General features: G+C 63.4%; 58 protein-coding genes and 1 pseudogene (1 of these 59 only partly in view). 23 read left to right on the top strand and 36 right to left on the bottom strand.

The features are described 5' to 3' along the window. Window positions 1-88, bottom strand: partial view of a Crp/Fnr family transcriptional regulator gene (locus tag I6F37_RS20150; RefSeq protein ID WP_036007486.1) — the start only. Its footprint begins 641 nt before the window's first position; 88 of the gene's 729 nt are visible here — the first part of the coding sequence; the start codon lies at window positions 86-88; its stop codon lies beyond the left edge, outside the window. A gap of 554 nt (window positions 89-642) precedes the next feature. Next, window positions 643-1,356, bottom strand: coding sequence for a helix-turn-helix domain-containing protein (locus tag I6F37_RS20145; RefSeq protein WP_036007492.1), 714 nt, complete (start codon window positions 1,354-1,356; stop codon window positions 643-645). 151 nt (window positions 1,357-1,507) lie between these two features. Between I6F37_RS20145 and I6F37_RS20140 the strand changes: the two genes are divergently transcribed. Further along, the gene (locus I6F37_RS20140; RefSeq protein WP_036007493.1) at window positions 1,508-1,825 is read left to right on the top strand and encodes a cytochrome c; all 318 of its coding nucleotides are present in this window, start codon (window positions 1,508-1,510) and stop codon (window positions 1,823-1,825) included. 7 nt (window positions 1,826-1,832) lie between these two features. Here the strand turns inward: I6F37_RS20140 and I6F37_RS20135 are convergent, their stop codons facing one another. From I6F37_RS20135 to I6F37_RS20125, 3 genes are read right to left on the bottom strand one after another with little or no spacing between them, the layout of a single operon-like run. Further along, window positions 1,833-2,936, bottom strand: a complete 1,104-nt coding sequence (locus I6F37_RS20135; protein WP_036007496.1) for an ABC-type transport auxiliary lipoprotein family protein — start codon at window positions 2,934-2,936, stop codon at window positions 1,833-1,835. A gap of 3 nt (window positions 2,937-2,939) precedes the next feature. Further along, on the bottom strand, window positions 2,940-3,707 hold the full coding sequence (locus tag I6F37_RS20130) for an ABC transporter ATP-binding protein (RefSeq protein WP_036007500.1): 768 nt from the start codon (window positions 3,705-3,707) through the stop codon (window positions 2,940-2,942). Window positions 3,708-3,709: 2 nt separating this feature from the next. Continuing rightward, on the bottom strand, window positions 3,710-4,846 hold the full coding sequence (locus I6F37_RS20125; RefSeq protein WP_036007528.1) for an ABC transporter permease: 1,137 nt from the start codon (window positions 4,844-4,846) through the stop codon (window positions 3,710-3,712). Window positions 4,847-5,023: 177 nt separating this feature from the next. Between I6F37_RS20125 and I6F37_RS20120 the strand changes: the two genes are divergently transcribed. Both I6F37_RS20120 and I6F37_RS20115 read left to right on the top strand, forming a co-directional pair. Continuing rightward, complete coding sequence (locus I6F37_RS20120; protein ID WP_036007505.1) at window positions 5,024-5,299, top strand: hypothetical protein; 276 nt, start codon at window positions 5,024-5,026, stop codon at window positions 5,297-5,299. After that, window positions 5,300-5,788: a phage holin family protein gene (locus tag I6F37_RS20115; protein ID WP_036007507.1), complete on the top strand. Its 489-nt coding sequence runs from the start codon at window positions 5,300-5,302 to the stop codon at window positions 5,786-5,788. 9 nt (window positions 5,789-5,797) lie between these two features. Here I6F37_RS20115 and I6F37_RS20110 read toward each other — a convergent pair whose 3' ends face one another. After that, window positions 5,798-8,491 (bottom strand): bifunctional acetate--CoA ligase family protein/GNAT family N-acetyltransferase, encoded by a 2,694-nt coding sequence (locus I6F37_RS20110; RefSeq protein ID WP_225152424.1) that lies wholly within the window; start codon window positions 8,489-8,491, stop codon window positions 5,798-5,800. Between the two features lie 65 nt (window positions 8,492-8,556). Beyond that, entirely contained in the window at window positions 8,557-9,390 is an 834-nt protein-coding gene (locus I6F37_RS20105; protein ID WP_036007541.1) for a universal stress protein, read from the bottom strand. A gap of 175 nt (window positions 9,391-9,565) precedes the next feature. Between I6F37_RS20105 and I6F37_RS20100 the strand changes: the two genes are divergently transcribed. Genes I6F37_RS20100 through I6F37_RS20090 form a run of 3 tightly spaced genes read left to right on the top strand, consistent with a single transcriptional unit; the run spans window position 9,566 to window position 13,097 of the window. Then, entirely contained in the window at window positions 9,566-10,549 is a 984-nt protein-coding gene (locus I6F37_RS20100) for a zinc-dependent alcohol dehydrogenase family protein (RefSeq protein ID WP_036007543.1), read from the top strand. A gap of 23 nt (window positions 10,550-10,572) precedes the next feature. Further along, window positions 10,573-12,111, top strand: a complete 1,539-nt coding sequence (locus I6F37_RS20095) for a bifunctional aminoglycoside phosphotransferase/ATP-binding protein (RefSeq protein WP_036007736.1) — start codon at window positions 10,573-10,575, stop codon at window positions 12,109-12,111. Further along, the gene (locus tag I6F37_RS20090; RefSeq protein WP_036007545.1) at window positions 12,111-13,097 is read left to right on the top strand and encodes a CHAD domain-containing protein; all 987 of its coding nucleotides are present in this window, start codon (window positions 12,111-12,113) and stop codon (window positions 13,095-13,097) included. Before I6F37_RS20095 ends, I6F37_RS20090 begins: the two co-directional genes overlap by 1 nt. Here I6F37_RS20090 and I6F37_RS20085 read toward each other — a convergent pair. Then, window positions 13,094-14,920 (bottom strand): alpha/beta hydrolase, encoded by a 1,827-nt coding sequence (locus I6F37_RS20085; protein WP_225152422.1) that lies wholly within the window; start codon window positions 14,918-14,920, stop codon window positions 13,094-13,096. The two genes, I6F37_RS20090 and I6F37_RS20085, sit on opposite strands and share 4 nt — an antisense overlap. Window positions 14,921-15,125: 205 nt before the next feature. On the opposite strand from I6F37_RS20085, the gene I6F37_RS20080 reads away from it, so the two are divergent. Beyond that, complete coding sequence (locus I6F37_RS20080) at window positions 15,126-15,854, top strand: CBS domain-containing protein (RefSeq protein ID WP_225125662.1); 729 nt, start codon at window positions 15,126-15,128, stop codon at window positions 15,852-15,854. A gap of 12 nt (window positions 15,855-15,866) precedes the next feature. On the opposite strand, the gene I6F37_RS20075 is transcribed toward I6F37_RS20080, so the two are convergent. The 3 genes from I6F37_RS20075 to I6F37_RS20065 form a co-directional block, all read right to left on the bottom strand. Beyond that, window positions 15,867-16,331, bottom strand: a complete 465-nt coding sequence (locus I6F37_RS20075; RefSeq protein ID WP_192893131.1) for a RidA family protein — start codon at window positions 16,329-16,331, stop codon at window positions 15,867-15,869. A gap of 15 nt (window positions 16,332-16,346) precedes the next feature. Then, window positions 16,347-18,038, bottom strand: coding sequence for a benzoate-CoA ligase family protein (locus tag I6F37_RS20070; RefSeq protein WP_225152420.1), 1,692 nt, complete (start codon window positions 18,036-18,038; stop codon window positions 16,347-16,349). A gap of 144 nt (window positions 18,039-18,182) precedes the next feature. Further along, a complete protein-coding gene (locus I6F37_RS20065) occupies window positions 18,183-18,701 on the bottom strand; it encodes a MarR family winged helix-turn-helix transcriptional regulator (protein ID WP_225130381.1) in 519 nt (172 codons plus the stop codon). 250 nt (window positions 18,702-18,951) lie between these two features. On the opposite strand from I6F37_RS20065, the gene I6F37_RS20060 reads away from it, so the two are divergent. Beyond that, the gene (locus I6F37_RS20060) at window positions 18,952-20,127 is read left to right on the top strand and encodes an ABC transporter substrate-binding protein (RefSeq protein WP_225130379.1); all 1,176 of its coding nucleotides are present in this window, start codon (window positions 18,952-18,954) and stop codon (window positions 20,125-20,127) included. Between the two features lie 106 nt (window positions 20,128-20,233). After that, on the top strand, window positions 20,234-20,689 hold the full coding sequence (locus I6F37_RS20055) for a cupin domain-containing protein (RefSeq protein ID WP_036007559.1): 456 nt from the start codon (window positions 20,234-20,236) through the stop codon (window positions 20,687-20,689). 98 nt (window positions 20,690-20,787) lie between these two features. Here the strand turns inward: I6F37_RS20055 and I6F37_RS20050 are convergent, their stop codons facing one another. From I6F37_RS20050 to I6F37_RS20040, 3 genes are all read right to left on the bottom strand, one after another. Further along, on the bottom strand, window positions 20,788-22,038 hold the full coding sequence (locus I6F37_RS20050; RefSeq protein WP_225152418.1) for a flavin-dependent oxidoreductase: 1,251 nt from the start codon (window positions 22,036-22,038) through the stop codon (window positions 20,788-20,790). 306 nt (window positions 22,039-22,344) lie between these two features. Continuing rightward, window positions 22,345-23,181 (bottom strand): enoyl-CoA hydratase family protein, encoded by an 837-nt coding sequence (locus I6F37_RS20045; protein ID WP_225152416.1) that lies wholly within the window; start codon window positions 23,179-23,181, stop codon window positions 22,345-22,347. A 41-nt stretch (window positions 23,182-23,222) separates the two neighbouring features. Further along, a complete protein-coding gene (locus I6F37_RS20040; protein WP_225152415.1) occupies window positions 23,223-23,984 on the bottom strand; it encodes an SDR family NAD(P)-dependent oxidoreductase in 762 nt (253 codons plus the stop codon). Window positions 23,985-24,176: 192 nt separating this feature from the next. Here I6F37_RS20040 and I6F37_RS20035 point away from each other — a divergent pair, with 192 nt between their 5' ends. The 5 genes from I6F37_RS20035 to I6F37_RS20015 are packed head-to-tail and all read left to right on the top strand — an operon-like array spanning window position 24,177 to window position 29,928. Further along, window positions 24,177-24,992 (top strand): alpha/beta fold hydrolase, encoded by an 816-nt coding sequence (locus tag I6F37_RS20035; protein ID WP_225152524.1) that lies wholly within the window; start codon window positions 24,177-24,179, stop codon window positions 24,990-24,992. A 12-nt stretch (window positions 24,993-25,004) separates the two neighbouring features. Next, a complete protein-coding gene (locus I6F37_RS20030) occupies window positions 25,005-26,294 on the top strand; it encodes an acyl-CoA dehydrogenase family protein (protein ID WP_225152413.1) in 1,290 nt (429 codons plus the stop codon). Between the two features lie 2 nt (window positions 26,295-26,296). Next, complete coding sequence (locus I6F37_RS20025; RefSeq protein ID WP_225152411.1) at window positions 26,297-27,832, top strand: class I adenylate-forming enzyme family protein; 1,536 nt, start codon at window positions 26,297-26,299, stop codon at window positions 27,830-27,832. Further along, window positions 27,829-28,917: an NAD/NADP-dependent octopine/nopaline dehydrogenase family protein gene (locus I6F37_RS20020; protein ID WP_225152410.1), complete on the top strand. Its 1,089-nt coding sequence runs from the start codon at window positions 27,829-27,831 to the stop codon at window positions 28,915-28,917. The genes I6F37_RS20025 and I6F37_RS20020 overlap by 4 nt, the downstream gene beginning before the upstream one ends. A gap of 3 nt (window positions 28,918-28,920) precedes the next feature. Next, entirely contained in the window at window positions 28,921-29,928 is a 1,008-nt protein-coding gene (locus I6F37_RS20015) for a 3-hydroxybutyryl-CoA dehydrogenase (protein WP_225152407.1), read from the top strand. Here the strand turns inward: I6F37_RS20015 and I6F37_RS20010 are convergent. The 6 genes from I6F37_RS20010 to I6F37_RS19985 all read right to left on the bottom strand — a co-directional run bounded on the left by I6F37_RS20010 (window position 29,910) and on the right by I6F37_RS19985 (window position 36,227). Continuing rightward, window positions 29,910-30,956 (bottom strand): peptidase M29, encoded by a 1,047-nt coding sequence (locus I6F37_RS20010; RefSeq protein ID WP_036028939.1) that lies wholly within the window; start codon window positions 30,954-30,956, stop codon window positions 29,910-29,912. The two genes, I6F37_RS20015 and I6F37_RS20010, sit on opposite strands and share 19 nt — an antisense overlap. Window positions 30,957-30,988: 32 nt before the next feature. Further along, window positions 30,989-31,756: an ABC transporter permease gene (locus I6F37_RS20005; RefSeq protein WP_225111951.1), complete on the bottom strand. Its 768-nt coding sequence runs from the start codon at window positions 31,754-31,756 to the stop codon at window positions 30,989-30,991. Then, a complete protein-coding gene (locus I6F37_RS20000; protein WP_225152405.1) occupies window positions 31,753-32,538 on the bottom strand; it encodes an ABC transporter permease in 786 nt (261 codons plus the stop codon). Before I6F37_RS20000 ends, I6F37_RS20005 begins: the two co-directional genes overlap by 4 nt. Continuing rightward, the gene (locus tag I6F37_RS19995) at window positions 32,535-33,380 is read right to left on the bottom strand and encodes an ABC transporter ATP-binding protein (RefSeq protein ID WP_050996053.1); all 846 of its coding nucleotides are present in this window, start codon (window positions 33,378-33,380) and stop codon (window positions 32,535-32,537) included. The genes I6F37_RS20000 and I6F37_RS19995 overlap by 4 nt, the downstream gene beginning before the upstream one ends. 94 nt (window positions 33,381-33,474) lie before the next feature. Further along, complete coding sequence (gene ilvD, locus I6F37_RS19990; protein WP_225152403.1) at window positions 33,475-35,169, bottom strand: dihydroxy-acid dehydratase; 1,695 nt, start codon at window positions 35,167-35,169, stop codon at window positions 33,475-33,477. Window positions 35,170-35,243: 74 nt separating this feature from the next. Further along, complete coding sequence (locus tag I6F37_RS19985) at window positions 35,244-36,227, bottom strand: ABC transporter substrate-binding protein (protein WP_036007594.1); 984 nt, start codon at window positions 36,225-36,227, stop codon at window positions 35,244-35,246. Between the two features lie 160 nt (window positions 36,228-36,387). On the opposite strand from I6F37_RS19985, the gene I6F37_RS19980 reads away from it, so the two are divergent. Next, window positions 36,388-37,296: an NAD(P)-dependent oxidoreductase gene (locus I6F37_RS19980; RefSeq protein ID WP_225152401.1), complete on the top strand. Its 909-nt coding sequence runs from the start codon at window positions 36,388-36,390 to the stop codon at window positions 37,294-37,296. Between the two features lie 8 nt (window positions 37,297-37,304). On the opposite strand, the gene I6F37_RS19975 is transcribed toward I6F37_RS19980, so the two are convergent. The 6 genes and pseudogenes from I6F37_RS19975 to I6F37_RS19950 all read right to left on the bottom strand — a co-directional run bounded on the left by I6F37_RS19975 (window position 37,305) and on the right by I6F37_RS19950 (window position 42,946). Next, entirely contained in the window at window positions 37,305-37,868 is a 564-nt protein-coding gene (locus tag I6F37_RS19975) for a flavin reductase family protein (protein ID WP_225152399.1), read from the bottom strand. Window positions 37,869-37,877: 9 nt separating this feature from the next. Then, window positions 37,878-39,083 carry an acyl-CoA dehydrogenase family protein gene (locus I6F37_RS19970; RefSeq protein ID WP_192893130.1) on the bottom strand — a complete coding sequence of 402 codons (1,206 nt, stop codon included), beginning with the start codon at window positions 39,081-39,083 and terminating at the stop codon, window positions 37,878-37,880. 89 nt (window positions 39,084-39,172) lie between these two features. Then, window positions 39,173-40,441 (bottom strand): CaiB/BaiF CoA-transferase family protein, encoded by a 1,269-nt coding sequence (locus I6F37_RS19965; RefSeq protein ID WP_109143000.1) that lies wholly within the window; start codon window positions 40,439-40,441, stop codon window positions 39,173-39,175. 213 nt (window positions 40,442-40,654) lie between these two features. After that, entirely contained in the window at window positions 40,655-41,083 is a 429-nt protein-coding gene (locus I6F37_RS19960; protein ID WP_225152397.1) for a GNAT family N-acetyltransferase, read from the bottom strand. Between the two features lie 405 nt (window positions 41,084-41,488). Then, a pseudogene (locus I6F37_RS19955) lies at window positions 41,489-42,109 on the bottom strand (PBSX family phage terminase large subunit); the annotation flags it as partial. Window positions 42,110-42,127: 18 nt separating this feature from the next. Beyond that, a complete protein-coding gene (locus I6F37_RS19950; protein ID WP_225152393.1) occupies window positions 42,128-42,946 on the bottom strand; it encodes a M23 family metallopeptidase in 819 nt (272 codons plus the stop codon). Between the two features lie 90 nt (window positions 42,947-43,036). Here I6F37_RS19950 and I6F37_RS19945 point away from each other — a divergent pair, with 90 nt between their 5' ends. Then, complete coding sequence (locus I6F37_RS19945; RefSeq protein WP_225152391.1) at window positions 43,037-44,002, top strand: hypothetical protein; 966 nt, start codon at window positions 43,037-43,039, stop codon at window positions 44,000-44,002. 98 nt (window positions 44,003-44,100) lie between these two features. Here the strand turns inward: I6F37_RS19945 and I6F37_RS19940 are convergent, their stop codons facing one another. Beyond that, window positions 44,101-44,439, bottom strand: coding sequence for a hypothetical protein (locus I6F37_RS19940; RefSeq protein WP_050996055.1), 339 nt, complete (start codon window positions 44,437-44,439; stop codon window positions 44,101-44,103). Window positions 44,440-44,937: 498 nt separating this feature from the next. On the opposite strand from I6F37_RS19940, the gene I6F37_RS19935 reads away from it, so the two are divergent. Together I6F37_RS19935 and I6F37_RS19930 are read left to right on the top strand one after the other, a co-directional pair. Then, window positions 44,938-45,294, top strand: a complete 357-nt coding sequence (locus I6F37_RS19935) for a hypothetical protein (RefSeq protein ID WP_225152390.1) — start codon at window positions 44,938-44,940, stop codon at window positions 45,292-45,294. Window positions 45,295-45,481: 187 nt separating this feature from the next. Next, window positions 45,482-47,083, top strand: a complete 1,602-nt coding sequence (locus tag I6F37_RS19930; protein ID WP_225152389.1) for an FAD-dependent monooxygenase — start codon at window positions 45,482-45,484, stop codon at window positions 47,081-47,083. Between the two features lie 63 nt (window positions 47,084-47,146). Here the strand turns inward: I6F37_RS19930 and I6F37_RS19925 are convergent, their stop codons facing one another. The 4 genes from I6F37_RS19925 to I6F37_RS19910 form a co-directional block, all read right to left on the bottom strand. After that, the gene (locus I6F37_RS19925) at window positions 47,147-48,727 is read right to left on the bottom strand and encodes a hypothetical protein (RefSeq protein ID WP_225152388.1); all 1,581 of its coding nucleotides are present in this window, start codon (window positions 48,725-48,727) and stop codon (window positions 47,147-47,149) included. Between the two features lie 356 nt (window positions 48,728-49,083). Further along, window positions 49,084-49,707: a DUF1629 domain-containing protein gene (locus tag I6F37_RS19920; protein WP_225152387.1), complete on the bottom strand. Its 624-nt coding sequence runs from the start codon at window positions 49,705-49,707 to the stop codon at window positions 49,084-49,086. Between the two features lie 251 nt (window positions 49,708-49,958). After that, on the bottom strand, window positions 49,959-50,684 hold the full coding sequence (locus tag I6F37_RS19915) for a DUF4261 domain-containing protein (protein WP_225152385.1): 726 nt from the start codon (window positions 50,682-50,684) through the stop codon (window positions 49,959-49,961). A 474-nt stretch (window positions 50,685-51,158) separates the two neighbouring features. After that, complete coding sequence (locus I6F37_RS19910) at window positions 51,159-51,332, bottom strand: hypothetical protein (RefSeq protein ID WP_225152383.1); 174 nt, start codon at window positions 51,330-51,332, stop codon at window positions 51,159-51,161. 330 nt (window positions 51,333-51,662) lie between these two features. Here I6F37_RS19910 and I6F37_RS19905 point away from each other — a divergent pair, with 330 nt between their 5' ends. After that, window positions 51,663-51,863 (top strand): hypothetical protein, encoded by a 201-nt coding sequence (locus I6F37_RS19905; RefSeq protein ID WP_036007627.1) that lies wholly within the window; start codon window positions 51,663-51,665, stop codon window positions 51,861-51,863. Continuing rightward, the gene (locus I6F37_RS19900) at window positions 51,860-52,084 is read left to right on the top strand and encodes a hypothetical protein (protein WP_036043971.1); all 225 of its coding nucleotides are present in this window, start codon (window positions 51,860-51,862) and stop codon (window positions 52,082-52,084) included. Before I6F37_RS19905 ends, I6F37_RS19900 begins: the two co-directional genes overlap by 4 nt. On the opposite strand, the gene I6F37_RS19895 is transcribed toward I6F37_RS19900, so the two are convergent. The 5 genes from I6F37_RS19895 to I6F37_RS19875 all read right to left on the bottom strand — a co-directional run bounded on the left by I6F37_RS19895 (window position 52,078) and on the right by I6F37_RS19875 (window position 54,126). Next, entirely contained in the window at window positions 52,078-52,347 is a 270-nt protein-coding gene (locus tag I6F37_RS19895; protein WP_225111966.1) for a hypothetical protein, read from the bottom strand. The two genes, I6F37_RS19900 and I6F37_RS19895, sit on opposite strands and share 7 nt — an antisense overlap. A 125-nt stretch (window positions 52,348-52,472) precedes the next feature. Then, window positions 52,473-52,721 carry a hypothetical protein gene (locus tag I6F37_RS19890; protein WP_225111967.1) on the bottom strand — a complete coding sequence of 83 codons (249 nt, stop codon included), beginning with the start codon at window positions 52,719-52,721 and terminating at the stop codon, window positions 52,473-52,475. 274 nt (window positions 52,722-52,995) lie between these two features. Continuing rightward, entirely contained in the window at window positions 52,996-53,187 is a 192-nt protein-coding gene (locus I6F37_RS19885; RefSeq protein ID WP_225111968.1) for a CsbD family protein, read from the bottom strand. 332 nt (window positions 53,188-53,519) lie between these two features. Then, a complete protein-coding gene (locus tag I6F37_RS19880; protein WP_036007637.1) occupies window positions 53,520-53,711 on the bottom strand; it encodes a Myb-like DNA-binding domain-containing protein in 192 nt (63 codons plus the stop codon). 187 nt (window positions 53,712-53,898) lie between these two features. Beyond that, complete coding sequence (locus I6F37_RS19875) at window positions 53,899-54,126, bottom strand: hypothetical protein (RefSeq protein ID WP_225133186.1); 228 nt, start codon at window positions 54,124-54,126, stop codon at window positions 53,899-53,901. A gap of 130 nt (window positions 54,127-54,256) precedes the next feature. Between I6F37_RS19875 and I6F37_RS19870 the strand changes: the two genes are divergently transcribed. From I6F37_RS19870 to I6F37_RS19860, 3 genes are all read left to right on the top strand, one after another. After that, window positions 54,257-54,454: a hypothetical protein gene (locus I6F37_RS19870; protein ID WP_225152382.1), complete on the top strand. Its 198-nt coding sequence runs from the start codon at window positions 54,257-54,259 to the stop codon at window positions 54,452-54,454. Between the two features lie 158 nt (window positions 54,455-54,612). Continuing rightward, window positions 54,613-54,933, top strand: a complete 321-nt coding sequence (locus tag I6F37_RS19865; RefSeq protein ID WP_225133188.1) for a hypothetical protein — start codon at window positions 54,613-54,615, stop codon at window positions 54,931-54,933. A gap of 50 nt (window positions 54,934-54,983) precedes the next feature. Continuing rightward, window positions 54,984-55,610: a hypothetical protein gene (locus tag I6F37_RS19860; RefSeq protein ID WP_036028865.1), complete on the top strand. Its 627-nt coding sequence runs from the start codon at window positions 54,984-54,986 to the stop codon at window positions 55,608-55,610. Window positions 55,611-55,743 lie beyond the last annotated feature (133 nt).

Genomic DNA, 55,743 nt, shown 5'->3' with positions numbered 1-55,743 from the left:
CCAGATCCGCGAAGATCGGATGCTTGCGCAGGACCGATAGTTTGTTGCCCGCCGGTTGTCGGGGATCGCCGGTCTTGTCCTGAGGCACGCCGCGGGGCTCCTAAGACTACGAGGCACTGAGTTCCTGCGTAGTCAACGTTACCAGGCATTTCAACCGGAAAGCACGCGCGCGATTTGAGGCAAATGCCACGAAAAGGCCCGTAACGAGGAAGTCAGCAGCCAAAAGCTGCGGCGATGCGTCCTCTTCGACGCAGAGTTGCGGATTACGCAAACCGCGATTGCGTCGAGACGCTGCCGAGGGCCAGCGCCCGCCCAGGCGAGCATCGACCCTGGCGCGCCGGACTCGGACCTAAACCTAGACTTGGACTTGGACTTGGACTTGGACTTGGACTTGGACCTGGACCTGGACCTGCAGAAGGCTTCAGTGCCTGGAATCCGGATCAAGCCGACCCGCCCTGGTTTGCCGGTCAGCCCAGGCCAGAACTGCGGCGAACACGACAAAGATCGCGACGACGACAACGGTCACCAGCAACGCGTCAGCAGGCATCATCCCCTCCCGGATTTGTCTCCGGCATTATTTTGCGGGGCATGGCCGCCGTCATTGATCGGGATCAAATTGCCGAGAGAGTCCCGGAGATGACGTCAGGCTGCGGCCATGGCCTCGACACGGGCCGGATCGAGCAGGCTGATGCCGCCGTGAATGATCTCGATCACGCCGAGACGCTCAAGCTTGGTAAAAGTGCGGCTGACGGTCTCGATGGTCAGGCCGAGATAATCGGCGATGTCCTGACGGCTCATCGGAAGCGCGACCATGTCGGACGGACCGTTGAGCGCGACCAGCCGCTCGCGCCAGCCGAGCAGAAAGGTCGCGACCTTCTCGTCGGCCGAGCGGCGGCCGAGCAGAACCATGTGGTCGCGCGCCTGGCTCAACTCGCGAATGGCCAGTTCGTTGATGCGCCTGAGCAATTGCGGCCGGTCTTCGATGAAACGGCCGAAAGGCCCTTTTGGGAATTGGCACACTTTCACCACGCCGATCGCATCGGCCGAAAAATTGTGCCGGCCGGACAGATTCATCCCGAGGAAGTCACCGGGCAAGGCAAAGCCGACGATCTGCCGCCGGCCGTCAGGCAGCAGCTTGTACAGCCGCATGACGCCTTCGAGGACGTTGTAGAACGAGGTCGTGATGTCCTCCTCGGAAAACACGGTCTCGCCCGAAACGAAATGGACGCGGCGGCCGAGATGCTCGAACTCCCGGAGTTCGGCTGCATCGAGCGACGAGCAGACCGCCGCTCCACGCACGGCACAATCGTCGCAATGATGTCCGTTCGGCTCACTCGTGACCACGGAAGGCCTCATCCATCGCTCCCCACGCCGGCCGCTCCCGACGTCAGGCCGAGTCCACCGCGCGGCTGCATTTTACTGTACCGTGCCGCAGCCGGTTGACCCAGATCAAATTTGGCTGGCATCCCGCTCTTATTCTGCGTCCACGGTTCGACGGGATGATTCCATGCTGCAAAGAGCACTGCGTCACGGCCTGATTGGGCTGCTTCTGATCACGCCTGCGCTCGCGGCCCCGGCCGCCGAACAACGCGGCAAGGCTTTCGCCCGAGCCAATTGCGCACGCTGTCACGCGATCGACCGCGCCTCCAAGAGCCAGCTGGAGATCGCGCCTCCGCTACGCACCCTGCATCGGCGCTATCCGATCAACAGCCTTGGCGAGGCGCTGGCCGAGGGGATCTCCACCGGACATGCCGACATGCCGGCCTTCGCGCTCAGCCCGGACCAGATCCACGACCTGCTGTCCTACCTGAAGACGCTGGAATAGTCGCCCCTCACACCGCCTGCACGGTCCATCCGATCAGCTCCTTGGCGATGCGCGCGAAGGCGGCATCGAAGGCGGCGACTGAAGCGGCCGGTTCGACCTTGTCGAGCTTTTCGCTGGCCTCGATGAGGCGCGATGCGACCACCTTGCCATTCTTGTCGACGATCCGAGCCGACAGTCCGATCTCGGCCCGAGCCTCCCCATCCGTCGCGATCCGAAAGCGCCGGATGTCGAGCAGGAGTTGGTAGTCCGCCGGCCCGAGATCCGTCGTGCGCAGCGGGGCGTGGGCGATGTCGTAGTTCTCGAAACTGTCGATCAGGCGCGCCTGCACCAGTTTCGGAATGCTGTCAGCCCAGAGGAAGTCCGCAAAGCCCGGCCTGTCGCCGCCAGGCGCGAACAGCATGCGCTGAGTCTGCAGCATCGCCACCGCCGTCGGCTCGGGAATGGCCAGTGAGGCCGATAGAGTCTTGCCGGCCGGCCCGAGATTCTGCGGCGTGCGCAGGTCGTAGGTGACCTTCTGCGCGGGCGTACCGCCGCCGGTCATCTTGTCGAGGCCTGCCAGGATGCCGTCGATCTTGCCGGTGTTGCGCGCGAGCCCGTCGGAGAAGGTCTTGAAATTGGCAATGGTGTCCTTCAGCGGACCGGAATTGTCCTGAAGCACCGTGTCGACCCGCCGCAGCGCATCGCGCGCCGCCTGCGTCATGCTCTGGCCTGCGCCGGCCTCCGCGATCAAGGTCGGCAGCTCGCCCGACTTGGCGACGATCACGCCCCCCTCCAATGTCACCACGGGAACGCCGGTCAGGCCCTGGAATTCGAGGCCGACCTTGGTGTCGGCACGCACCGGCGTCGCGGTGGCAACCGAGATCGTCGCATTGACGAAGCGCGGGTTATCAGGCGCGAGTCCGAGCTGGGTCACCTCTCCGACGCGAATGCCGTTGAACAGCACGCCGGCGCCGACCAGCAGGCCGGGCACCGGCCCCTGGAATTGCACGTGGTAGCTGGTGCGCGGCCCGATGCCGCCGGTGTTGTTCAGCCAATAGACGAAGCCGAACACCGCGACGATCGCGGCCAGCACGAAACTGCCGATCAGCACATAGGGAGCGCGGGTTTCCATCTCTCATCTCATCTCGTGTTGCAGCATCTGCGAGCGCTTACCGTGGAAATAGGCGCGCACCCAGGGATGCTCGGATTGCAGCAATTCGCGCATCGGGCCGATCGCCACGATCTTGCCGTCGGCGAGCGCGGCGACGCGGTCGCAGACCGTGGTCAGGCTCGCAAGGTCATGGGTCACCATGAACACGGTGAGCTCCAGGGTCTTTTGCAGCGTCTTGATCAGCGCGTCGAACTCGCCAGCGGCGATGGGGTCGAGGCCCGAGGTCGGCTCGTCCAGGAAAAGGATCGGCGGATCGAGCGCGAGCGCGCGCGCCAGCGCCACGCGCTTGGTCATGCCGCCGGACAGCTCCGCCGGATATTTGTCGGCGTCCTCCGCACGCAGACCGACCATCTCGAGCTTGGCAATCGCGATCTCGTCCATCAGCTCCTGCGACAGGACGAGATTTTCGCGCAAGGGAAACTGGACGTTCTGGCGCACCGTCAGCGAGGAGAACAGCGCGCCCTGCTGGAACAGGATGCCCCAGGCCATCGCTGCGCCGCGGCCGTGGCCGCCGGCGGGTTGTCCCATGACCTCGATGGTCCCGCTCCGGCGCGGGATGAGGCCGATGATGGTCCGCATCAAGACCGATTTGCCGCCGCCGGAGGCACCCACCAGCCCGAGGATCTCGCCGCGGCGGACGTCGAGCGACAGATGGTCGAGCACGGTTTGACGGCCGAAGCCGACCACGAGGTCACGGACGCGGATGGCGAACTCGTCTTGTGGTCCGTCCATCGTCACATTCCGATCGAGGCAAAGAACACGGCGAACAGGCCGTCGAGCACGATCACCAGGAAGATCGATTTCACCACCGACGTCGTGGTCTGCCGCCCCAGCGACTCCGCGCTGCCCTTGACGCGCAATCCCTCGCTGCAGGCCACGATCCCGATCACCAGCGCCATGAACGGCGCCTTCAGGATGCCCACTTCGAAATGTGCGACGGAAATGGCCTCGTGCAGGCGCGCGATGTAGATCGCCGGCCCCATGTCGCCATAGAACTGCGCGACCAGCCCGCCGCCATAGAGCGCGGCGATCGATCCGATGAAGGTGAGGATGGGCAGCGCAACGACCAGGGCCGCAACGCGCGGCAGGATCAGGACGTCGACCGGATCGAGCCCCATGGTCGAGAGCGCGTCGATCTCCTCGCGCATCTTCATCGAGCCGAGCTCGGCCGTGTAGGCGCTCCCCGACCGTCCCGCGACCATGATGGCGACGATCAGCACGCCGAGCTCGCGCAGCACCAGGATGCCGACCATGTCGACCGTGTATGATTCCGCGCCGAATCTACGGAAGTGGAAGAAGCCCTGCTGCGCGATGATGGCGCCGATCAGGAAGGTGATCAGCGTGACGATGGGGATCGCCTGCCATCCGATGCGGTAGAGCTGATACACCAGAGAGGTCAGCCGCAGCGAACGCGGCCGGCGCAGCACGCCGACCACGGCCATGAACAAGGCGCCGAGCATCTGGAGGAAGATCGTGACGTCCTCCCGCGCGCCGACCGCGGACTTGCCGAGATCACCCAGCCGCGCCAGAACCGGATTGGGCGCGGCCGCCGAAGCCGGTGTGCGGCGGTTGACCTGGCGCACCTCGTCCATCAGCCCGCTGAAATGATCGGCGACGCCGACGAATTCGGCTGGCCTGCCTGACGAGGCGGCCCTGCGCGACAGCTTCTCCAGGACCCAGGCGCCGAGCGTATCGAGCGCGCTGATCCCCGACATGTCCAAGGATACGGCGCGCGAACGATCGACGTCGGCCCCGACCGAGCGGGACAAGGTCTCGAGCGTCACCACGTTCGCGGCGGTCCAGGGCCCCTCGGGGCGCAATTTCAGCACGTCGCCGGACGGCGTCGCGTGCAGCAGCGGTTCGTGGTTCACGCTTTCCACCTCATCGGGACAATCGGTCCCCATTCAGCCGGCATTTCTAGGCCAGCATGTGGCGGCCGGATTGACTTGTCTCAAGACCCCGAACGGGCTCCGCCTCTTGACGCAAATCAAGCGCGATCGCACGGGCTGGTCTTAGGCTCGTTTGAATTCAATGAGGACACCAAATCCATGTTCGACAGTGACAGGATGAGCGAGGAATTGCGCACGCTGAAGGTCGACGTCACGCACCTGTTGAGCACCGCCGGCGAGGAGATGTTCGAGAGCTCGAAAGCTCGCACTGATGCGCTCGCCGATCAGATCAGGGCCGCACTCGCCGAGCTCGGCGAGACCGTCGAACAGGAGAGGGAGACGCTCCAGGGCCTCGTTGCGGAGCGTCCAATCACATCGCTCGCCTCTGCCTTCGCGCTGGGCGTGGTTGTCGGCTTCATGCTGAGGAGACACTAGGTGAATACCGAGAATGTCGTCAAACATCTGCGCGTGCTGTGGCGCACCGACAGGATCATCGCCGACATCAGGCTGCGCCATTTGCTGATCGGCCTCGGCCTGCGTGCCTTCGCGGCGCTGATCGCCGCGTTCGGGCTGCTGATGCTGGAGCTGTCGGCCTATTTCGCACTGGTGCAGATCTGGAGCGCGATTACCGCGGCTGCCATCCTCGGCGCCGTCAATTTCGTCATCGCGGCCGCTCTCTTCCTGATCGCCGGCCGCGCTCCGTCGGGGCGTGACATCGAACTCGCCAACGAAATTCACGACACCTCCATCGAAGCCCTCCAGCTCGAGGCCCGTGCGCTCCAGGCCCAGGTGTCGGGCGCGGTGCACCACCCGCTGAGCACGATCGTGCCGGTGCTGCTGCCGCTGATCGCGATCATCATCAAGACTCTGCGGACGACGGCCAGGTCGTCCAATGATGCCAGTTCGGCCGAGGCGCAATCGTAGCCGACACGCTCAGAGCTTGAGCCTGACGTCGCAGATCTCAGGCTCGGCCGGGTCCGGCTTGACCTCGAAGCCGAGCTGCCGGCACATGTCGAGCATCACGGTATTCTCCTGCAGCACGTCGCCCGATATGGTCTTCAATCCTTCCGACCGCGCGTAGTCGATGATCAGCTGCATGAGGGCCCAGCCGAGCCCCCTGCCCTTGAGGTCGGACCGCAGCAGGATCGCGTATTCGCCGGTCTCGTAGATCGAGTCGGAATGGAGCCGGACCACGCCGACCATTTCGCCGCTGGCCTCCTCGAATGCGATGAAGGCCATCGCGCGCGCATAGTCGAGCTGGGTCAGGCGTGCGATGAATTCGTGGGTGAACTCCTTCATCGGGGCGAAGAAGCGCAGGCGAAGGTCGTGCGCCGTGACGTGACGCAGGAATTCGTGGATGGTCGGCTCGTCCTCGGGGCGCATGGGCCGCACGAAGATGCGCCAGTCCTCCTTGAGCTTGAGGCGGCGCTCCCATTGCGATGGATAGGCGCGAACGGCGAAATTGGCCGGGCCGGAGCCGGCGAACTTCCGCTGTGGCGGCCCGACCGCGACGCGGGCATCCACCGCGGTCACGCCGGTTTCGTCGGCCAGCAGCGGGTTGATGTCGAATTCGCGGATCTCGGGAATGTCGGCCGCCATCTGCGCCAGCTTGACCAGCACCATGGCGACGGCGTCGTGCTTCACCGCCGGCACGTCCCGATAGGCCTTCAGCAGCCGCGACACGCGCGTGCGGTCGATCAGATCGCGGGCCAGTTGCAGATCGAGCGGCGGCAGCGCCAGCGCCTTGTCGTTGATGATCTCCACCGCCGTGCCGCCGCGGCCGAAAACCACCACCGTGCCGAAGGTCGGATCGTCGGCAAGGCCGAGGATCAGCTCGCGCGCCTTTGCCTTGACGACCATAGCCTGGACGATGACGCCGCCGATGCGCGCCTCGGGCCGCAGCTTCCGCGCTCGCGCAAGAATGTCCGTCGCCGCCGCACGGACGGCCTCCGGCGACGTCAGATTGAGCACGACGCCGCCGACGTCGGATTTGTGGGTGATGTCCCGCGACATGATCTTCAGCACGACGGTGCCGCCTTGCGCGAAGATGTCCTTTGCATAGGCTACCGCCTGCTCGACATCGGCTGCCGCACAGGTCGGCACCATCGCGATATCGTAGGCTTCGAGCAGGTGCTTGATCTCGACGGGTTCGAGCCACTGGCGGCCGTCCGCGATCGCGGCTGTGACGATCTCTCTCGCCCCGCTGGCATCCGGAACGAACGTATCGGGCATCGCGGGAGGCACCTGGGTCAGCTCCTCCACGACTTCCCGGTGCCGGACCAGATGCATGAAGCCGCGCACGGCGTCGTCCTCGGTCGGATAGTTCGGCACGCCGGCGCTGGAGAGTGCCTGGATGATGTGCTGATCGGCGCCGACCCAGGCCGCCAGCACGGGCTTTGCCCATCGCCGGTGTTGCTCGCGATACTTGGCCACGAGCTCCGTCACGGTCTTGGCGATCTCGACGGCCGATGCGATCGCGGTCTGCACGTTGAGGACGAGGACTGCGTCGTTGTCGCGATCGGCCAGCAGTTCCTCCAGCGCCGCTGCGTAACGCGCAGCGTCGGCGTCGCCCACGATGTCGACGGGGTTTGCACCGGACCAGGTCGGCGGCAGCGCCGCATCAAGCTTCCTGCGCGCGTCAGTCGAGATGGTTGCCGGAATACCGCCGAGCTCGACCAATCGATCGACGGCGAGGACGCCGATGCCACCACCGTTGGTCAGGATGGCGAGACGCTTTCCGGTCGGCGATTCGACGCGGCCGAGTGTCTCGGCACAGTCGAACAGCTCGCGCAGGTCGGACACCCGCAGCACGCCCGCGCGGCGGAACGCCGCGTCATAGACGGCGTCGGCACCGGCGAGCGCCCCGGTATGCGTGGCAGCGGCCTTCGCACCCTGCGCCATGCGGCCGGACTTCACCACGACGACGGGCTTCACCCGCGCGGCGGCGCGCGCCGCCGACATGAACTTGCGCGCGTCCTTGATCGCCTCGATGTAGAGCAGGATCGCGCGGGTCTTGTGATCCATCGCGAAATGGTCGAGCAAATCGGCAATGTCGACGTCGATCTGATCGCCGATCGAGACGATGCCGGAGAAGCCGACGCCGCGCTGCGCGGCCCAATCCACCATGCCGGCGGCAATGGCACCCGATTGCGAGATCAGCGCGAGGTTGCCGGCCCCCGGCATGTGCGCGGCGAAACTGGCATTCAGGCTGACGCCGGGCATCATGATGCCGAGGCAGTTCGGCCCGATCAGCCGCATGCCGTGTTTGCGGGCGGCAGCGCTGGTCGCCTCGTGCAGCGATCCCGGTCCCTGGCCGAGACCGGCCGAGACGATCAGCGCACCCGCAGATCCGCGACGGCCGGCCTGCTCGACGATGCCTGGAATCTCGCCCGCGGGCGCGGTGACGACGACGAGCTCGGGCACGAAGTCCAGCCTGTCCAGGCTCTTCACCGCGGCGAGGCCGCCGATCTCGGCGTGGCGCGGATTGACAAGGCCAAACCGCCCCTTGAATCCCGCTTTCCGAATGTTTTCCAGGACCGCGCGTCCAACGGACGCCGGACGCGCGCTCGCGCCGACGAGCGCAACCGAGCGCGGCGACAGCAGGTTGTTCAGACGATAAGTCGACATGAAAACAAATGCACCGCGCCCGCGGCGGTTCCGATGATTGAACGATCCGGCTGGGAAGAAGACGCCTAGTGCGAGATCATAACCCAGCATGGTGGCTGGCCAATGACGGTCTTTGTCACACCGCCCCACACGATCTCGTTCAGGCGCGAATGATGATAGGCGCCCATCACGATGGCATCGATGCCATGGGAATTCGCCCAGCTTCCCAATACTTTGCCGGTCGAGCGGCCGCCCCCCTTCGTGGTTCCGAACGAGGCAAAGACGCCGTGTTCCCGCAAATGATCGACGAGTGCCGTTCCGGATCGGACGACCGCGTCCGTCTCGTCCTCCGCCACGGTCAGCACACGAACCGAACTGGCAGCCTGAAGAACAGGCAACGCATCGCCGACCGTACGCGCGGCCCGTGCAGAATGATCCCAGGCAATCACGACGTTCTCGAACTCGGGCCTGAGCTCGTCGGCGCGATGTTCGGGACAGAGCAGAAGCGGCCGGCCGGATTCGAACAACAACGCCTCCACGATGGTCTCCGTTCGACTGTCGTGCGACCTCACGGGAACCAGCGTGAGGTCGCTGAAGCGGGCGTGCTCGGCCAGGATCGCTCCGATCTGATCCGCAGGCACCTTGCCCGACCGGCTCTGGGCGCGGACGTTGGCGCGCGAAGCCGCATCGGTGAAGGCATTCAGCAGTTGCTGCGTGTCGCTCGGCTCGAGGCTGGCCTGCGCCAATTCGCGATCGTCAGGCAGCATCACCCTCGGTCGCTCGAAAACATCTTCCTCGAGCGCGAGCGCAGTGATCCTGGCGCCGAGATCGGCGGCCACGGCAACGCATTTCTCGATCGCAACCAGGGCCGGCCCACGCGGCCGGCCGACAAGGGGCAGAAACACATCCTTGATGGGCATCGGAATTCTCCTGAGCCACCATATAGGCTGGTTGTCGTCGAGGCCCTTGATCCTCGTCAACCGCAGGAACCTCCGTCCGATCAGCCGGGGGAACATGCGTTGACTGGCGTCAAGGACTGGCCACCTCTTCATTCTATGGATAGTTCAGTCGGAGCGGTTCGCCCCGGAGACAGACATGCGTGCGATGGTGTTGCCGGCCCCAGGAGCGCGGCTCCAGATGGAGGAGCGGCCTGACCCGATGCCGGGGGCGGGTCAGATCCGGGTGAAGATCAGCGCCTGCGGTGTCTGCCGGACCGATCTTCATCTCGTCGATGCCGAGCTGCCCGGCATCCGCTATCCGATCGTGCCTGGCCACGAGATCGTCGGCCGGGTCGACCTCATCGGTGCGAAGGTGACGACACATGCGCCTGGTGACCGCGTCGGCATTCCCTGGCTTGGCTTCACCTGCGGAAAATGCCGCTTCTGCCGCGAGGGCATGGAAAACCTCTGTGATGCGCCGCTGTTCACCGGTTACACGCGCGACGGCGGCTACGCGACCCACACCATCGCCGACGCACGTTACGCTTTTCCGCTCGGCGAGGCCGGCAGCGACGAGGAGATTGCGCCCCTGCTGTGCGCGGGGTTGATCGGCTGGCGCTCGCTGGTCCTGGCTGGCCCCGCCGAGAGGCTGGGCCTCTATGGCTTCGGCGCCGCCGGCCACATCATTGCGCAAGTCGCGGCTTGGCAGGGACGCTCCGTCCATGCATTCACGCGGGCTGGCGATGCCGCTGCACAAGATCTTGCCCGCCGTCTCGGCTGTGTCTGGGCGGGGTCATCGGACCAGGTGCCCGACGAGCCGCTCGACGCCGCGATCATCTACGCGCCAGCCGGCGAGCTGGTCCCGGCGGCGTTGCGCGCCGTGCGCAAAGGTGGTCGCGTCGTCTGCGCCGGCATCCACATGAGCGACATTCCAAGCTTTCCGTATGGTCTGCTGTGGCAGGAACGGCAGCTGGTCTCGGCCGCCAATCTGACCCGGCAGGATGGCCTCGATTTTCTCAAGGTCGCGCCGCAAGCGGGCGTGCGGACCGAGACGACGGCGTTTCCGCTCGATCAGGCCAATGAGGTCCTGGCCATGCTGCGGAATGGCCAGATCCTCGGCGCGGCCGTGCTGACGCCCTGATGGTGCTTGCCATGCCCGCTTCGATGAAGGATGACACGGCGGCTCAGAAGCGCATCTTTCGGATGCTGACCGACCATCCCGGCGTGATGCGCATCGACACGCATGCCGCCTCGGTGTTCCTGGACGCAAAGCGTGCGCTGAAGATCAAGCGCGCCGTCCGGTTTCCCTTCCTCGACTATTCGACGCTCGAAAAGCGCAAGGCGGCCTGCGAGGAGGAGATCCGGATCAACCGGCCCCTGGCGCCGCAGATCTATCATGGCGTTGTGGCGATCACGGAAGAGCCGGATGGATCGGTGAAGGTCGAGGGCGCCGGCCGGCCGATCGAGTATGCGGTCGACATGTCGCGCTTCGACGAAAGCAGGACGTTGGATCATCTGGCCGAGGCGGGACTGCTGGACGCGAAGCTTGCCTCGGCCGCCGCTGACGCAATCGCCGCTTCGCATGCGGCGGCGACGCGCGCCGACGGAAAGGCATGGGTCTCCTCCATTCCGGCCCTGATCGACGGCAACACGAATGGTCTGCGGGCCGGCGGCCATGTCGGCGCAGACGAAATCGAGCAACTCGGCAAGGCTTCGCATGCGGCCTATCTGCGTATTCGTCCCCTCCTCGCAGAGCGCGGCCGCCGGGGCTTCGTGCGCCGCTGCCACGGCGATCTGCATCTGGCAAACATCGTTCTGATCGATGATCGACCGGTGCTGTTCGACGCGATCGAGTTCGACGCGCAGATGGCGACGGTCGACGTGCTCTACGATCTCGCATTCACGCTGATGGACCTGTTGCAGCACCACCAGCCGAGCGCGGCAAACATAGTGCTGAACCGCTATCTCGCCGCGACGCCGGCCGACAATCTCGATGCGCTCTCGACCCTGCCGCTGTTCATGTCCATCCGGGCGGCGATCCGCGCCCAGGTGGCGCTGGCGCGACTGAAACCGCCGCACTCCGACGATCCCGGCATCGTCGACCAGGCACGGCGTTATTTCGACCTCGCCGGGACGCTGATCCGCCCTCCTGCTCCGCGTCTGATTGCGGTCGGCGGACTGTCCGGCACCGGAAAGACCGCCTTGGCGCACGCGCTCGCGCCGGTCGTGGCACCGGAGCCGGGCGCCGTCATGCTGCGCAGCGATCTCGTCCGCAAGCAGATGTTCGCCGTCGAGGACACCCATCGCCTGCCACCTTCAGCCTATACGCCGGAGGTCACGGCCCGCGTCTACGACACGCTGGTGCAACAGGCCCGGCGGGTGCTGGCGCAGGGCCATTCGGCGATCGTCGACGGCGTATTCGCGCGCGAGGACGAACGCGATGCGATCGCGGCGCTGGCGCGCAAGTGCAACGTGACGTTGAATGGGCTGTTCCTGGTCGCAGACCTTGCGACCCGGCAGGCGCGCATCGGCAGCCGCCGAGGAGACGCATCGGACGCCACGCCGGAGGTTGCCGCGCTGCAAGAGCACTATAATATCGGCCATGTCGGCTGGGCGACCATCGATGCATCCGGGACACAGGAGCAGACGCTTCAGAACTGCCGGAACGTCATCGCTGAGGGGCAAACAAGGCAATCAGACTGATGCGGGCAAGGAAGTCGCGACCCACCACGCGCTCGATAGCGACTGGGGAAGCCAAGCCGGCGACGCGGCGCAATGCGCTGCCCGCCCGCCTCAGCCCCGGCATGGCCTGCGACACGGCCTTCCGCATCATCGCCCGCCGACACCTCGGCGCGGTGATCGCTCAGCACGACGGCACCTGCCGCGGCGATCCGGATGCGCTGCACCAGATCCGGATCGCACTGACTCATCTGCGGACTGCCATCCGCTTCTTCTCGCCAATGGTCGACGATAACGTGCGACCGGAAGTCTGGGCCGAACTGAAATGGCTGAACAGTCAGCTCGGCATGGTGCGGGACCTCGACGTGGCCATCGAGCGGATCGTCGCAGAGAGTAGCGACGAGCTCGCGGTGGTCGCCGAGCTTCAGCGTTGGGACGAGAAACGCGCGGAGAGCCATCGGCTGCTGGCGCGTGCGCTGCAATCGGCGCGGTATCGCCGCCTGGTCGAGCAAACCTCGACGTGGATCGAAAGCGGCCCCTGGTCGACCCGCCGCAGCAAGGAAGCGATGCGGTTGCGCCGCTGCACCCTCGCCGACCATGCGACGGAGCGGCTGACCGAGTGGGAGACGACGCTGCTCAAGAAGGCCCGTAAGCTGAAGAAGCTCGATGTCGAGAAACGTCACAAGCTGCGGCTCCTCAACAAGCGGATGACCTACTCGGTCGAGTCGCTTGCGGATCTGTTCGCCGATGGGGTGGCGACGAAGCAAAAGTCCATCCTCAAGCAATTGCGCAAGGCACAACGGTCGCTCGGTCAATTGAACGACGATGCGCGCGGACAAGCACTGGCGGCGTCGTTGAATGGCGCCGGGATCGAGGCCAGCAATCGCTTCCTCAACCGCAAACGCGAGAAGAAGTTGTTGCGGAAGGCGTCAACGGCCTATCGCAAATTGGACAAGGCCAAACCGTTCCGCTCCTCGGATCTCACGCCGAGATCGGAGCCGGAGGCTTAGGTGTGGACGTAGTCCCCCGGCGCATCCGGCAGGCCGAGGGCGTCGCCAAGTCCGATCTGCGGCGGATCGCAGGGCGCGCCGGAACGTGCCGCCAGCCAAGTGGTCCATTCCGGCCACCATGAGCCCTCGACGCGCGGGGCCAGCTTCAGCCATTCATCCGCACCGATATAGGGCGCATCGGCAGCCTTGGTCAGCACCTGATAAAAGTGGCCCTCCTCCTGCGGAGGCGCCACGACACCGGCATTGTGACCGCCGCTGGTCAACAGGAACGTTACGTCGGCATCGACCTGATAATGGATCTTGTAGACGGATCGCCAGGGCGCCACGTGATCGGCGAGCGTGCCGACCACGAACATCGGGGTATGAATGTCGGACAGGGAGACGCTCCGGCATTCGACCCGATAGCGACCTTCCGCCAGATCGTCGTTCAGGAACAGCTTGCGCAGATACTCCGAGTGCATGCGATAGGGTAGCCGCGTGGCGTCGGCATTCCAGGCCATCAGGTCGCTCGGTGGCGAGCCGTCGCCCATCAGATAATCACGCGAGAGCCGCGACCAGATCAGCTCGTTGGAGCGCAGGAGCTGGAACGCGCCCGCCATCTGTGTCGTGTCGAGATAGCCGCGCTGCCACATCATGTCTTCGAGGAAGGCAACCTGGCTCTCGTTGATGAAGAGCGTCAGTTCGCCGGCCTCGGTGAAATCGGTTTGTGCGGCGAGAAGCGTGACGGTGCCGAGACGGCTATCGCCGTCCCGCGCCATGGCCGCCGCGGCGATCGACAGCAACGTCCCGCCAAGGCAATAGCCGAGCGCATGGATCTTCCGGCCCGGCACGATCTTCCCGATCATGTCCAGCGCGGCCATCACGCCCAGCTTGCGGTAGTCGTCGAAGGCAACATCCCGATCGTTCGCATCCGGATTGCGCCAGGAGATCGCGAAGACGGTGAAGCCCTGAGCGGTCAGGTATTTGACCAGGGAATTCTGCGGCGACAGATCGAGGATGTAGTACTTCATGATCCAGGCCGGCACGATCAGAATCGGCTCCGGCCGCACCTGCGCAGTCGTCGGATGGTACTGGATCAGCTCGATCAGGCTATTGCGGTAGACGACCTTGCCGGGCGACGCCGCCACCGTCTTGCCGACGACGAACTGATCCTCCCCGGCCAGCTTCGAGCCGGAGAGCAGACGCATCAGGTCGCTGCACCAGTTCTGCCAGCCGAACACGAAGTTCTCCCCGCCGCTTTGGAACGCTTTTTCCAGCACCTGCGGATTGGTGGCGGCGAAGTTCGAGGGCGCCAACATATCGAGCATCTGGCGCATCGAGAACTCGACGATGGCCTCATTTGCGTGCGACACGCCGCGTATGCCGGTCGTGGCATCGTGCCACCAACGCTCGGTGAGCAGAAACGCCTGTGCAAGCAGATTGAACGGCGCGGCTTCCCATTGCCGGTCCTTGAAGCGGCGATCCCGCGCCTGCGGCCGAATGACGGACCATGGTTCCTGCGATGTCGCGTGAGCGGCAGCTTCCAGGAAGCGGCCTGAGTCGCGGAAGATATTGCGGGAGAGCTCCATCTGGTGCTGAGGCGCCGCCGCAAGATGCGCGCCCCAATCGAGCCAGGCGAGCGACAAGGCCACAGGCGAGATTCCGCCCGTGAACCGCGCCAGCATGGCATGAAACGCGCGATCGAGTGGATACGAATCCGTTGTTTGCGGGCAAGTGCAGTCAGCCGGCGTGCCCGCGATCCTTTCGTGAATCCCGGCAGCCGGCCTGGTAGCGGGAGCTTGCAGCGGCGCTTCGGCCCGTGGAAATATTTTTACGACGCTCATGGCTCATTGTTCCTGCGGGCTTCCGTTCTACGCCTCCGGCAGGATATGGCGACGCTTCCGCCGCGCGTTGAGCTGCATCAAATCGCGGCACGGATCAAAATCGGCCAATCAAGGCAAGCTTTCTCCGCTTGACCTGAGTCAAACCGCACCCCGATGGATTCACTAGGCTTTGTCCATTGAAATTGACATGCCAGCGGAGTTGTCCATGCGCGCCCACCAGATCATGACCCGGTCGGTCATCTCGGTTACCCCCGACACCAGCATCGTCGAGGCGGCCAACATCATGCTGAAGCGACATGTGAGCGGCCTCACGGTGGTCGACGCTACCGGCAAGCTGGTGGGCGTGGTGTCGGAAGGAGATTTCATCCGCCGCAGCGAGATCGGCACTGGGCGCAAGCGCGGGCGCTGGCTGCGGTTCATCCTCGGTCCGGGCAAATCCGCCAGCGACTTTGTTCACGAACACGGCCGCAAGGTCTCGGAAGTGATGACCGACCTGCCCGTGACCATCACCGAGGATACGGCGCTTGCGGAGATCGTCGATCTCATGGAGCGAAACAACGTCAAGCGGCTGCCGGTGGTGCGCGGCGACAAGGTCGTCGGAATCGTGTCCCGCGCCAACCTGTTACAGGCCGTGGCCGGGCTCGCCCGCGAAGTGCCGGATCCGACCGCGGACGACGACCACATTCGCAGCCGCATCATCGACACCATGGAGAAGAACGACTGGTGCCCGTTCGGGCTGAACGTCATCGTCCGCGACGGTATCGTTCATCTCAGCGGCGTCATCACCGAAGAGCGCGCTCGGCAAGCCGCGATCGTCGCCGCGGAAAACGTCGAGGGCGTGAAGAAGGTGCACGATCATCTCTGCTGGGTCGACACCATATCCGGCGTCTATCTCAACTCGCCCGAAGACGACGAGCTCGCCAAAGCGAGCTGATCGCCGCGGAGTTCAGCTCGGAATGACGGCGGTGGCTTCGATCTCGACGCGCGCCGCCTTCTCGACGAGGCGGACGACCTGTACCAGGGCCATCGCTGGATAGTGCGTTCCGAAGACGTCGCGGTAGATCCTGCCGAGCTCCTTCAGATTGGCCAGGTACTCGTCCATGTCGACGACGTACCAGGTCAGGCGCACGAGGTGCTCGGGCCGGGCACCGGCCTCGGCCAGGATCGCTGCGATGTTGTCCAGGGTCTGGCGCACCTGCGCGACGAAGCCATCGGCGAGACGCTCCTCGGCGTCCCAGCCGATCACCCCGCCGGTGACGACGATGCGTCCTTCGGCAGCCATGCCGTTGGCATAGCCCTTCGGCAGCGGCCAGCCTGACGGCTGCAGGATCTGCGCCTTGGTGCGCGTTCCATCCTCGGCTGCGGTCGGCAGGACCGCGAGTTGCGGGCTTTTCGGCGTCGTCACAGACAATTCTCTATCCTTCTCTCATTCCGCGGCGACGCCTGAGGACGTCACTGCAGCCTGCGCCAGCTGCCGCAGGGCAAAGCGCTTCAGCTTGCCGGTCTCGGTCTTCGGCAATTGCGCGACGAACTCGATGGCGCGCGGATATTTATACGGCGCGATCTCGCGTTTGACGTGCTCTTGCAACTCGGCCACCAGCTGAGCGTCAGGGGTCACGCCGGGCGCGGCAACGACATAGGCTTTGACGATCATGCCCCGCGCCTCGTCGGGCGCACCGACCACACCGCACTCGGCGACCGCCGGATGCGTGAGCAGTGCCGCTTCGACGTCGGTTCCTGCGATGTTGTAGCCAGCCGACACGATCATGTCGTCGGAGCGCGACTGGTACCAGAAATAGCCGTCGCTATCCATCAAATAGGTGTCGCCGGTGATGTTCCAGCCGTTCTGGACGTATTTCCGCTGCCGCTCGTCGGCCAGATAGCGGCAGCCGGTCGGCCCGCGCACGGCGAGAAAGCCCATCGTTCCGGGCGGCACGTCGCGGCCCTCGTCATCGACGATCTTGGCTTCATAGCCCGGCACGGGCTTGCCGGTGGCGCCGGGGCGGATCTCGTCCTCGGTCGCGCTGATGAAGATGTGCAGCATCTCGGTCGAGCCGATGCCGTCCATCAGCTTGATCCCGGTCGCCTTGAGCCAGGCATCGAATGTCGGCTTGGGCAGAGTCTCGCCCGCGGAGACGCATTTGCGGAGCGAAGAAATGTCGCGGCCTGCGAGCTTGCCAAGCATGGCGCGGTATGCGGTCGGCGCCGTGAAGCAGACCGTGGTCTTGTACTGCTCGATCGCATTCAGAATGTCGTCTGGCGTCGTCTTCTCCAGCACGACGAAGGAGGCGCCGATATGCATCGGAAACAGCACGCCGCCGAAGCCGAAGGTGAAGGCGAGCGGCGCCGAGCCGATAAAGCGATCGTTTTGCTCGGCGCGCAGAATGTTGCGCGCATAGCCGTCACAGACCGCGAGCATGTCGCGGTGGAAATGCATGGTGCCCTTGGGATCGCCGGTCGTGCCCGAGGTGAAGGCGATCAGGCAGATGTCGTCGGTGGCGGTATCGACCGCCTCGAACTCCGGACTGGCATCGGCGATCAGCGCTTCGAGCGAATCCGCCGCGCCATTGCCCCAATAGACGGCCCGCTCGAGGCCCGGTGCCGCAGCCTTCGCCTTCTCCATCTCCTCGGCGAGCTTTCCATCGCATAGCGCCAGCGTGATCTCCGCCTTCTGGATCGGATAGGACAGCTCCTTGGCGCGCAGCAGCGGCATCGTCGCCACGCAGATTCCGCCGGCCTTGATCACCGCGAGATAAGTTGCAACCATCATCGGATTGTTGGCCGAGCGCAGCAGCACACGCCCGCCGGTGACGAGGCCGAGCTTGCCAACCAGCACATTGGCGATGCGGTTCACCAGCGCCTGCAGCTCGCGATAGGTGTAGCTGACGCCTGGGCTGATGACGCAAGGGGCATCGCCGTGGCCCTGCTCGACCCAGCGATCGAGGAAATAGCTGACGCAGTTCAGTCGCGGCGGATAGTTCAGCTCCGGCCGCGTGAAGATGAATTCGGGCCAGAGCTCGCGCGGCGGCAGATGTTGCCGCGCGAACGTGTCGACATGGGCCGTCGCGGCGCTGCCGTCAGACGAGCCCGTCACTTGAATCTTGGCGGCGTTGGCCATCGCACGCTCCTTTCAGCATGGATTGCACCCGGCAGCACGATCTGGAAAACATTTTAGGCTTAAAACAATTCGGCGCAATAGGGGATTTTGGGCATCCCGTGCTTTTTCATGCGGCAAAGGGTGTCGGGCTGTCGCGCCCGCAGGCTACGGCCGGCGGCGGGCGGCCGATTTCTGCGCGGACGCCTTGGTCTTGGCGAGGAGGCGCATCAATTCGCGCACATCCTTCGGGGAGAGATCGGCGAACAGATCGGCGATCCAGGTCTCGTGCTCGGCGGCCATCCTGCGGAACTCGGCACGCCCGAGCTTGGTCAGCCGGATCACCTGGACGCGGCGATCGGTGTCTGAGGTCCGCCGGTCGAGATGGCCTGATTCCACCAGGCGCTCCACGAGCCCGGTCACATTGCCGTTCGAGACCATCATGCGCTTGGAGACATCTGACAGGGTCATGCCGTCAGGCGCCTTGTCGAGCTGTGCCATCAAGTCGAAACGCGGCAACGTGACGTCGAACCGCTGCCGCAGCCGGCCGCGCACCTCGCCCTCGATCAGCGTCGTGCACGTCAATAGCCGCAGCCACAGCCGAAGCTCTTCGGCGTGGTCCTCCGGTGTTTCGACGGCCTTGGTCTCAGAATCGAGCATGTCGATGCAGTCACTCACGGCCGGCATTGGCGCGGGCGGATTCCCCCAACGTTTTGAGCTTCAAATAAATCCGAGCCGGCCGCAAGTCCAAAGCTGCAACAATCGACCGCACGCCAATTTCTTTAGGCTTCAAATAATTGGCGCGCAGCTTGCATGCATCGCTGCCCGCAGGATGCGACGCCCCGCGCTCGGCTTGCCGCGGCCGCCGTCATCGGCATAAGCTTTGGATTGGAGTACGTGGCTTGCAGCGCAAGCCAATCGTCACGAGGGACAGATCATGAAGACGAAAATAACCTTGGCCGCAGCTGCGATGCTACTTGGCACCGTGGTGACCCCTGCCCTCGCCCAGGAAAAAATCAAGCTGGGTGTGATCGTGACCCTATCGGGGCCCGCCGCAGCGCTGGGCCAGCAGGTTCGCGACGGCTTCGCCCTCGCCGTGAAGGATCTCGGCAGCAAGATGGGTGGCCGCGATGTCGAGGTCGTCGTCGTCGACGATGAGCTGAAGCCGGATGCTGCGGTGACCAAGGTGAAGGGCCTTCTGGAACGTGAGAAGGTCGACTTCGTGGTCGGGCCGATCTTCTCCAACATCCTGCAGGCCATCCACCGGCCCATCACGGAGTCGAAAACCTTCCTGATCAGCCCCAATGCCGGTCCGTCGACCTTCGCCGGCAAGGATTGCAACCCGTTCTTCTATGTGACCTCGTATCAGAACGATCAGGTGCACGAGATCCTCGGCAAGGTCGCGCAGGACCGCGGCTACAAGCGGATGTACCTGATGGTGCCGAACTATCAGGCGGGCAAGGATTCGGTGGCTGGCTTCAAGCTGGACTACAAGGGCGAGATCGTCGAAGAGTCCTACATGCCGCTGAACACGTTGGATTTCCAGCCGGAGCTCTCCAAGATTTCCTCGCAGAAGCCCGATGCACTGTTCACATTCATGCCGGGCGGCCTCGGCGTCAATCTCGTCAAGCAGTACCGGCAGGCCGGGCTCGCCGATACTATTCCGGTGCTCTCGGCCTTCACGGTCGATGAATCGACCCTGCCGGCACAGCAGGATGCGGCGGTGGGCATGTTCGGTGGCGCGAACTGGGCGCCCAATCTCGACAATCCTCAGAACAAGAAGTTCGTTGCCGCCTATGAGGCCGCCTACAACAGCGTTCCCGGCACCTACGCCTTCCAGGCCTATGATGCCGCGATGCTGATCGACAGCGCAGTGAAGGCCGTGAAGGGCAATCTCTCCAACAAGGAGGCCGTTGGCGCCGCGTTGAAGAAGGCCGACTTCACCTCGCTGCGCGGGGCCTTCAAGTTCAACAACAACAATTATCCGATCCAGGATTTCTACCTGACCAAGGTCGCCAAGCGTCCGGACGGCAAGTTCCAGACCGAGATCGTGCAGAAGGTGTTCGAGAATTACGGCGACCGCTATGCCAAGGACTGCAAGGCGGCGAACTGAGCATGATCCGGACCCGAAGGGCCGCACTAGCGCAAAGTGCGCAGCGGTTTTCCGAAAATGATCATGCTCTAACAATAGCCACGCAGCGCGTTACGGGAGGACTGCAATGAAGAGCGAAATCACCGGCATCACGCGGGCCAATGAGGGAATCCAGGGTATTTCCTGGAACATCCTTGGCCAGACCTACGTGCCGAAGAGCTACGCCGAGAACAGCTTCTCCTGGCACGCGACGCTGCCGCCGGGCACTTTCGTGCCGCCGCACATTCACCCCGACCAGGATGAGTATCTCTACATGCTGGAGGGCAAGCTCGATTTCATGCTGGGCAATTCGGAGGCGCAGGCCAGTGCAGGCGACCTGATCCGCCTCGGCATGGGCGTGCCGCACGGCATCTTCAACAAGTCGGAGCAGACCGCCAAGGTGCTGTTCTGGGTCTCGCCGAGCCGCAAGCTGTTCGACCTGTTCTGGGGTCTCCACAACATGAAGGAGCAGAAGCCCGAGGACGTCGTGGCGATGGCCGCCGAGTTCAACATCCACTTCCTGCCGCCGCCGCCCGGCGGCTAGAGCATGATCCGGAAAAGTGCGTAGCGGTTTTCCGAAAAGATCATGCTCAAACAAGAACCCTAAAGCGCGATGACGATTCCTCCCAATCGCATCACGCTTCAGGCGCGCACCGCCGCGAGTCCGGGCACCGCGGCGAAACCTGCCTTGGTGGCATAGCCGCGCACGATGGCCTCGCGCTGGGAATAGCTCAGGACGTTGTCGACATTGTCGAAGCCGTCGGGCGCGAGCTGCTCGACGGCGTCGATAACGCCCTCCGGCCCGCCGCGCCGGTTGGAGCGGACGATTTCGGCCGTCATCGGCAGACGCTTCTTCTCGTATTCGAGCAAGGCCTGTCGCGGGTGTTCGGCGCGCACCAGCACATCCGCAAGACAGCGCGCGTCGAGAATGGCCTGCGAGGCGCCGTTCGATCCAACCGGATACATCGGATGCGCGGCATCGCCGAGCAGCGTGACCCGGCCCAATGACCAATAGGGCAAGGGATCGCGATCGCAGGTCGGATATTCGTAGAATTCGGGCGTTGCCGAGATCAGGCTCTTCACGTCGATATAGGGCACCGAGAAGCGAGTCACATGCGGCATCAGCTCTTCGCGGCGGCCCGGCCGCGACCAGTCTTCCTTCCGCGGCGGCGGCGCGTTGCCCTCGCCCACCTTCACCAGCACCGCCCAATTGGTCAGGCGGCTCGCCGGGCTCGATCCTTCCGCGATCGGATAGATCACCACCTTGGCATTGAGACCGCCGGCCACGATCATCGATTTGCCGGTGAGAAACAGCGGCCAGTCGCGCGCACCGCGCCACAGCATGAGGCCGTTCCAGCACGGCGGCCCTTCGTTCGGAAACAGCGTCTCGCGGACGCGCGAGTGAATGCCGTCGGCGCCGATCAGGATATCGCCGCGCGCGGTGTGGACATGGGCGCCGGCGCGATCGAAGAAGTAAGCGGTGACGCCGCCCTCGTCCTGCGTGAAGGCGCCGAGCCGGCAGCCGGTGTGAATCGCCTCACGGCCCAACCGCTGCTCGACGGCACGATGGATGACGCCCTGAAGCCGGCCGCGATGGATCGAGAATTGCGGCACATCGTGGCCGGCGTCGATGCCGCGAGCTTCGCGCCAGACCTCCTGGCCATGGCGGTTGAGATAATAGAGCTGATCGGTGCGGATCGCGACCTCGTCGAGCTTCTGCAGCAGGCCGAGGCCGGCCAACTCCCGCATCGCGTGCGGCAGCGTGTTGATGCCGACGCCGAGCTCGCGAATGGTGTCGGCCTGCTCGAAGATCTCGCAATCCAGGCCGCGCGAGCGGAACATCAAAGCCGTCGTGAGACCACCGATACCGCCACCGACGATAATCGCCTTCATCGCCCTAACTCCACTCGAACCGCAGGCAATGGGTTAACGTCGCACGGGCGGTCACTCCGCCGCAAGCGGCTTTGTCGCCTCCGTCTTGAGCTCGGCCCGGGTCTTGGGCTTAGCCTTAATTCTCAGCTCCTGGAGATCCTGCCGGTCGCGCACGCTGTCGCGGAACCCGAATACATGCGCATCGGCGACATCATCGCGCGATTGGCGAGCTTCATCTCACGCAGGCGGCAATGAAATTATTTTAAACCTAAAATAATCCCCCGCCAGTCCCCCTCGCTGGATTGGCTGCAGATAATTACGACCGGCTCAGTCGCCCCTGAAGACCGGTTTGACCTTGCTGGCGAAAGCCTCGAAGGCTCGCTCGAAATCCGCCGTTGTCATGCACAGGGCTTGAGCCACGGCCTCTGCCTCGATCGCCTCCTCGACGGACATCGCCCATTCCATAGCCAGCATCCGCTTGGTCATGGTGTTGGCGAAGGTCGGGCCTTCCGCGACCTGCTTGGCCAGAACCTGCGCCTGGGGCAGCACCTGCTCCCGGGTGACGATACGGCTGAAGAAGCCCCAGCGCTCGCCCTCTTCCGCCGTCATGAACCGGCCGGTGTAGAGCAGCTCGGAGGCGCGGGACTGCCCGATGATCCGCGGCAGGATGGCGCAAGCACCCATGTCGCAACCAGCCAGCCCCACCTTGTTGAACAGGAACGCCACCTTGGCCCCGCTCGCCGCAAGGCGCATATCAGACGCCATCGCGATGATCGCTCCGGCCCCGGCACAGATACCTTCGACCGCGGCTACGATCGGCTGCGGACAGGCCCGCATCGCCTTGACGAGGTCGCCGGTCATGCGCGTGAAGGCGGTCAGACCCTTGGTGTCCATCTTCACCAGCGGGCCGATGATCTCGAACACGTCGCCGCCGGACGAGAAATTGCCGCCGGCACCCGTCACGACGATGGACTTGACCGCGTCGTCGAAGGCGCAGGCGCGGAAGAAGTCGGTCAGTTCCCGATAGCTCTCGAACGTCAGCGGATTCTTTCGTTCGGGACGGTTGAGCGTCACCGTCGCAACGCCGTCGACCACGGCGAGCAGGAAATGCTGCGGTGAGTAATCCGCAAGCGGCACGGTGACGGGATTGGCTGGTCTGCTCATGGGATCTCCTTGGCTTTCTTTTTCCGCGCCTGCCAGGCAGGCTAGACTTCGCCACCGGCCACTGCGATCGCCTGTCCGGTGATCGAGCTCGCGCCCTCCCCGCACAGCCAGAGAACCGCGTCTGCGACCTCCTGAGGCGTGACCAGGCGTCCTTGCGGATTGTGCTTCGCGAGCTCGGCAATTGCCTGCTCGCGGGTCCGGCCCGTCTTCTTCATGATGTTGTCGATGCTGCCGGCAACGAGATCGGTGTCGGTGAAGCCGGGACACACCGCATTCACGGTGACGTTGCTTCCAGCCATCTCGAGGGCAAGGGAACGCACGAGGCCGATCACGGCGTGTTTGGCCGCTGCATACGCGCTGACATAGGCGTAGCCCTTGAGGCCTGCGGTGGACGCTACCGCGACGATGCGCCCGTAGGGACGATCCTTCATGCCCGGCAGCACGGCCTGGACGGCATGCACGACGCCCATGAAATTGACATCCATCATCCGGCTGAAGAGCGCACTGTCCGATTTCGCGAACGGCGCCGATTCAGCGCTGCCCGCATTGGCAATCAGGATGTCGATCGGCTTGCGCGCACTTGCCCCGGCGATCGCGGCTTTCAGAGACGCTTCGTCCGAGACATCAGCGACAGCCGTAAAGTGCGCGGCGCCTGCATTGACCGCCTCGTCGAGAACCGCCGCGTTCCGGCCAAGCACGGTCACGGTCGCACCGGCGCCGACGAGAGCGGACGCGATCGCGCGGCCGATGCCGCGCCCGCCACCGGTGACCAGCGCGTGCGGGGAATGCGGCAATCCGGACATGCGCTGGCTCCCTCGGATATCGTGACCAGTGTTCGATATATTTTAACCTTCAAGTTTTTGCAACGAAAGCGGCGCTTGGTCGGCAAATGATGCGGCATGAGCGACGGCCCGAAAATTGCTTTAAGTATAAAATTATCGCTTTCCATCCTCGAAAGGCCTGTTAGCATCGAGGGGCCAGCAGAAGGATGTCGCGTGTCGCAGCCTGTGCCAATGATAACAAAGGACGGACGCTTCGCCTACGAAGCCGCGGGCGATCCGGACGCGATACCGCTGATCTTCCTGCACGGCATCGGCGGCGCGGCGCGGGCCTGGCGGCGGCAGCTTGCGACATTTGGCGACCGCTTCCGCGCGATCGCATGGGACATGCCCGGTTATGGAGGATCGGCGCCGCTTGCGAGCGTCAGTATCGCTGCCCTGGCGGAGGCGCTCCAGCAGTTCATCGCGCAACTTGGCGTCAGCAGACCTGTTCTGGTCGGCCATTCCATCGGCGGCATGATCGTTCAGAAGTGGCTGGTTCAATCCCCCAAGCTGGCACGCGCAGTCGTGCTGGCGCAGACCAGCCCTGCGTTCGGAAAGGCGGACGGCGACTGGCAGAAATCATTCATCGCAGCGCGACTGGGACCGCTTGATCGCGGGGAGACGATGAAGTCGCTGGCCCCCTCCCTGGTGAAGGAGCTCGTCGGCGACGATCCCGATCCGAACGGGATGGAGGTTGCCCGCGAATGCATGGGGAGCGTGCCCGAAGCGAGCTATCGCGCCATGATGCTGGCTCTCATCGGCTTCGATCAACGCAGCACGCTCGGAAATATCTCCGTTCCCACGCTGTTGCTGTCCGGCTCAAAGGACAACAACGCGCCCGCGCCGATGATGGCAAAGACGGCGACCTATATCCCGGGGGCCGAATATGTCGAGCTGCCTGGCGTCGGCCATCTCGCCAATCTCGAACGCCCCGAGGCCTTCGACGATGCTCTCGGCCGGTTCCTGAACTCGCTCGCGACCAAAGCCTAAGGTAACTGCGCGATGACCATGCAAGTCAGCAAGACGATTGGCGCGACCGACAAGGTCGCGCTGGATGCGCCGATCTTCGATCCCACTGCATTCCGCTTGAACGACGAGCAGGCCGGCATCATCAGCCGCGCGAGAGAGATCGGCCAGACCGTGTTCGCCGGTCGCGCCGCCACTTACGATCGTGAGGCGACTTTCCCGACTGAAAATTACCGCGATTTGCATCGCGTCGGCCTGCTCGGCATCGCCGTGCCCAAGAGGCACGGCGGCCTGGGTGCCAATTACCAGACCTATGCCTTGGCGGCGGCCGAGATCGGCCGCTATTGCGGCGCCACCGCGCTGACCTGGAACATGCATGTCTGCTCGACCCTGTGGTCGGGTCCGCTCGCCGACGATCTGGACATGGACGCGGACACCCGTGCCGAGCACGAGCGGCGGCGCGCGGTGCACTACAAGCGGATCGTCGAGGACGGGGCGATCTATTCGCAACCCTTCTCCGAAGGTGGAGCTGCCGCTGCCGGCGGCGTTGCTTTTGGCACCGAAGCAAGGCCGGTCGCGGGTGGCTGGATCGTCAACGGCAAGAAGATCTTTGCATCGCTCTCGGGCCACGCCGACTATTACGGCGTGCTTTGCACCGAGATCGAGCAAGGCGAGAAGGCGTCGCGCCGCAACACGCTTTACCTGGCGATATCAGCCAAATCAGAAGGCGTCTCGGTCGTCGGTGAATGGGATCCGCTGGGCATGCGCGGCACGGTCTCGCGGACGCTGCTGTTCAAGGACGTGTTCGTTCCGGAAGATTCGGCGCTGATGCCGCGCGGCGTGTATTTCCAGGCAGCTCAGCGCTGGCCGCACATGTTCCTGACGCTGTCGCCGACCTATATGGGCCTGGCGCAAGCCGCCTACGACTTCACCTTGCGTTACTTGCGCGGCGAGGTCCCGGGCATGCCGTCGGTCAAGCGGCGGATGTACCCGACCAAGCAGATCGCGGTGGCGCAGATGCAGATCAAGCTGGAGCAGATCAAGGCAATCTGGTTCCAGGCCGTGACCGAGGCGCGCGCCAATCCGAGCAAGGAGCAGGTGCTGCGCGCCTACGCCGCGCAATATTCGGTGATGGAGGGCGCCAATGAGCTCGCCGCGCTCGCGATCCGCACCTGCGGCGGTCAGGCCATGCTTCGCTCGCTGCCGCTGGAGCGGATCTATCGGGACAGCCGCTGCGGCTCGCTGATGCTGCCCTGGACCGCCGAGCTCTGCCTCGACCGGATCGGGCGCGAAGCACTGTACGAGGCCGGTGAAACGGACGACTGACCGTGGACCTCTGTAGCCTGATCGACCGCAACGCGGCGTTCGCGCCAGACAAGACGGCCATTGCCTTCGAAGGGACGCGGCTGAGTTATGCGGCATTCGCCGCACGCATCGAGCAAACGGCCACGGCCTTGAAACAGGCGCTTGGCGTCGGCCGCGGCGATCGCGTCGCGATTCTAAGCCTGAACCGGCCGGATTATCTGGTTCTGCTTTACGCCTGTGCGCGCCTCGGCGCGATGCTGGTGCCGCTGAACTGGCGACTGGCCGTCGCCGAGCAGCTGTTCATTCTCAGTGATGCCGGCGCCAAGGTCCTGGTGCTCGAGCAGGCGTTTTCCGGAGTGCTTGCCGAGCTGGGGCAGACCGCGGCAGGGACATCCGTCGTCGGCCTCGACTTCACGCCGCCTCGCGGCACGGTATTCGAAGATTTGCTGGTCCGCGGTGACGGCACGAGCCGAAATCCACACACCGACCTCTCCAGCCCGCTGCTCATCGTCTACACGTCAGGCACGACGGGAAGACCCAAGGGCGCGGTGCTGCGCCAGGAGGCGCTGTTCTGGAACGGCGTCATGAGCCAGCACATGCACAACATGACATCCGACGACCACGTGCTGACCGTGCTGCCGTTCTTTCACGTCGGTGGCCTCAACATCCAGACTACGCCGGCGTTGCAGCTGGGCGCGACCGTCACGGTCCATGCGCGCTTCACGCCGGACGCCGCGCTTGCGGCCATTGAAGGGGAACGGCCGACACTCACGGTGATGGTTCCTGCGATCCTTCAGGCGGTGAGTGAGCATCCCGCCTGGGCGACCGCTGATCTTTCCTCACTCAAGGCCGTCGCCACCGGCTCGACCATCGTACCGCCGCACCTGATCGAGCGCTTCGTCGCGCGCGACGTCCCGGTGCTTCAGGTCTATGGCTCGACCGAAACCTGCCCGATCGCCGTCTACACGCGGCTTGGCGGCGATCTTTCGCGCGCGGCATCGACCGGCCTTGCCGGCCTGTGCTGCGAGGCAAAGGTGATCGACCAGGCCGGCGAAGAACTGCCCGCGGGCACGCCGGGCGAAATCGCGGTGCGCGGTCCCAACGTGTTCTTTGAATATTGGGGAAACGACGCCGCAACGCGCGAGGCGCTGCAGGATGGCTGGTATCGCACCGGTGATATCGGCCTGTGCGATGCCGACGGCTATTTCTGGGTCCGCGACCGAAAGAAGAACATGATCATTTCAGGCGGAGAAAACGTCTACCCGGCCGAGGTCGAGCGCGTCCTGCTCGAACACCCCGACGTCAGCGAATGCGCCGTGATCGGCCGGCCGGACCCGCGCTGGGACGAGGTGCCGGTCGCCTATGTCATTGCGAGATCCGGCTGCCGGCTCGAGGCGGACGAATTGAGGGCGCATCTTCAGGCGCAACTCGCGCGCTACAAAATTCCGCGCGAGATCGTCTTCGTCAACGACCTGCCGCGGACGGCCCTGGGCAAGGTCCAGCATTTCCTGCTGAAGCAGCTTGATGCGCAGTCACGGGCGCAAGGAGAAGCATCTTGAAGATCGCAGTTCTGGGTGGGGGAAACGGCTCTTTCGCGGCCGCGGGCGATTTTGCGCTGTCGGGGCACGAGGTGCGGCTCTGGCGCCGCGATGCCGATCAGGTCGCAGCGCATCGCGCCGCCGGCTCGCGCATCCTGGTCAAGGATCACAACGGCCGTCATGACGTGAAGCTGGCGCTGGTCACGACCGACATCGCGGACGCCGTCGAAGGCACGGAGTTGATCCTGTGCCCGGCTCCGGCCTTCGCTCAAGCAGATATCGCTCGCCTGCTCGCGCCGCATTTGCGGGACGGTCAGGTCGTGTTTCTGCCGCCAGCGACGTTCGGCTCGATGATCTTCGCCCAGGCGGCCCGAGATGCCGGCAACAATGCCAAGGCCAGCTTTGCCGAAACGGGCACGCTTCCGTGGCTGACCCGCAAGCACGGACCGTTCGAGGTCGCGATCACCATCCGCGCCAAGCGGCTCCCGGTCGGCGTGTTCCCGCTCGAGCAGGCGCCCCACGCCCTCGCAGTGATCGGGCGCGCTCTCCCAGACGCGATCGAGACATGCGGAGACGCGCTGTCGGGCGCCCTGATGAACGCAGGTCCGATCATTCACCCGCCGTTGATCGTGATGAACGCAGGGCCGATCGAACATTTCGAGCGCTGGGACATTCACAAGGAAGGTACGCAAGCCGCGATCCGCCGGGTCACTGACGCGCTCGACGCAGAACGCATCGCAGTGCGCGAGGCACTCGGCTACGGCGCGCCACATTTCCCGCTGGCTCATCACTACGCGAGGGAAGGCGAGATCTGGATGTATGGCCGCGGCTCGCACGACCGACTGACCGATTCCGGTGATTGGCGCGAGCGGATCGTGCTGACAGAGCACCGTTACATGCGCGAGGATCTGCGGCTTGGGCTGTCGCTGCTGGTGTCCGTCGCGGGCCTCGCTGGCGTGGACACACCGCTGGCCAAAGCGTTTCTGTCAATCGGCGGCGCGGTCTGCGGCGAAGATTTTGCGCGAGGTGGCCGAACGCTCCAGACGCTGGGACTCGGCGAGCTCAGCAAGGCTGAATTGCAGACGCTGCTCCGCAATGGATTCTGATCAATGACCAGTCGCATCAATATCGCCTGTCTCGGCGCTGGCCGCATGGGCCGGGGCATTGCCGTTGCCTTCGCGTATGCAGGGCACATGGTCACGATGATCGATATCAAGGCGCGTTCCGCGGAGGACTTCACCAAGCTGGAAACGGACGCGCTTGGCGAAGTCAGGAAGACCTTCGCCAGCCTGTCAAAACTGGGGCTGCTGACCGACGCGGATGTCGATCCGCTGATCGCGCGGGTCTCGGTGGTGCCGGCGAGCCGGAGCGGCGCAGCGTTGGCCGAAGCCGGAATGATCTTCGAAGGCGTTCCTGAGGTGGTCGAGCTCAAGCGCGAGGTGCTGGGGGCGGCGGCAAAGCAGGTCGGCCCTGAAACGATCATCGCGTCGACGACCTCGACCATCCTCGTCGACGATCTCTCGGGCGCGATCGTGAGCCCGCGCCGCTTTCTAAACGTGCACTGGCTCAACCCGGCCTATCTCATCCCGCTGGTCGAGGTTTCGCCCGGCAAGGCGACAGACCCGGCCGTCATCGACGAGGTCAAGACGCTGCTCGAAGGCATCGGGAAGGTGCCGGTGGTCTGCGCCGCCACACCGGGTTTCATCGTCCCGCGCATCCAGGCGCTGGCAATGAACGAGGCCGCGCGCATGGTCGAGGAAGGCGTCGCCAGCGCCGAAGAGATCGACAAGGCGATCCGTTACGGCTTCGGCTTCCGCTATGCCGTGCTCGGGCTGCTCGAATTCATCGATTGGGGCGGCGGCGATATCCTATACTACGCCAGCCGTTACCTCGAAGGCGCGCTTGGTAGCGACCGCTATCGCGCGCCGGAGGTCATTTCCCGCAACATGCATGAAGGCCGGATCGGCCTGCGCACGGGCGCCGGCTTCCTGGATTACTCCGGGATGGACGTCGATGCTTATCGCGTGAAGCGGTTGCAGGCCATGGTCGACCTGCTCCGGCACTTCGACCTCGCCCGGCCGCCCGTGCTCGATCGCGGCTACCCGAAGACGTCCTGAAGCACGCCTTCGCGGACGACCGCAACGCCGTCGAGCTCGATCGTCGTTCCCATCATCGGCAGGTCGAAATGTCCGGCCGTGTAGCGCCCTGCAAATTCATTCGCACCGGTCGAGAACAGGAAATTGCCGGAAACGGCCCGAATCTCTGTGCCGTTGGTGTCGCGCTGGTCATACATGGATAGTGCCTCATAGCGCGCACCGGGATTCATGCCGAAGCCGACATGCGACACGGCATAGGCTTCGCGATCGCCCCAGGCGGCCAGATAAGCGCGCATCATCGCGGCATCCGTGCCCTCGCCTTCGAGTTCCACGACATAGTCGTCCTTCAGAGTCATCTTCACCGGCGAGGTCAGGTAGCGCTTGAAGGTCAGGTTGATGTCGCCGGGCGCCATCACCAGAGTGCCGTTGATGGTCCCGCTCTTGGGAAAGCTGACGACGATGCCGCCGGGCCAATGCGCGAGCGTGCCGGGCTTGTCGGTCCAGCCCCACACACCGACCGTCGACGCTCCGACCATATCGACATCGAGCGCCGTGCCGGCCTTCGAGGAGACACGCATGCGCTTCGTTCCGCGCAGCATTTTGGCCGCCGCACGAACACGCTTTTCGAGCGCGGAATCCGGCACCATGCGCTCCAGCGCTTCGGGATGCTCGTTAGAGATCACCAGGATCCGCGCGCCGGCTTTGAGAATCTCCGGCGTCTCCACCGCATGCATCAGTCCTTCGATGGTGCAATCCACGACGAAGCCGGCCTGCTGAAGCGCCGTGATCACTGGACCAAGCTTTTGGATCGCCTCGCTCGCCCCGGTGGAGCGGACCGGAACGATATGCCGGTTACGTGGCGTCGGCATCACCACATGAAACGGCCGCGCGCCCATCCGCAGCAGGGCCAGCTCCGCGAGATGGACGTTCAACGCGCGTGACTGGGTCTCCGACAGGATCGCCGCGGTATCGCCGGCCTTGACGGCGCATCGCTCAAAGATCTCGCAAAACGCATCGATCCATTTTGCCTCGATACGATCAGCCAGCATGGTTCTCTCCCGGTCTTCAGGATTCTTGTTAGTTACGCTTCGGGGAAGCCCCGGAGCAAGTACGAGCGCACGGCTCCCAGCAGGCCGTTCAAGATCAAGCCCAGCAGCGAGATCGTGATCAGCGGCACGAACATGTCCACGGCCTGGAAGGTTCTGGCCGCAGTCACGAGGGCGTGCCCCAATCCGTCCGTCGACGTGATCATTTCGGCCAGAAACACCACGATGCAGGAAATGACAAGGCCAATCCGGCACCCGGTCAGGATCGACGGCATCGCTGCCGGCAGCACTACCTTGAAGAGGATTTCGTAGCGTGACGATCCCGCAGCCATAGCCGACCAGATCAGCTTCTGCTCGACGGTCGAGGCACCGTAATAGGTCGACAGCAGGATCGGGAAAAGAGCGTCGGCAGCCACTAATGTGATCTTCGATCCGTGGCCAAATCCGAGCAGCAGCAGCAAGGCCGGATAGAGCGCGACCTTGGGCAAAGGCGCCAATACGCGCACGATGGGCCGAACCACGGCGTTGATCGCCGGATTGGCGGCGGCGGCAATGCCGATGCTGACACCGAGCACGACAGCAATCGCGAAGCCGGCAAACAGCCTGATCAGGGTCGCCGCGATCTCGTGCTGGAACGTCGAGGTTACGAGTTGCTGGAGCAGCCGGCCGAAGACGTAGCCAGGCGGCGGCAGCAGAACTGCCGGCGCGAAGCCGAAAGATACCAAGCCTTGCCACAGCGCGATCACCAGTGCGATCGGAGCAATTCCAAGAACGAAATTAGGGGCGAGAAGCCGCGACATCATGAGAAGCTCAGCGGCATGTCGAACTGCGGCTCGGACCAGCGCACGAGCCTAGCACGAACCTTCTCGAAAATCGCGTCGAGGCAGATTCCCATCGCTCCAACGATGATGATCATCGCAAAGACGGGTTCGTATTGGCCCATGTCGAGCGCGTTGAACAGGATGTTTCCGGCACCGGACTGACGGGCAATCATCTCACTGGTGATCATCGTGATCAGCGCCAACACCAATCCTGTACGACACCCCGTCAGAATTTCCGGCAGCGCCGCCGGCAGCACGATACGCACCAGGCGTTGCACCGGCGAGAGCCCCATCGCAGCGCCCGACCACAGCATCTTCTCTTCGACCGCCTTGGCGCCTTCGAAGCTGTGATAAATCACGGGCAGGCTGACGCCGAGGAAGATCACGAGCGTCTTCGTGATGTCGCCGACGCCGAGCCAGAGCATGATGATCGGCATCAAGGCCGCCTTCGGCACCGGATAGATCACCATCAGCAGCGGATTGAAGAAGGCCGCAATCGCGGCGCTACGTCCCATCAACAGGCCAAGCGGAATCGACACGAGCACGGCCGCGCCAAATCCCATCGCCATGCGCCGGAGCGAGGCCAGAATATTGATCAGGGATTCCCTGTCGCCAAGGATGTCCGGAATCGCTCTCATCGCTCCAATCGCGGTCGGAAAGCTGTCATTCTTCAGCGCCAGTGACGCGACCTGCCACACCACCAGCAATCCGATGCAGGCGAGCACCGGGGCAGCGCGCTTGGTCATGCCGGCCGCCGACATCACGCGGGCGCTCCGGCTTCGTCGCTCTCGTCGAACATGCGCTCGATGTCGACGACGTACTTCTGGTAACGCGGATCGAGCAACAGCTCGTTGCGGCGGCGCGGCCGCGGCAGGTCGATGTCGATGACCTGCCGGATTCGCCCGGGCGATTTCGACATCATGACGACCTTGTCCGAGAGGAAGACGGCTTCGTCGACCGAATGGGTGACGAAAAGCACCGTCTTGCGGTCACGCTCCCAGATGTTCAGAAGATCGTTCTGCAGGCGCGTCCTCGTGTGCGCGTCGAGTGCCCCGAACGGCTCGTCCATCAGCAGCACTTCGGGATGGTAGGCAAGCGTCCGCGCCAGCGCCACGCGCTGCTTCATGCCGCCCGACAGCTCCTTGGGATAGAAGTTCTCGTAGCCCTTGAGGCCGACCATCTCGATCAGGGCCCGGCTCTGCGCTTCGGCCTCGGTGCCGCGAATTCCTTGCTGACGCGGCCCATACATCACGTTGCCGAGCACAGTCTTCCAGGGAAAGAGCGCAAATTCCTGGAATACCGGTCCGCGATCCGGACCGGGCCCCGTGATCGCCTGTCCCTTCATCTTCGCCGCGCCGCTGGTTGGACTGACGAAGCCGCCGACAATGTAGAGCAGTGTCGACTTGCCGCAGCCGGACGGACCAAGGATGGAGACGAAAGCTCCTTCCTCGATCGTCAGCGAAATGTCCGAAAGCGCAACGTGATTCTTGCGTGCCGAGGTTTTAAAGACCTGCGACACGCGGTCGATCTCGATGATTGCGGAAGCCGGGTCTTGTTGCGTCACCGGTCTCACCCATTCGCTCGATCTCGCAGATACTACCGTCATCCCGCCTTCCGTCCCACTCGCACGAGGATTCAGCGGCATCAGCTTAGCAAGAAGCCTGCCAGACAGGCTGTCACTTTCGCGCCCGTGCGGTGCGTCATTCGAACCACGGCCATTCTGCCGGGCCTTCATGCGTCACGGCTCCGCCCGGCGCCTGCCCAACCAGCCGGGCATATTTTGCCAGCGCACCTGCGCGGTGGCGAGGCGGGCGCGGCTTCCAATCGCGTCGCCGTGCGGCAAGCTCCTGTTCCTCGAGCAGGACATCCATCCGTCGATTTGCGGCATCAATCCGGATTCTGTCACCATTCCGGACGAGCGCCAGCGGACCGCCAACAAATGCCTCGGGGGACACGTAGCCGATGCACATCCCGCGGGTCGCGCCGGAGAACCGGCCATCGGTGATCAGCGCCACTTTTTCACCCATGCCCTGCCCGTAGATCAGTGCGGTGACGCCAAGCATCTCACGCATGCCAGGTCCGCCGACTGGCCCTTCATTGCGGATCACGAGAACCTCGCCCGCCTTGTAACTGCGGTCACGAACGGCTGCGACGCAGGCTTCTTCATCCTCGAAAACACGCGCGACGCCTTCGAAGAATTGGCTCTTCAAGCCCGCCACCTTGATCACCGCCCCATCGGGACAGAGGTTACCCTTCAGCACCGCGACACCACCGTCAGGCATGATCGGCGCGCGAGCCGTGTACACAACCTCTCCGTCGGGTGCGTTGGCCACACCGTACTCTTCGGCAAGTGTGCGGCCGGTGATTGACAAGCAGCCGCCATCGATATGACCGCTCTGGATCAGCTCGCGAATGATGACCGCAGCGCCGCCGATATCGTAGACATCCTTCGCCGTATACTTGCCTCCGGGGCGCAGATTGCCGATCAACGGCGTCCTGGCAAAGACCTCCCCCACGTCATCGATGCTGAATGCAATTCCGGCCTCATTCGCGATCGCCGGCAGGTGCAGCGCGGCGTTGGTCGAGCCGCCCGTCGCTGCCACGATCGCCGCTCCGTTCTCCAGGGATTTCCGCGTCACGATGTCGCGCGGCAGCGGCCCGCCGCGGTCCAGCATCTCCATGATCAGTCGGCCGGCGCGTCGCGAAATCTGCGCACGCTCGGAATAGACACCGGGCACCATCGAGACGTTGGGAATGGTCAGCCCCATCGCCTCCGATACCATGCCCATGGTGTTCGCGGTGAACTGGCCGGCGCACGCACCGATCGTCGGCAGGCAGGCGCGTTCAATGCGCTCGAGCGTGGCGCCATCGATCTCGCCAGTCATGAAGCTGCCGACAGCCTCATAGGAATCGAGCACCGTCAGCGTACGTCCATCCACGCGCCCGGGCAGCGAGCTGCCGCCATACATGAAGATGGATGGCACGTTGCAGCGGACCATTCCCATCATCACGCCAGGAAGGGTCTTGTCGCACCCGCCGTATCCGATCAGCGCATCGTAGGCCAACCCATGGACCACGGCTTCGATCGAGTCGGCGATCAGCTCACGCGAGAAGAGGGAGAACTTCATCCCCTCATGATTCATGCTGATGCCGTCGGACACCGAAACAGTCGAGAATTCACGCGGTGTACCGCCGGCCTCATCGATCCCGGTCTTCGCTGCAGCTACCTGGAAGTCGTGGGTCATGTTGCAGGGCGTCTGCTCACCCTTCATGCTGACGATGCCCACCATCGGCTTCGCAATCGCAGCGTCGTCGAGCCCCATGGCGCGCATGAATGCACGATGCGGCGCTCGGTCGAGGCCGTCTGTGGTGACTCGGGAACGCAACTTCTTCATATATGCATCTTCTTCGTGCAGCGTCCCGGATGATCCGGAACGCTACGATGTTGGTTCGGTAATTCGTCCCGCTTCTATTGCAGCGGCGCGACGATCGACGGATGCTTGAACTGTGCGACATCCAGCTTCGGCAGCATTCCTGTTTCTGCATAGATATCCAGCATCTTCTGGATCGCCGGGAAGTTCGGCGCAGCACCCGGATCGCGGCCGAAATCATTGTCCTTGAGCAAGTAGGTCTCAAGCACCGGGATGGGGGCTTTCAGCACTTCATTGACGACCTTGAGAGTCTCCTCGCGGTTCGCGAGTGCCTTCTTCATGCCCGAGGTAATATCGCGGACATAGGCCTTGACCAACTCAGGGTTCTTGTCGACGAAATCGGCACGGCAGGCTTCCAGGATGTGCACGATGTTCGGCATGGCCTGGGAGAGCGAGAACAGCTTCCTTGTGCCGCCCTTTGCCTCCGCGCGCGCAGCAAACGGCTGGTTCATATTGACCGCGTCAACGCGGCCTTGGCGCAGCGCGTCCTCGGAGACGGCAAAGCCAACCTCGACCAGCTTGATGTCCTTGGCCGGATCGACGCCATTCTGCTTCAAGAGCAGATTGAACGGCCCTTGCGTACCGCCACCGATCACGGAAATGCCGACGGTCTTGCCCTTGAGATCCGCGATTGTCTTGATGGGCGAGTCATCCTTGACGGCCCAGTAGACCGAGAAGCCGCCGGGCATCTCGAAAACATGCTGCGCGACGATATAGGCCTTGAGATTGCCGCCGACGACCCCATTGGAGAGGGAGAGCGGCGCCTGCGTCGCGCAGTCCAGCGCACCTGCCGCCAGGGCCTGCGTCATCGGCGCGGTGCCCTGGAATTGGGTCCATTCGATGTTGTAGGTCTTGCCGAGATTGGGAAACTCTGCCGGCCTGCGCATCATCCAGTACTTGGACTCCTCCGCAGGGATGGTCCAGCCGACGCGGATCGTCTGCTGCCCCCATGACGGGCTTGCGCCCGCGCTCACGGCGGCTGCCGCCCCCAAAGCCAGGATCCACTTCGAAACGGTTCGCATCGTGCCACTCCGCTGCTCCGGCGCCGACTGGCGCCCCCAACCCGACCGCCTCAAATGTTTCATGGTTCAAACAATCAGGCAAGCCATGCGAGGTGGGCGGTCTTGCCGGCAGATGGGCAATGTATGGTAAAGCGGCGTCTACGACAGAAGGAGGCAACCTATGGCTGACGACAGCAAGAACCGCACCGAGAAGCTCGGCTATCTCGGCCTCGGACTCATGGGAACGCCGATGACCCGACGCCTGCTGAAGGCCGGCTATCAGGTCGCTGTCTGGAATCGCTCGGAGGGCAAGGTGGCGCCGCTCGTCGAGGCTGGTGCCAAGCACGTGGTCACGCCGCGTGATCTCCTGGCGAGCTCGGATATCGTCTTTATGTGCGTAACGGATGCGGCGGCGGTGGAGGAGGTGATCTTCGGACCCGAAGGTCTGGCAGCGGCCCCTAGCGCGGGCAAGCTTGTGGTCGACTTCTCGTCAATTCATCCCGACGCGGCGCGCGACCTCGCAACGCGATTGAAAGACGCGAACGGGGTGGGCTGGATCGATGCGCCGGTGTCCGGGGGCACGAAGGGCGCGGAGGAAGGAACGCTCGCCATCATGGCGGGCGGCGAAGCTGGCGACATCGAGAGGGTGCGGCCCTATGTGCTGGCCATGGCGCGCAGGTTCACGCATATGGGCCCGCTCGGCGCCGGCCAGACCACAAAGCTGTGCAACCAGGTGATCGTCGGATGCGCCATGGCCGTGCTCGCGGAAGCAACCCGCCTTGCCGTGAACGCCGGAATTGACGCCAACCGATTGCCCGAGGCACTCGCCGGCGGATTTGCGGATTCCATCCCGCTCCAGCTGTTCGTGCCGCGAATGGTCAACGGCATTCACACCCCGCCGCTCGGCCACATCGCCACGATGCTCAAGGACCTCGATACGGTGGCCGACGTTGCACAGGCGACTTCGACGCCAGTGCCAATGGCCGCGCTTGCCGGGCAGCTGTTCAGGCTGGCGAAGGCCGCGCGAGGTGCGGACGCGGACGCGCTGGAGATTTACAAGCTTTCGGCGGCAGAGCGCAAAGCAGTATAGGGGGCGCGTTACGGCACGTTCTTGCGCTCATCGTCGGCCATGAAGCGACCGAACGCTCCTCGCGCAAAGAGCAGCGGCTCTTTCGCATTGTAGGTATATGCCTCGACCGCGCCGAGAAAGATCACATGGTCACCGCCATAATAGCGATTCACGGAGCGGCATTGAAAGTTGGCGACGCTCTCGGCGAGCACTGGAGCGTTGCCAAGGCCGGGGGTCCAGTCGACGCCGGTGAACTTGTCATCCGACGATTTTGCGAATTTGTTCGCAAGCGCTTGTTGTGAAGCGCCGAGAACGTTGACGCTGAAATGGCTGGCGTTCTGGAAGATGGTCAGGCTCGAGGAATAGACGACGAGGCTCCACAGAACCAGCGGCGGATTCAGCGAGACCGAGGCGAAGGAATTGCACGTCAGTCCGTACGGCTTGCCGTCGGGCGCTGCCGCTGTGATGATCGTGACGCCCGTTGCATAAGTTCCGAGCGCGTTGCGAAAGTCGCGAGGATCAATCTGCGAGCTGTCGCTCGCGAACTCATTGGCGGGATCCGGCGCGCGAGGCTGCTTCGGCAGGTCATTCATCGGCCGACCTCACAGCGTGAGATTCTCGGAGGGCAGGCCGAGGGCCACCCGTCCGTAGTTGGTCCCGGCCGCATCGAAGTTGAACGCGAGATGTGAGTTGATCGCGTGCGCATCGCGGAACTGCCGCTGTAACACGCCGCTCGTGAACAGCCCGCGAGCGCCGCTCGCGGCAAACAGCATCGAGACCGCGTCCGTGCACAAGTTCACGGAAAAGGATCCGTCGCGGCGATATCTGGTCTTGGTTGCCATGTCAGGAATATGGCCGCGCCGTGCGGCCTCCATGGCATCGAGACAGGCCGACCGCATGATCAGGCGCGCAGCGTCGATCTTGGCCGAGGCCTCCGCGATCTTGATCTGCGTGCTTTGAAAATCGCTCAGCTTGGCGCGGTTGTACGTCGAAATACGATGACGCGCGACCTCCGTATAATCGTCGAGGCACGCCTGTGCATTCCCCAGCGCGACACCGGAGAGGACGTAAGGAAATAGCGAGAAGACAGGCAGCGTGTACAGAGGATTCGGATTGACCGCGCTTCCCGGCGTGGGGCCACCTGAGAGGTTCCCTACGGCGACCGTCATATGGTCAGCCACGAAGGCATCCCTGACCTCGACGTCGCACGACCCCGTCCCGCGCAATCCGGCGACGTTCCAAGTGTCCAGCACCTTGTAATCGCCGCTCGGCAGCAGAAAGATTCGATACTCGATGCCGTCGGCATCGTCGTCGGAATAGACCACGCTCGCAAGCATATTCCATTCGCAGGAGGCAACGCCCGAGGAGAATGGCCAACTGCCATGCAACTGGTATCCGCCCTTGACCCGCGTGGCGCGTCCGGCGGGGAAAATGAACGAGGACGCGATCAAAGTATCCGGATTGCGGCCCCAGACCAGATCCTGCGCCTTCGGCTGGAACATGCCGAGCATCCAGTGATGGCTCGCCAGATTGGCGAGATTCCAGGCAACCGACGCATCCGCCTGCCCGAGCAGCTCAGCGCAATCGACGAGGGCGACATAGTCGAGCTCAGCGCCACCAATCCGGGCCGGTTGCAGCATCCGGAACAGGCCGGCATCGTGGAGATCCTTTTCGGTTTCCGCCGGAAGATGCCGCAGCTCCTCCGTCCGTGCCGCCCGCTCACGGAGTCGCGGCAGAAGCGCCCGGGCCCTCGCGATCATTGACGCATAGATCTCACCGCCGGCTTGCAAGCCTGCGGGCTGGGTCATGCTCGGCTCCTGGCCAGGCGCCATTCGTGTCCCTCGCTTTCACACATTTATGCGGCGGGACCTTCGCCAAATCAAGCCGAGCCAGTGCCTCAAGTCGACCTTGGAGGCTTGACCGAGCCAAAGGCGCCCTTCTCGCCAAAATCCGCGATCCGACGTTCGTCGTAGCCGAGCGTATCTTGCAGGATCTGCTTGGTATGCTCGCCCAAAAGAGGTGCCGCGACGGGGTCGACCGCGGCTGTCAGGCTCATCGTAATCGGTGGCTCGATGTTGGGCACCCACTCGGCTGTCGGATGCGGAATCCGGTTCAAACGATGGCGCTCGCGAGCCTCGGGGGCGTTGAAGCCCTCCTCGACCGTCCGGAGATAGCCGACGGGGATATTTGCCAGCTTCATCTTCGCCATCCAGTTTTCGAGCGTATCACTGGCGAAGACTTCGGCGATGGCTGCCCGCAGGAGCTCCTTGTTCTCCGAGCGGGCTTTGCGCGTCGCAAACCGCGGATCGGTGATGAGATCGGGCCGATTCAGCACCTCGACCACAAGCCTGCGGTAGAGCCGGTCGTTGGCGCAGGCCATGTAGAGCGGCCCATCTGAGGCCTCGTAGACGCCGACGGTGGGAGACCCGCTCGGCGAATTGCCGAACCGGCCGGGGTTTTCGCCGTTGATGAGATAGGCCATGCCGTAGAAACCGGTCATTCCCATTGCGACGTCGAACAGGGCAACTTCGACATGCTGCCCCCGGCCGAGCCGCTCCCGCGCGAGCAGCGCCAGCAGGATGGCATTGCAGGCGGACATCCCCGTCGCCATGTCGACAATTGGCGGGCCGGTGCGAACCGCCGGGCCGTCGGCAAATCCATTAAGCGACATGAAGCCGCTTTCCGCCTGGGTGATCGGATCGAAGCCTGGCCGGGAGGCAAACGGTCCGCTGCGTCCGTAGGCGGAGATCGAGCAATAGACCAGCCGCGGGTTGAGCGGCGCGACCGATTCATAGTCGAGCCCGAACTTCTTCATGACCCCGCTCGAAAAATTCTCCACGACCACATCCGCCTTGCGGATCAGATCCAGCGCGATCTCGCGCGCCTCCGGCACGGCAAGATCGAGCGCGATGCCGCGCTTGTTGCGGTTCAGGCTGAGAAAGGCGGCGCTCTCGCCTCCAATCTCCGCGTGCTCATAGGCGCGCGTGTCGTCGCCGCCATCGGGATTCTCGATCTTGATGACGTGCGCACCGTAGTCGGCGAGCGTCTGGGTGCAGGCCGGGCCAGCGACCACACGCGTGAAATCAACGACCAATAGGCCATCCAGCGCGGTCGGGCCTCCCATCCCATGCGAGGCACGTACCGGCAATTGAGGCTTGGTGGGCATCGATCGCGCTCTCCCTTACATCGGCTTATGGCCGCCGAATTTCCTGCAAGAGCAAACTTAAAGCCCGGCGCCGCCGACTTCGCAAGTCCCACGCCGGCATCGCTTCAATACGCAAAAAGGACCCGGCAGCGCTCAGGCTGCCGGGTCCTCGGACGTTCCAGACGCGTACTGGCCGTTAGATAAACGGCGCGTTCCGTGCGGCGGCAAACCTGCTCAGTGAAGCCACTTCCGCCAATAGAGCGTATGCGCCCAGGCCCAAGGGGTCTCGGGCTCGAACAGCCGATAGCCCGTCTGAATGAAGTTGTTCGCCGATACAGGGTTGTCCGTCGTATCGGAGACAATGCTGTCCCATCCGATACGCCGCGCCCTCGCCTCCACCGCACGCATCAATCTGCGCTGAAGGCCACGTCCCGAATGCCGTTGTAACACGCCAACTCTGGAGAAATAGCCGCCATTTCGAACGTGGGTCGAGGGCACAATTCCGGCGAAGGCGACTGCTTCCTCGTCGTGATAAGCCATCCACCACGCGCCGAGGTCGAACGCGGGCATCGCCGCGGTATCGAAGAACGTGAGCCGATGCAGATCGGCGAGGGTCTCGGCAACGTCATCATCGGAGGCATCGACAATACGAATTCTGTACATGAGCGACTCGTTGGCAGCAGATCATGATCGGGCGCGGAGCGACGTCACCGGCGCCATGAAGGCTCATTTGCCCAGCACGACCTTGACACCAAGCCAGACGGCCCCCATCAGGCCAGTGGCAAGCACGGTGATCACTGCCTTGAAGGTGTAGCTCTGGGCCTGCTCCACGCTCTTTCGCCACCTCCGCAGGTGCTGGAAATCGGCTCGCATCTCGCTGCCGACCCACTGCACGATCCAGATGGTGAAAGCATCCGCCGCGGCGCCGGCGCCTCCGATGTCGATGAAGGCACGCAGCGGCAGCAGCGGGTCCGCGGCAACTTTCCCGATCCGCCCCTGCGCACGCGCTTCCGAGAGCAGCGAGGCAAAATAAGCACCCTCGAAGGCGCGTGCATACTCGCCTTCCCAGATGTGGTCGTAGCGCTCCGGATAGAGTTTCTGGTCGAGCAACCGCTCCTCCTCGAGCACATCAGGAAACCAGGGATTGTCGCGCCAGTTCGCCTTCACGATCACGGCGCCGTCCGGCTGTCGCCCACGCAGAAAATCGTCGATCGCATCGCTCTTGCGACGCGGATTCCAGCTCGCCCAGAGCTCGGAATCCTTGGCGCGGATCGTCGGCCGCAGCAGCGCGAGGCTGCGTGCGCTCAGGGATTGCGCCTCGTCAATCCATGCGATGCGAAACCCCTCCAGCGATTTGATCGAGTCGGCCGTGTGATCCTGAAGCCCGCGGAAGATGATGAGCCCGTCGCCGGGCGTCTCGATCTTGTCGCTGAACAATTTGAAGCCGTGCCCGAGCCCGAGGCTTGCGATCTTGCCTTCGATCAAGCGCTTCGACGATTGCGCCAGCGTGCGCTGCGCCTCGCGGATGCAGACCGCGAGCGTGCCGCGCTCGGCCTGGCAGGTCTCGACCAGGAGCTCGCCGAAGAAATGCGATTTGCCCGAGCCGCGCCCGCCGTAAACGCCCTTGTAGCGCGCAGGCTTGAGCAGCGGCTCGAAGATCTTGGCCGTCGGAATCTTCAGGATGGACAATGGCTGCGCTCACTCATCCTAGGGCAGGCTGGTGCGCCTGCGCCACATCGCGGGCCAGTCTTCGTTGCCCGGGGCGTCGGATTGTCGTTGCGGCACTTGATTGAAGCCCGCAAAGACACCGCCTCCGGAAGGCGAAGGCCATTTTCCGTACCGTCCTTCGAAGTCGGATTGTGGCGAAGACGGAAACGAAGCATCAGGCGGAATAGCGGGTATCGGTGCGGGATCATTCGAGTCGAAAGCAGATCGATCGGAGTTTCCGGCAGGCATCCTCCTCAAAACCCGCACATCTTTGGAACGGGACCGCGGCATCATATCCGCGTTTTGCAGATATCGCTTGTACTCCGGAATGTAGGCCGGCGCGGGAACTGGATCGAACGGTCCCAGTGCATCCGCAAACGCACCTGGGTCAAGAACATTACCTGCAAGATCCTTGATTTGATAATGGACGTGGTGGTGCCCTGGATTGCCCTTCTTGTCAGAAAGACCGGTATTACCCATCGTGCCAATCACCTGACCCGCCGCAACCACATCGCCGACCTTCACCTTCCGAGAGTTGGTATGCAGTATCTGGTGACGCAAGCCGTTATTGTCTCTGATCGAGATTGTCCCCCATTGATCATCACCGGCGCGCTCGACGACGCCATTCACGGGAGATCGCAATTCTGGGTGACTCGTGTTCAGCCGAGCACTTTGACCACCAACATAATTGAAATCGATGCCCCGGTGTGGGTTGCTTGATCCGCGTGGCCTGCCTGTCTCCGCGCCGTATGGACTCGTGACATGGGGCGAGATGCCCTCGACGGGCTGAAGAATGCGCCGCATCATGTCGTCCCACATTTGAATATCCTTTGCGGTAGTTGACTAACTAGTTCGCGTGCGGTGTCTTGATCGAGCCAATCTTGCGTGGCCGAGGAATGAGGGGCTGACATGAAAAGAGCTATCCGCCGCGTTCTCACTGGGGCCGCGACGGTCGCTCTCGCACTTCCTGCCTTCGCACAGGAACCACCTGCTCCGACATCCGACAAGTGGCGTCCCAAGGCCGGCGTCTATGCCGAACCTGGCAAGAACTTCCAGTTAGACTGTGATGAAAGTGGCGGCCTGACAATCGATCTCGGCAGGAAATCCGTCAGCGGTAACGAATGGAGCTGCAAGGTCAAGAAGATCATCGATCTCGGCCCGGGCTCGCTGAAGGTTGAAATGGTCTGTGACGATTACAATCTGGCGCAGAACCTCAACCCGCGCGATCCCAACTGGGATAGCAGACAATTCAACGAGATCATGTTCATCAAACAACTGGATGCGGCGGCGATCTCGGTCCAGAAAAGCCTGAACGGAAAGCTCAAGGATCCTCCCTGGCGCGCGGCTTACTGCCCTCTGAGTACACAGCGCGCGCTTGCTGAAGCGAGGCTAAGAGCCGAGGCAGAGGCCAAGCAAAAGGCCGGGGAAGCCAAGCGGAAGGCCGAAGAGGAGCTCGCTCTCAAGAGCGCTCATCCGCAAGATGGCGTCTACGCCGCACTGGGTGCCGATTTCGAGGACCGTTGCGCGAAACTCAGCGATACCGTCGTTGCGTTCGCCAAGAAGTCGATCGTTACGGCCTCGAACAAGTGCGATATCCGCCGGATGCGTGTTCAACTCCCAGACACCGTCAGGATCAACGCTACCTGCACCTTACAGGCGGCTTCCGGCCCTGACGCCGTCAGTGTGCAGGACCCGAGCACCATCCCGGACCGCGAGAACCTGATGTTCAAGAAGATCGACGACAAGACCGTCGTCCTCTGGGTCATCAAGGACGGGCGCTTCACCGGTGACGGCCGAAAGCTGTCCTATTGCAGCGACCAGGTGCAGCGCGCCTATGCCGTGCAGCACAGGGCTGGCAAGCAGACCAGGAATTAGCCGAAGGCACCAACAAAAAACCCGCGCCGGATTGCATCCGCGCGGGCAACATCAACTTCTGTCGATGATGCCATTCTGCCAGTGTTTTGCCCGACGGGTCAACGCTCAATCGAGACGCGGTTGCAGATCGGGATATCCACTGTCTCGAGCGTCGTGACGGCGTCGCCGCTGTTCGAGCTTCCCGGATGCACGATGATGCGCTCGATCCGGTGAATCAATTCCAGCACGCCGTCCTCGCCGTTCTCGACCGGCTGTGCGGCCTTGCCCCAGCCGCGATCGAGGATGGCGTTGGCCGCCGAGACGCGCGCCGCGGGCGTTGCATCCTCGCTACGCATGATGCCGACGAGCACCCTGATGGCGGTTCGGGTGTGGCTGCGCGCGAGCGAGCGGATCTCGGTCAGATTGCGCGCCCGCGGCGTCTTCGCGCGCGCGGGCAACCGAAGCGGTGCAGGCTCAAGCTCACCTTCGATGATGTCCTCGCTCACGCGAACGTCTCCCACAGCACGATGGCAACGAGGCCCGCGAGGGCCAGCGATATCAGATAGGCGGTCATCGTTTCTCCTCGAAAGCAATATGCGCGGCAGATCGCGCGAAGAGCGCGATCGTTTCGGGCGCGAACCCTATCTCCGGTCCCGGAGACCGCAGCGGCGCAGGCATTGGCCCGGCGCCGCGGGCCGGCACGTTCGCGCGTGCACGGCCAGCAATGGTTCGGACGACGGCGCGCCGATCGGCGCTCTCTCAACGCGTTATCAAGCGAGTGCGTGGCCGCAATGCGCCGCCGCCGTCCGATTCCAAAATCGAGAACGAAAAAACCCGCGGCGGATTGTTCCGCGCGGGTGAACCAAGCTCGTCTCGATGATGGCATAATGCCAGTGTTTTGCCCGACGTGTCAAAACCTCCACTGAATTGAAAAAGGCCGAATTGAAAAGACTGAATTGAAAAAGCCCGCCGCGGATTGCGTCCCGCGCGGGCCAAAACAAACTCGTTTCGATGATGCCATTCTGCCAGTGTTTTGCCCGACGTGTCAAACGAACGAATTCGCACAAGCCGCGTTGGACAATCAGGAGCGACCGGCCATGACCATCAAGACGACCTCCCGCGGCACATCGCAAGACGAGACGTTGCGAGATCGTCCGGGCTCGAAGCCGCGCATCGACAAGGAACGCGCCACGCAGCAGGCGATCGTCGAAGATGCCGACGTGACGGCGGACGACGGCCGCGATCTCGCGCATGGCGAGGGCGGCAGCATCGATCTGCCCACAAAACCCGGCGATTTGGCGAAGGACGATTAGCCCGCGGCACAAGCGGCGCGCATCTCGATGATGCCATTGTGCCGGTGTTTTGCCCGACGTGTCAACGCGCCGAACAGGCGAGAGCCTCATCTCCCACCTCGATATGTGGTGCGCAAGGGGCTTGCTTCAAGCCCCCGGTGATCGCGTAAGACCCCTCGGCCTGAACAACCAGTCGAGGGGTCACGACATGCCTTTCCCGCTTCCGACGTCACGCTCGCGCGGCCGAACCAGCGCGGAACGCGCAACTGCCGCCGGCCATCAGGTTGTCATCGCCGGCGCCGGCCCGACCGGCCTGATGTTGGCCGCCGAGCTCGCGCTGGCTCAAATCGACGTCGCCATCGTCGAGCGGCGCGCGAGCCAGGACATCGTCGAGACGCGCGCCGGCGGACTTCACGCGCGCAGCATCGAGATCCTCGATCAGCGCGGCATTGCCGAGCGCTTCCTGCGCGAAGGGCAAATCACCCAGCTCGCCGGCTTCGCCTGGACCAGGCTCGACATCGGCGATCTCCCCACCCGCCATCCTTATGGGCTCGCGCTGCGGCAGAACCAGATCGAGCGCCTGCTGGCCGAATGGATCTCCGAGCTCGCGGTGCCGATCTATCGCAGCCGCGAGGTGACGGGCTTTGCGGAAGACGCGAGCGGCCTCGACATCACACTGTCCGGCGGGATGCGCTTGCGCGCGCTTTATCTCGTCGGCTGCGACGGCGGCCGCAGCGCGGTGCGCAAGCTCGCCGGCATCGACTTCCCCGGCTCAGAACCTTCGCTCAGCAACCTCATGGCCGACGTCGAGATGCGCGAAGAGCCCCAATTCGGCCTGCGTCACGACGCGCTCGGCTTCCACGGCCTCAGCAAGACGGGAAGCGGGCGCGTGCTGGTCGTCGTGACGGAAGCCGAGCTCGCGCGCAGCGGCGAGCCGAGCTTGCGCGATCTCAGCGCGGCGCTCGAAGCCGTCTACGGCACGGACTTCGGCGTCAACAATCCCGCCTGGATCTCCCGCTTCACCGACGCGGCGCGGCAGGCCGCATCCTATCGCAGAGGCCGCGTGCTGCTCGCCGGCGATGCCGCCCACATTCATCATTCCGTCGGCGGCCAGGGCCTCAACCTCGGTGTGCAGGATGCGGTCAATCTCGGCTGGAAGCTGGCGCAGGTGGTCAAGGGCATCTCGCCCGAGAGCCTGCTCGACACCTATCACAGCGAGCGTCATCCCGTGGCCGCGCGCGTGCTGAAAAACACCATGGCGCAGATCGCCCTGCTCCGCCGCGGCGACGACGGCCGCAAGGCCGCGCGCGAGGTGATCGCCGAGCTGCTCGCCATGGACGAGCCGCGCCGGCGCCTCGGCGCGATGATGAGCGGGCTCGACATTGCTTACGATCTCGGCGCAGGCCACGCGCTGCTCGGCCGCCGCATGCCCGATCTCGATCTCGTGGCGGACGGGCAGCCGCTGAAATTGTTCACGCTGCTGCACGGCGCGCGCGGCGTGCTGATCAATTTCGGCAAGCCGGGCGGCCTCGACATCTCTCTCTCGACGGAGCGCATAGGGATCGTCGATGCCGATTACGATGGCCGGTGGCTGCTTCCGGCGATCGGCGAGGTCACCGCACCGAGCGCGGTACTGGTGCGGCCCGATGGTCATGTGGCCTGGGTGGGCGACGAGAACGGACACGGACTTGCGGAGGCGCTGACGCAGTGGTTCGGGCCGGGTGAGTGCGTAGGGCGCGAACGTCTCGTGCCCCGCCAAAACAAACAAGCCCTCGGCAGATCCGCGGGCTTGTTCCGAACTTTTCGATGATGCCATTCTGCCAGTGTTTTGCCCGACGTGTCAAACGACCACTCTCGCTCCACTACACAAACGTCATTGCGGCGGAAGCAAAGGCCGTATCCAGCGCGAGAACCATTCCTCGCCATCATCGCGCGGATGGAGGGAGCCGTCCACTCCGAAGATCTGTGGAGGAATGAGATAACTCGGCTCGTCTGCAAACACGCCGATCGGCTTGCTGGGTTGCGGCTGCTGGCCGCGAGCGGCCGGGACAGTCCAATTGCCATACCGATCGTCGAATGCGGTAGACGGCAGATACGGGACTGGCGCACTGCCCGATATAAACACGTTGCCCGCGTTCGTCTCATTCACACGGGCGAGACGCCGGACATCTTCGGGCGCGACTGATGCGCTTAAGCGCGAGACTCCTGATTGAAGCGCTTGCGGCTGCTCAGTTGGTCCCTCAGAGGTCTCGTCCTGATTTCCGCGGTGCCCCATCGCCAAGGGCGTTGCGATCGTTTTGGCATCTTCGTTCGACCAAGGGCCCGCATTCAAGCCGCCAACATAGCTGCTCGTCTGGTCGCGATTGTATGGATCATATGCGGGCGCTCCGGTGGAGAACACTCCTCCGTCGCCAGTCCCAGCAGTTGCCAGCGTCGGTACGCTAGCAGCTAGCCCAGCGACCCCTACCCGAGCCCAGAGAGGCAAGAATTGTGGCGCTAACACCGCAGCCGCAGCAAGTCCCGCTCCCATGTAGAGGCCAGCCGGCGGCGTTGCATGAGACGGAGCGCCGGGGTCCAATATCGGTGAGCGTTCGGAGAATGGAAGGGGCCAACCGGTTGCTGGATCATACTTGAGCACTAAAGGATCCTCGGCCACCCCGGTGGTCGGAGGTAGTTGTCCAAAGCCTTGAGGATTGGTCGCCGGAAATCCCGGCAGCCCGTACGTGATAAGTGGATTGCTAGGAGTAAATCCTTCCGGTTCGTTGATTTCCTCAAGCGAAGGCGGAATAAAACCTGGCAAACGCGTATTGACGAAGGGCGGCACCAGGCCCGGAAGGTCGGGGACGGGTCCAACGTTAGCAAATTGCAGCGAGATAGGAGAGCCTTTCGGCGAACGCTTCAGGATGGCGATCCTCTCTGCCATGCTGAGACCGCTGGTTGGAGAGAGAAGCGGAAAGTCCAAGGCCGCGTCCGCGCGACCGGCAGCGAGGAATTGGTCCACTGTCTCCTGCATCTCCCGGATCTGCGTCTGATGATCGGCGGCGTATGTTCTCCAGTTCTCGAACCATTGCTTGTTCACTGCATTTGCGTTGTCGGTGGTCATTCCCATGGGAGTATTGGCAAATAGATGACCGCTCGCCAGCGCGTACTTGGCGGCCGCCACGAGTGCGTTTACGTCCGACACCAGCTCATCGAGCTCATGCGAGTCACCCGCGAGAGCCGCCGCGTACCTCGGAGATTCTTCTACCGTCTTAAGGTAGTCGCCGAACCCCTGATGATACGCCCCGAGATGGCCTCCAGTATGAGGGCTCGCACCCAGATCGCTTGCCGCCGATTGTACGGAGGGCAAACTCATACGATTTCGAGTTGCGTCAACTTCGAACCGTCCACGTAAAAAGCGGACGACCGGGTGGTCGGCGAAATGCTGAAGTAAAATGTGGTGATTTTGAAACATGAAATTGCGGGCTCCTGCCGTGCGCCGGCATCCGAGCTGCTCCTGAATGCAGCCGGCGTTCTGGTTTGAATGCTGTTTGGATGGCCTGCAGCGGGGGAGGCCGGCCGCTGGATTTGCGGGTTGTATCGTCCGACGTGCCGGTAAACGTTGTGGCACGAAGCTGTTGCCGACGTCGGCATCTGCCGGAAGGCTTCGGGACAGCGGAGCGCTTGGCTACATCACGTAGATCGGGGGAATCCCCCGCGCCAACAACGCGCAAGCACCTTCGGACGCGGGCGGTTTCAGGTGCGTTGATAGATCATTGAGTCTTGGGAGACTTCCGACGGCATCTCAGTGCAAGAACGCTACGGCTGGGATTAACCCCAATTGATGTAGGGATTTCCAAATCTAAGACCTTTCAGGCCGGCAGCCTTACAAGCGTCCTTCATTGCTTGATCACAAACAACTTCGTTCAAAAAGCGGGCTCGGAAGATATGAGCCGAACCGATGACCTCTTCGCGAAAGACGAACGTGGAATCCAGCGCCGCACCGTCGTACTGCCTGAAATCAGTCCCATCGTACAGGACTTTGAAGTTCGACTTCTCCTCATCGATGACATCGAGCTCACGGACGATATCGCAAAGCCAATATACCGGTGCTTCTCCTCTCAATGACCGCGTTTCGCATCTCAGAAAAGCAACCCCCTCTCTGTCCACCGACTCGAGAACGTTTTTCATTCGATCGGACACGAGCCAAAAGTCGTGAAATGGCTCCCAGTCGGCCGGCGGCCGCCCGAGAGATCTGGCGATCAGCAGCCGTGGCGTTTCTAGGAGCGGAGGAAAGCTTCGCTTGCCTCGTGGTGAATACAGCACCGGGCCAACGCCCAAGGCGTCGAAATTTTCCATGTTCCAACCGGGCGACGTGCCAACCCTAATATCCCGTTCGAACTTGTATAGCTTTGACGCCTTTTTCATTCGCGCTGCAATACCTGACTCGGGCATCGTTTGTCGCTCCCTTGCCTATCGCTCGGCCCACGGCGCTTCTCAGAGCTTTGAAGTTCTCAAGCCGATTTCTTTGCGCACCATGGACTTGCACGTGGAACAAGGCTTGCGCGCAACAATAAAGCCCGCGGCTTCCCGCGAGCTTGATCGGCCTTTCTCCATGATGCCATTCTGCCAGTGTTTTGCCCGACGTGTCAAAGCGATTTCGAGCAGTGCAACTACCATTCGACACGTGCAAGAAGTTTGGGAGACTAGTGCTCGAATTCATCCGTACAATAGAACACCGGCAGACCTCCAAAAACATCAGAGTTCTTGTAGCGCACTGCAATCCGCTCGCTCGCACTTGCTCCGATCGTATCACCGTCCTTCACCACGTTTCCGTGCTCGATCAGATACACGGAAAGTCCTGCCACCTTGTCGAACAACGCCGGAATCGCGAGCTTACCGGTCACGAATTCGATCTCGCGGCCGACAAACGCGGACAAGCCCATCGTGATCGCTCCGATCTTCGCACCTGACCGGAACGGAAGAATGTCGACCCATAGTCTAAAGGGATAGTCCGGATACGGTGCGAGCGACCAGCGAGACGCATCGAGCCATAGATCGGCCGGCTGTGCCACCCGGCCCGCCCACACCACGCCGCAACATTCCGGCACGGTGGCAATCAATGCACCGATGACTGCAGTCGTAAGGCGGGCGGCGACCAGCGGCTGCTCAGATTTTCCGAGCAGCGAGACGATGATGTGGCCTTGATGGTTCGTTGCCACAGCCTCGCTTTCGGGCCAAGTTCGCGCAGCGCGCGCCCAAAGCCCCGGATCCTGCGGGATGGGCGCCGGCATCGACATGACCGCAACAAGCTCGTTGCCACAGCGGATGAGCGGCGAATTCGCTTGAGCCGGTTGCAGCTCGTCATCGTCCGGCGCCTCTGCTGCCAATTCCGGATGGCGGGCGTGAAGAACTTTGGCGACTGCTGACATGTCAGGCGTCACCGGTCTGCTCAACAGGACAAAAGAGAGAAGCGAGCTACTCATCAACGACCCCGCAGAAAATTCCAGTGTGAGTCACACTTCGGCTGTTCGCCCAGAGGTTGAAACAGAAAACCTCTTTAGAACAAATAGGGAACAATGTCAATCGGCGTTTTCCGCTCGCTCCGGGTGAGCGCAAGACAGAAGGGTTCACGCAGCAACAAGAAATACCGCGCGCTGTCGCCAGAGTCACACCCGGGGAGCACCACCAGGAACAACCGGCACCCCACCGCGTTGCACCGCCCATGCACGGATCAATGGCCGATCCTCTGTTGGCGCGCGCCGATGCCGCCCTCCTCTAAGCAGAACGGCTTCGCCTCGCCCTGACACGTCAACGCGCGTTCGCCCGCGCGATCTGCGACGACGCCGAGCAAACCCGCACCCTGCAGGCCGGCCTGCTGCCAACCATCGCGATCGCGTTGACGGTCAACGCTCCTCGGTCGGCGTAGCGTCGCCCTCGCGCTGGAAAGGCTCGTGCGTCCTACGTCCCAGAAACGTATCGGGTGGCGTCTGCTTCAACAGCTCGCGGCATTCGCGCACGATCCGGCGCATGTATTCGGTCTGCTCACGGTCGGCTGGCAACGGCCGATAGACGGTCATCGCGGTGCTCCCCTTGCTTTGCAGGCGGGAGCGCGCTCGGTCTCTCAGCCACCGACGCCTACGGACAAAGCCTTGGCCGGTGATGCAACATCAACTAACAGAGGTTGCCTCTGTTCACTATTGAACTTTAGGACTCGCGCGGTGCAAATTGAGTAAGCCGCTCAACACGCTCAAGCTTCTCGCGAAAATTAATCCGCGCAACATATCAAATGATGTGACTCCGCTGTGCCGGAGGCGTAAGGTAAATTCATCACCGCAAGGCCCGTGGCATCGATCGGTGATGAGAACGCCAGTTGCGCTCCCGCCCTACTCTAACGAGGGAGCACGCCGATGCAGAAGCGGCGTCGATTCAAACAGACCACCACCTTGCGCGAGAGACTCGCGGACGAAGCGGAGCGCTGCCGCGAGGAAGCGCGCAAATTGGCCCCTGGCCCTCGGCGCGACATGCTGCTGCGCCAGGCGCGCCGCGACGAAACCGCCATGCAGATCGATTCCTGGCTGCGCTCGCCCGGCCTGAGGGCGCCGACATGATGCAATATCGCGCTTATCTCATCGGCGAGAACGGCGTCTTCCGCTCCGCCGAAGCGTTCGAAGCCCCGTCCGATTCCTCCGCGGTCGATTTTGCGAAGCGGTTCACGCGGCTCGGCAAGGTCGAGGTCTGGCAGCTCGGCCGAAAGATCGCGGTGCTGGACTCCGAGCAGCTCTGCCCGCCCCTGCCCGAGCCGTCCCGGCCGACGCTGACGCGTCAATGACCGCGTGACTGCGGGCGCGACCTGAGATCTTCGATCTGGAAATTGAACTTCACCTGCATGACCGGGCCCGTCGCATCGCGCACCTCGATCGCCATTTCCTGCCGGTCGCCGGTGGGCGGCGCGCCGAGCATCGCATCGCGCGCAAAGTCGGCAACGGACTTGGCGGCCTCGGCCTGAACCGCACGCGCACTGGACAATTCCAGTCCCTCCTCGTCCAGCGCAATTCCCTTGTCGTCGCGAAGGTCAAAGTAATATCGCGTCATGACCGTAATCCTCTGCCCCCTATAGCGCAGAGGGCGAGCGAAGGTTGCAAAGAACCGCAAAAAATCACTTTGGAAATCAGCAGGTTCCGGGAACACCGGGCGGCACGCGATCGGGCCGCGCCGGCTCACTCCTCCGCGAGCTTGTGCTCGATATAGGCGTCCACCGTCTCGGCGAACGAGCGCTGCACGCCGACCGCGGCATCGTGCTGGTCCAGCGCATCGCGTTGAAGCACGCGCAGGCCCCGCCCGCGCATGCTTAACGGTGCGGTGTTGAGGTACTGGTCGATGGCGCCCTTGGCAAGCGGGATGGCCTTGGGATCGCCCCTGGCGATCAGGAGCCTGAGCAGGCTCTGGCATTCGGCCAAACCGGGCATGGCGTCACTCACCTCTGCTGCGATTTCGGCTTCGGCCGCTGCGCCGGCTGAGTGTGGGTGCCAAACAGCGCCAGCAGCAGCGCGACTTCTTCCTTCGAACCGATCTGGATCATGATTGTCTCTCCGTTTCGCTTGGTTGGTCGGCCCCGGCGGGCGCCGAGTTCAGGACGATCTGGTTTCAGCACTGTTTCAGGCGTGTTTCGTCATCGCCCTGGGCTTGGCAGAAAAGGAAAAGCCGCCCTGAGGCGGCCAGTTTCAGACTTTCCTTTTTTGGCTATTTCTTGAGGGCGTCAGAGGCGTCCCGCGCTGCGTCCTTCACATCTCCAGCGACGTTGTGGGCGGATCCCTTGGCCTTATCCATCTTGCCTTCGGCTTCGAGGTCCTTGTCCCCGCTAAGCTTGCCAGCCCCCTCCTTGATCGCGCCTTTTGCCTTGTCAGCGGCGCCCTTCACATGTTCACGGTCCATGATCGTTATCCTCCTTGTCTAGAAGACGAGCACAACGAAAACGCTGCGCTGTCGTTCCTGCGAGACGCGCACCACACGAACAACGGTCGATTGCGATGTCCATGAGCTGTTTACGCAGCTTGTACTTGTTGCTCGCCGCGAGTGTGCAAAAGTGGACAGACAGGGCCGTTGAGGTTTGGTTTAGCTCCTGTATTGGACTTGTAATTCTTACTTGCGATCGGCCCGGACGCTCACACTCCGGGTTTTTCGCTTGGTGTCCTAATCCGCCTTGAGCGTGAAGCAGACACCGACCCGCTGACCGAGTGTCGACGAGTCCACGCCCCCAGCACGCGCTATTTGCCGCGCCTCTGCGTCACGCCGCGCAGCGCGATGCCGTGCTGCCAGGCCCGCACCCGCACGGCGGCTTCGCTCCGGTTGAGCTCTGCGGCAATCTCGTCGGGGCGGCGTCCGGCTTCGGCCAGCGCTTTCAGCCGCTCATGCTCGTCCGCCGTCCACCTCTTCAACAAGGGATAGCGTGATTGCATGGCTGGAGCTGGCTCACCCGTCGTTTATAGCGCTGGCGACAATCGGCCGGGACGGACCAAGTTCCTATCTGGCCGCGCGTGGCGGACCGACACTAATGAACTTTGCAGAAATTAAGCCCGCGACGGATCGCTCCGCGCGGGCTTTGTCTCGAGCGCAGGCTCGGGTGAGACTTTCGCTCTCAGTGCATCAGTTCGAGGTGCAGACCTTGACGGTCTTCATGCCGGCCTCGGCTTCCGCCCTGGTCTTGTACACGGTATCGCCGCTCACGACCGTCGTTTCCGTGGTCGTCGGCTTCGACTCGGTGATGGTGCACTTCTTCGTCTTGACGTCCTGCACAACGTAGAACGATTGCGCAAACGCGGGAGCCGCAACTGACGTCAGCACGGCGGCAGCAATGATCGCTTTGATGTTCATCGTGTCCTCCTCCAGCAGCCCGGTCCTCCAGGCGTGTGTTCTACAAACCCGACAAATTGCCACTTGTTCCCGGCCATCGCCCCCGAACCAACTCCGGGGGATTGCGTTAGCACGCAAACAGGAGGCTTCGATGCTGGACGTGCGGCTGATGACAACTTCCCTGGCGCTGCTGGTTGCATTGATGAGCGTAGCGCCGGCCGAGCCCGTCAAGGAACAGGCCGCACCCGTGGTTCAAAGCGCCGCTGAAGCCCGCCCCATCCGCGTGATCCTTCCGGCGCCGTGGGAGCCCACCAAGGGCCAGGCCGAGTCTGTGCAATCTTCAAAGTAGCAGGTGGCGGACGCATGTCCGGCCGCGGCGGCAACTCGCTCGTCGTCGTGACCAACGAGCCGCGACCGAAGAGCCGCAGCAAACTCATCCAAACCAATAGCAACCAATCCGACTCTCACTTGTTGTCGCCCGCACAATCACTTGCAGGAGACAACAACATGAAACATCTGACAGTTCTGGCCGCAACCTTGTTGCTGCTTGGTTCGGTGCCCGCGGGCGCTCAGTCGCAGCCGGCGCAAAGCGGGCCGGGCAACAACGCCGTGAACAGCTCCGACCAAAACAACTCCAACGCACCGGTCGCGGGCCGCAACAGCTTCACCGAGGGACAGGCGAAATCGCGGATCGAGGGCGCGGGCTATTCCAACGTCTCCGGCCTGCAGAAGGACAACGAGGGCGTCTGGCGCGGCAAGGCCGACAAGGCCGGCACCAAGACCGACGTCAGCGTCGACTTCCAGGGCAACGTCAACCCCGCCAAGTAATTCGCGCAAGTAACTCGCGCAAGTCATCCGCGACATCAGGAGATCCAGACATGACGACGACCATCTCTCGCCTGTACGACAATTACGCCGATGCCGAGCGGGCCGTGACCCGGCTCGAAAGCGCCGGCGTGCCGCATTCCGACATCAGCCTCGTCGCCAACAATTCGGACAATTGGTACGGCTCACGCTCCGGCAAGGTCGATCGTGACCGCGACGGCACCGATGATCGCGCCGAAGGCGCCGGCACGGGTGCCGGCATCGGGGCCGGGCTCGGCGGCGCCGCCGGCCTGCTCGCAGGTCTTGGCCTCCTTGCCATCCCGGGCCTTGGTCCGGTGGTCGCGGCCGGATGGCTCGCCTCGACGGCGGCCGGCGCGGCTGCCGGCGCGGCCACCGGCGGAATCATCGGCGCCCTGACCGAGGCCGGCGTCTCCAGGGAAGACGCATCGCGTTATGCCGAGGGCGTCCGCCGCGGCGGCACGCTGGTGTCCGCGAGGGTGCCGGACCAGGACCGCGCGCGCCTCGATGCGCTTCTGCACGAGCGATCGGTCAACCTTCAGGAGCGCAGCGCCGCATGGCAGAAGTCCGGCTGGACCGACTTCGACGCCGCAAGCCCGCCATTGTCGCCGGAGGATGTCGTCCGCGAGCGCGAACTCTACGGCGTAGGCTCGCGGCGATAGGGCGGTAAGCTCTGACACGACAAAGGCCCCGCGGTGCGGGGCCTTTTTGATGTCGACGACCGGTCATCACGCCGGCACGGTCGATTGTGCCATCTTGCCGGTGTTTTGCCCGACGGGTCAAACTTTATCTCAA

The organism is Bradyrhizobium sp. NBAIM08 (genome assembly GCF_020193935.1).
Classification (GTDB): domain Bacteria; phylum Pseudomonadota; class Alphaproteobacteria; order Rhizobiales; family Xanthobacteraceae; genus Bradyrhizobium; species Bradyrhizobium yuanmingense.
This window is presented reverse-complemented; position numbering and strand designations above follow the sequence as displayed.

Coding starts and splice junctions, on each gene's coding strand:
- I6F37_RS20145 (WP_036007492.1), bottom strand. CDS start 1,356: ATGAGGCCTTCCGTGGTCACGAGTGAGCCGAACGGACATCATTGCGAC.
- I6F37_RS20140 (WP_036007493.1), top strand. CDS start 1,508: ATGCTGCAAAGAGCACTGCGTCACGGCCTGATTGGGCTGCTTCTGATC.
- I6F37_RS20135 (WP_036007496.1), bottom strand. CDS start 2,936: ATGGAAACCCGCGCTCCCTATGTGCTGATCGGCAGTTTCGTGCTGGCC.
- I6F37_RS20130 (WP_036007500.1), bottom strand. CDS start 3,707: ATGGACGGACCACAAGACGAGTTCGCCATCCGCGTCCGTGACCTCGTG.
- I6F37_RS20120 (WP_036007505.1), top strand. CDS start 5,024: ATGTTCGACAGTGACAGGATGAGCGAGGAATTGCGCACGCTGAAGGTC.
- I6F37_RS20110 (WP_225152424.1), bottom strand. CDS start 8,491: ATGTCGACTTATCGTCTGAACAACCTGCTGTCGCCGCGCTCGGTTGCG.
- I6F37_RS20105 (WP_036007541.1), bottom strand. CDS start 9,390: ATGCCCATCAAGGATGTGTTTCTGCCCCTTGTCGGCCGGCCGCGTGGG.
- I6F37_RS20100 (WP_036007543.1), top strand. CDS start 9,566: ATGCGTGCGATGGTGTTGCCGGCCCCAGGAGCGCGGCTCCAGATGGAG.
- I6F37_RS20095 (WP_036007736.1), top strand. CDS start 10,573: ATGAAGGATGACACGGCGGCTCAGAAGCGCATCTTTCGGATGCTGACC.
- I6F37_RS20090 (WP_036007545.1), top strand. CDS start 12,111: ATGCGGGCAAGGAAGTCGCGACCCACCACGCGCTCGATAGCGACTGGG.
- I6F37_RS20085 (WP_225152422.1), bottom strand. CDS start 14,920: ATGAGCGTCGTAAAAATATTTCCACGGGCCGAAGCGCCGCTGCAAGCT.
- I6F37_RS20080 (WP_225125662.1), top strand. CDS start 15,126: ATGCGCGCCCACCAGATCATGACCCGGTCGGTCATCTCGGTTACCCCC.
- I6F37_RS20070 (WP_225152420.1), bottom strand. CDS start 18,038: ATGGCCAACGCCGCCAAGATTCAAGTGACGGGCTCGTCTGACGGCAGC.
- I6F37_RS20065 (WP_225130381.1), bottom strand. CDS start 18,701: ATGCCGGCCGTGAGTGACTGCATCGACATGCTCGATTCTGAGACCAAG.
- I6F37_RS20060 (WP_225130379.1), top strand. CDS start 18,952: ATGAAGACGAAAATAACCTTGGCCGCAGCTGCGATGCTACTTGGCACC.
- I6F37_RS20055 (WP_036007559.1), top strand. CDS start 20,234: ATGAAGAGCGAAATCACCGGCATCACGCGGGCCAATGAGGGAATCCAG.
- I6F37_RS20050 (WP_225152418.1), bottom strand. CDS start 22,038: ATGAAGGCGATTATCGTCGGTGGCGGTATCGGTGGTCTCACGACGGCT.
- I6F37_RS20045 (WP_225152416.1), bottom strand. CDS start 23,181: ATGAGCAGACCAGCCAATCCCGTCACCGTGCCGCTTGCGGATTACTCA.
- I6F37_RS20040 (WP_225152415.1), bottom strand. CDS start 23,984: ATGTCCGGATTGCCGCATTCCCCGCACGCGCTGGTCACCGGTGGCGGG.
- I6F37_RS20030 (WP_225152413.1), top strand. CDS start 25,005: ATGACCATGCAAGTCAGCAAGACGATTGGCGCGACCGACAAGGTCGCG.
- I6F37_RS20015 (WP_225152407.1), top strand. CDS start 28,921: ATGACCAGTCGCATCAATATCGCCTGTCTCGGCGCTGGCCGCATGGGC.
- I6F37_RS20010 (WP_036028939.1), bottom strand. CDS start 30,956: ATGCTGGCTGATCGTATCGAGGCAAAATGGATCGATGCGTTTTGCGAG.
- I6F37_RS20005 (WP_225111951.1), bottom strand. CDS start 31,756: ATGATGTCGCGGCTTCTCGCCCCTAATTTCGTTCTTGGAATTGCTCCG.
- I6F37_RS19995 (WP_050996053.1), bottom strand. CDS start 33,380: ATGACGGTAGTATCTGCGAGATCGAGCGAATGGGTGAGACCGGTGACG.
- ilvD (WP_225152403.1), bottom strand. CDS start 35,169: ATGAAGAAGTTGCGTTCCCGAGTCACCACAGACGGCCTCGACCGAGCG.
- I6F37_RS19985 (WP_036007594.1), bottom strand. CDS start 36,227: ATGCGAACCGTTTCGAAGTGGATCCTGGCTTTGGGGGCGGCAGCCGCC.
- I6F37_RS19980 (WP_225152401.1), top strand. CDS start 36,388: ATGGCTGACGACAGCAAGAACCGCACCGAGAAGCTCGGCTATCTCGGC.
- I6F37_RS19975 (WP_225152399.1), bottom strand. CDS start 37,868: ATGAATGACCTGCCGAAGCAGCCTCGCGCGCCGGATCCCGCCAATGAG.
- I6F37_RS19970 (WP_192893130.1), bottom strand. CDS start 39,083: ATGACCCAGCCCGCAGGCTTGCAAGCCGGCGGTGAGATCTATGCGTCA.
- I6F37_RS19965 (WP_109143000.1), bottom strand. CDS start 40,441: ATGCCCACCAAGCCTCAATTGCCGGTACGTGCCTCGCATGGGATGGGA.
- I6F37_RS19960 (WP_225152397.1), bottom strand. CDS start 41,083: ATGTACAGAATTCGTATTGTCGATGCCTCCGATGATGACGTTGCCGAG.
- I6F37_RS19950 (WP_225152393.1), bottom strand. CDS start 42,946: ATGTGGGACGACATGATGCGGCGCATTCTTCAGCCCGTCGAGGGCATC.
- I6F37_RS19945 (WP_225152391.1), top strand. CDS start 43,037: ATGAAAAGAGCTATCCGCCGCGTTCTCACTGGGGCCGCGACGGTCGCT.
- I6F37_RS19930 (WP_225152389.1), top strand. CDS start 45,482: ATGCCTTTCCCGCTTCCGACGTCACGCTCGCGCGGCCGAACCAGCGCG.
- I6F37_RS19925 (WP_225152388.1), bottom strand. CDS start 48,727: ATGTTTCAAAATCACCACATTTTACTTCAGCATTTCGCCGACCACCCG.
- I6F37_RS19920 (WP_225152387.1), bottom strand. CDS start 49,707: ATGCCCGAGTCAGGTATTGCAGCGCGAATGAAAAAGGCGTCAAAGCTA.
- I6F37_RS19915 (WP_225152385.1), bottom strand. CDS start 50,684: ATGTCAGCAGTCGCCAAAGTTCTTCACGCCCGCCATCCGGAATTGGCA.
- I6F37_RS19910 (WP_225152383.1), bottom strand. CDS start 51,332: ATGACCGTCTATCGGCCGTTGCCAGCCGACCGTGAGCAGACCGAATAC.
- I6F37_RS19905 (WP_036007627.1), top strand. CDS start 51,663: ATGCAGAAGCGGCGTCGATTCAAACAGACCACCACCTTGCGCGAGAGA.
- I6F37_RS19900 (WP_036043971.1), top strand. CDS start 51,860: ATGATGCAATATCGCGCTTATCTCATCGGCGAGAACGGCGTCTTCCGC.
- I6F37_RS19895 (WP_225111966.1), bottom strand. CDS start 52,347: ATGACGCGATATTACTTTGACCTTCGCGACGACAAGGGAATTGCGCTG.
- I6F37_RS19890 (WP_225111967.1), bottom strand. CDS start 52,721: ATGCCCGGTTTGGCCGAATGCCAGAGCCTGCTCAGGCTCCTGATCGCC.
- I6F37_RS19885 (WP_225111968.1), bottom strand. CDS start 53,187: ATGGACCGTGAACATGTGAAGGGCGCCGCTGACAAGGCAAAAGGCGCG.
- I6F37_RS19880 (WP_036007637.1), bottom strand. CDS start 53,711: ATGCAATCACGCTATCCCTTGTTGAAGAGGTGGACGGCGGACGAGCAT.
- I6F37_RS19875 (WP_225133186.1), bottom strand. CDS start 54,126: ATGAACATCAAAGCGATCATTGCTGCCGCCGTGCTGACGTCAGTTGCG.
- I6F37_RS19870 (WP_225152382.1), top strand. CDS start 54,257: ATGCTGGACGTGCGGCTGATGACAACTTCCCTGGCGCTGCTGGTTGCA.
- I6F37_RS19865 (WP_225133188.1), top strand. CDS start 54,613: ATGAAACATCTGACAGTTCTGGCCGCAACCTTGTTGCTGCTTGGTTCG.
- I6F37_RS19860 (WP_036028865.1), top strand. CDS start 54,984: ATGACGACGACCATCTCTCGCCTGTACGACAATTACGCCGATGCCGAG.